This is a genomic window from Mycolicibacterium sphagni (assembly GCF_002250655.1).
Classification (GTDB): Bacteria; Actinomycetota; Actinomycetes; order Mycobacteriales; family Mycobacteriaceae; genus Mycobacterium; species Mycobacterium sphagni.
The window spans coordinates 1-57671 of sequence record NZ_NOZR01000013.1; the positions used below are offsets into that span (position 1 = coordinate 1).

The 57671-nt window shown below is 67.2% G+C and carries 53 protein-coding genes and 1 pseudogene (1 of these 54 running past the window's edge); 36 read left to right on the top strand and 18 right to left on the bottom strand.

From position 1 onward, the window contains the following. The first annotated feature begins 238 nt into the window (after window positions 1-238). Window positions 239-727, top strand: coding sequence for a transglycosylase family protein (locus CG716_RS16005; RefSeq protein ID WP_094481298.1), 489 nt, complete (start codon window positions 239-241; stop codon window positions 725-727). Here the strand turns inward: CG716_RS16005 and CG716_RS16010 are convergent. Further along, window positions 724-1875 (bottom strand): FAD-dependent oxidoreductase, encoded by a 1152-nt coding sequence (locus CG716_RS16010; protein ID WP_094481501.1) that lies wholly within the window; start codon window positions 1873-1875, stop codon window positions 724-726. The two genes, CG716_RS16005 and CG716_RS16010, sit on opposite strands and share 4 nt — an antisense overlap. A 22-nt stretch (window positions 1876-1897) precedes the next feature. Here CG716_RS16010 and CG716_RS16015 point away from each other — a divergent pair, with 22 nt between their 5' ends. The 12 genes from CG716_RS16015 (at window position 1898) to proB (ending at window position 17421) form a co-directional block, all read left to right on the top strand. Continuing rightward, on the top strand, window positions 1898-3880 hold the full coding sequence (locus CG716_RS16015) for a S9 family peptidase (protein WP_094481300.1): 1983 nt from the start codon (window positions 1898-1900) through the stop codon (window positions 3878-3880). A 23-nt stretch (window positions 3881-3903) separates the two neighbouring features. Then, the gene (locus CG716_RS16020; RefSeq protein WP_094481503.1) at window positions 3904-5163 is read left to right on the top strand and encodes a saccharopine dehydrogenase family protein; all 1260 of its coding nucleotides are present in this window, start codon (window positions 3904-3906) and stop codon (window positions 5161-5163) included. 45 nt (window positions 5164-5208) lie between these two features. After that, complete coding sequence (locus CG716_RS16025; RefSeq protein ID WP_094481505.1) at window positions 5209-5802, top strand: DUF937 domain-containing protein; 594 nt, start codon at window positions 5209-5211, stop codon at window positions 5800-5802. Between the two features lie 62 nt (window positions 5803-5864). Then, complete coding sequence (locus CG716_RS16030; RefSeq protein WP_094481302.1) at window positions 5865-8534, top strand: valine--tRNA ligase; 2670 nt, start codon at window positions 5865-5867, stop codon at window positions 8532-8534. Continuing rightward, the gene (gene folC, locus CG716_RS16035) at window positions 8531-9937 is read left to right on the top strand and encodes a bifunctional tetrahydrofolate synthase/dihydrofolate synthase (protein WP_094481304.1); all 1407 of its coding nucleotides are present in this window, start codon (window positions 8531-8533) and stop codon (window positions 9935-9937) included. Before CG716_RS16030 ends, folC begins: the two co-directional genes overlap by 4 nt. Continuing rightward, window positions 9934-10353 carry a DUF4233 domain-containing protein gene (locus CG716_RS16040; protein WP_094481306.1) on the top strand — a complete coding sequence of 140 codons (420 nt, stop codon included), beginning with the start codon at window positions 9934-9936 and terminating at the stop codon, window positions 10351-10353. The genes folC and CG716_RS16040 overlap by 4 nt, the downstream gene beginning before the upstream one ends. Before the next feature lie 69 nt (window positions 10354-10422). Next, a complete protein-coding gene (ndk, locus tag CG716_RS16045; protein ID WP_094481308.1) occupies window positions 10423-10833 on the top strand; it encodes a nucleoside-diphosphate kinase in 411 nt (136 codons plus the stop codon). A gap of 284 nt (window positions 10834-11117) precedes the next feature. Next, window positions 11118-14039 (top strand): ribonuclease E, encoded by a 2922-nt coding sequence (rne, locus tag CG716_RS16050; RefSeq protein ID WP_094481310.1) that lies wholly within the window; start codon window positions 11118-11120, stop codon window positions 14037-14039. A gap of 156 nt (window positions 14040-14195) precedes the next feature. Beyond that, window positions 14196-14507, top strand: coding sequence for a 50S ribosomal protein L21 (gene rplU / locus CG716_RS16055; protein ID WP_094481312.1), 312 nt, complete (start codon window positions 14196-14198; stop codon window positions 14505-14507). Between the two features lie 18 nt (window positions 14508-14525). After that, window positions 14526-14789: a 50S ribosomal protein L27 gene (gene rpmA / locus CG716_RS16060; protein ID WP_094481314.1), complete on the top strand. Its 264-nt coding sequence runs from the start codon at window positions 14526-14528 to the stop codon at window positions 14787-14789. A gap of 86 nt (window positions 14790-14875) precedes the next feature. After that, window positions 14876-16324 carry a GTPase ObgE gene (obgE, locus tag CG716_RS16065; protein ID WP_094481316.1) on the top strand — a complete coding sequence of 483 codons (1449 nt, stop codon included), beginning with the start codon at window positions 14876-14878 and terminating at the stop codon, window positions 16322-16324. Continuing rightward, window positions 16321-17421, top strand: coding sequence for a glutamate 5-kinase (gene proB, locus CG716_RS16070; RefSeq protein WP_094481318.1), 1101 nt, complete (start codon window positions 16321-16323; stop codon window positions 17419-17421). The genes obgE and proB overlap by 4 nt, the downstream gene beginning before the upstream one ends. Window position 17422: 1 nt before the next feature. On the opposite strand, the gene CG716_RS16075 is transcribed toward proB, so the two are convergent. The 4 genes from CG716_RS16075 to CG716_RS16090 form a co-directional block, all read right to left on the bottom strand. Next, window positions 17423-17887: an SRPBCC family protein gene (locus CG716_RS16075; RefSeq protein WP_094481320.1), complete on the bottom strand. Its 465-nt coding sequence runs from the start codon at window positions 17885-17887 to the stop codon at window positions 17423-17425. Window positions 17888-17912: 25 nt separating this feature from the next. Further along, entirely contained in the window at window positions 17913-18749 is an 837-nt protein-coding gene (locus CG716_RS16080; protein WP_094481322.1) for an NAD-dependent protein deacetylase, read from the bottom strand. A gap of 20 nt (window positions 18750-18769) precedes the next feature. Continuing rightward, the gene (locus tag CG716_RS16085) at window positions 18770-19360 is read right to left on the bottom strand and encodes a YdcF family protein (protein ID WP_094481324.1); all 591 of its coding nucleotides are present in this window, start codon (window positions 19358-19360) and stop codon (window positions 18770-18772) included. A 75-nt stretch (window positions 19361-19435) separates the two neighbouring features. After that, window positions 19436-19705, bottom strand: coding sequence for a hypothetical protein (locus tag CG716_RS16090; protein ID WP_133066953.1), 270 nt, complete (start codon window positions 19703-19705; stop codon window positions 19436-19438). A gap of 255 nt (window positions 19706-19960) precedes the next feature. Here CG716_RS16090 and CG716_RS16095 point away from each other — a divergent pair, with 255 nt between their 5' ends. Beyond that, entirely contained in the window at window positions 19961-22003 is a 2043-nt protein-coding gene (locus tag CG716_RS16095; protein ID WP_094481328.1) for an NAD(+) synthase, read from the top strand. Window positions 22004-22015: 12 nt separating this feature from the next. Here the strand turns inward: CG716_RS16095 and CG716_RS16100 are convergent, their stop codons facing one another. Both CG716_RS16100 and CG716_RS16105 read right to left on the bottom strand, forming a co-directional pair. After that, window positions 22016-22837 carry an enoyl-CoA hydratase/isomerase family protein gene (locus CG716_RS16100; protein WP_094481330.1) on the bottom strand — a complete coding sequence of 274 codons (822 nt, stop codon included), beginning with the start codon at window positions 22835-22837 and terminating at the stop codon, window positions 22016-22018. Between the two features lie 32 nt (window positions 22838-22869). Continuing rightward, window positions 22870-23724, bottom strand: a complete 855-nt coding sequence (locus CG716_RS16105) for a ribokinase (protein WP_207760698.1) — start codon at window positions 23722-23724, stop codon at window positions 22870-22872. 67 nt (window positions 23725-23791) lie between these two features. Here CG716_RS16105 and CG716_RS16110 point away from each other — a divergent pair, with 67 nt between their 5' ends. Genes CG716_RS16110 through CG716_RS16120 form a run of 3 tightly spaced genes read left to right on the top strand, consistent with a single transcriptional unit; the run spans window position 23792 to window position 27383 of the window. After that, window positions 23792-25036 carry a glutamate-5-semialdehyde dehydrogenase gene (locus CG716_RS16110; RefSeq protein WP_094481332.1) on the top strand — a complete coding sequence of 415 codons (1245 nt, stop codon included), beginning with the start codon at window positions 23792-23794 and terminating at the stop codon, window positions 25034-25036. An 18-nt stretch (window positions 25037-25054) separates the two neighbouring features. Further along, a complete protein-coding gene (locus CG716_RS16115) occupies window positions 25055-25933 on the top strand; it encodes an AAA family ATPase (RefSeq protein ID WP_094481334.1) in 879 nt (292 codons plus the stop codon). 4 nt (window positions 25934-25937) lie between these two features. After that, window positions 25938-27383, top strand: coding sequence for a vWA domain-containing protein (locus CG716_RS16120; RefSeq protein WP_094481336.1), 1446 nt, complete (start codon window positions 25938-25940; stop codon window positions 27381-27383). Here the strand turns inward: CG716_RS16120 and CG716_RS16125 are convergent. Together CG716_RS16125 and CG716_RS16130 are read right to left on the bottom strand one after the other, a co-directional pair. Then, window positions 27380-27690 (bottom strand): annotated as a pseudogene (locus CG716_RS16125) (DUF6790 family protein); the annotation flags it as partial. The gene CG716_RS16120 and the pseudogene CG716_RS16125 sit on opposite strands and share 4 nt — an antisense overlap. Next, the gene (locus CG716_RS16130) at window positions 27678-29000 is read right to left on the bottom strand and encodes a PE-PPE domain-containing protein (RefSeq protein WP_094481338.1); all 1323 of its coding nucleotides are present in this window, start codon (window positions 28998-29000) and stop codon (window positions 27678-27680) included. The gene CG716_RS16130 and the pseudogene CG716_RS16125, both read right to left, overlap by 13 nt. On the opposite strand from CG716_RS16130, the gene nadD reads away from it, so the two are divergent. Genes nadD through CG716_RS16155 form a run of 5 tightly spaced genes read left to right on the top strand, consistent with a single transcriptional unit; the run spans window position 28945 to window position 32308 of the window. After that, a complete protein-coding gene (nadD, locus tag CG716_RS16135) occupies window positions 28945-29613 on the top strand; it encodes a nicotinate-nucleotide adenylyltransferase (protein ID WP_264003653.1) in 669 nt (222 codons plus the stop codon). The two genes, CG716_RS16130 and nadD, sit on opposite strands and share 56 nt — an antisense overlap. Next, a complete protein-coding gene (gene rsfS, locus CG716_RS16140; protein WP_094481340.1) occupies window positions 29610-30017 on the top strand; it encodes a ribosome silencing factor in 408 nt (135 codons plus the stop codon). Before nadD ends, rsfS begins: the two co-directional genes overlap by 4 nt. Beyond that, on the top strand, window positions 30014-30682 hold the full coding sequence (gene gpgP, locus CG716_RS16145; RefSeq protein ID WP_094481342.1) for a glucosyl-3-phosphoglycerate phosphatase: 669 nt from the start codon (window positions 30014-30016) through the stop codon (window positions 30680-30682). The genes rsfS and gpgP overlap by 4 nt, the downstream gene beginning before the upstream one ends. Further along, the gene (gene octT, locus CG716_RS16150; RefSeq protein ID WP_094481344.1) at window positions 30672-31442 is read left to right on the top strand and encodes a diglucosylglycerate octanoyltransferase; all 771 of its coding nucleotides are present in this window, start codon (window positions 30672-30674) and stop codon (window positions 31440-31442) included. The genes gpgP and octT overlap by 11 nt, the downstream gene beginning before the upstream one ends. 2 nt (window positions 31443-31444) lie before the next feature. Next, window positions 31445-32308, top strand: coding sequence for a DegV family protein (locus CG716_RS16155; RefSeq protein ID WP_094481346.1), 864 nt, complete (start codon window positions 31445-31447; stop codon window positions 32306-32308). Here CG716_RS16155 and CG716_RS16160 read toward each other — a convergent pair. Beyond that, complete coding sequence (locus CG716_RS16160; RefSeq protein ID WP_094481348.1) at window positions 32295-32846, bottom strand: YceI family protein; 552 nt, start codon at window positions 32844-32846, stop codon at window positions 32295-32297. The genes CG716_RS16155 and CG716_RS16160 overlap by 14 nt on opposite strands. Before the next feature lie 96 nt (window positions 32847-32942). After that, complete coding sequence (locus CG716_RS16165; RefSeq protein WP_094481350.1) at window positions 32943-33998, bottom strand: NAD(P)H-dependent amine dehydrogenase family protein; 1056 nt, start codon at window positions 33996-33998, stop codon at window positions 32943-32945. Between the two features lie 196 nt (window positions 33999-34194). Here CG716_RS16165 and CG716_RS16170 point away from each other — a divergent pair, with 196 nt between their 5' ends. Genes CG716_RS16170 through holA form a run of 3 tightly spaced genes read left to right on the top strand, consistent with a single transcriptional unit; the run spans window position 34195 to window position 37456 of the window. Further along, window positions 34195-34992, top strand: coding sequence for a ComEA family DNA-binding protein (locus CG716_RS16170; RefSeq protein ID WP_094481511.1), 798 nt, complete (start codon window positions 34195-34197; stop codon window positions 34990-34992). Between the two features lie 32 nt (window positions 34993-35024). Then, window positions 35025-36494, top strand: a complete 1470-nt coding sequence (locus CG716_RS16175; protein ID WP_094481513.1) for a ComEC/Rec2 family competence protein — start codon at window positions 35025-35027, stop codon at window positions 36492-36494. Next, window positions 36491-37456 (top strand): DNA polymerase III subunit delta, encoded by a 966-nt coding sequence (holA, locus tag CG716_RS16180; RefSeq protein ID WP_207760699.1) that lies wholly within the window; start codon window positions 36491-36493, stop codon window positions 37454-37456. The genes CG716_RS16175 and holA overlap by 4 nt, the downstream gene beginning before the upstream one ends. Here holA and rpsT read toward each other — a convergent pair whose 3' ends face one another. Beyond that, the gene (gene rpsT, locus CG716_RS16185) at window positions 37457-37717 is read right to left on the bottom strand and encodes a 30S ribosomal protein S20 (protein ID WP_094481352.1); all 261 of its coding nucleotides are present in this window, start codon (window positions 37715-37717) and stop codon (window positions 37457-37459) included. Between the two features lie 158 nt (window positions 37718-37875). Between rpsT and CG716_RS16190 the strand changes: the two genes are divergently transcribed. From CG716_RS16190 to CG716_RS16200, 3 genes are read left to right on the top strand one after another with little or no spacing between them, the layout of a single operon-like run. Further along, window positions 37876-39552, top strand: coding sequence for a circularly permuted type 2 ATP-grasp protein (locus tag CG716_RS16190; protein ID WP_410430795.1), 1677 nt, complete (start codon window positions 37876-37878; stop codon window positions 39550-39552). Beyond that, window positions 39552-40529, top strand: coding sequence for an alpha-E domain-containing protein (locus CG716_RS16195; protein ID WP_094481354.1), 978 nt, complete (start codon window positions 39552-39554; stop codon window positions 40527-40529). The genes CG716_RS16190 and CG716_RS16195 overlap by 1 nt, the downstream gene beginning before the upstream one ends. Before the next feature lie 31 nt (window positions 40530-40560). Continuing rightward, a complete protein-coding gene (locus tag CG716_RS16200) occupies window positions 40561-41400 on the top strand; it encodes a transglutaminase family protein (RefSeq protein ID WP_094481519.1) in 840 nt (279 codons plus the stop codon). Here the strand turns inward: CG716_RS16200 and CG716_RS16205 are convergent. From CG716_RS16205 to CG716_RS16215, 3 genes are read right to left on the bottom strand one after another with little or no spacing between them, the layout of a single operon-like run. Next, window positions 41340-42887, bottom strand: coding sequence for a PepSY-associated TM helix domain-containing protein (locus CG716_RS16205; protein ID WP_094481356.1), 1548 nt, complete (start codon window positions 42885-42887; stop codon window positions 41340-41342). The genes CG716_RS16200 and CG716_RS16205 overlap by 61 nt on opposite strands. 28 nt (window positions 42888-42915) lie before the next feature. Further along, a complete protein-coding gene (locus CG716_RS16210; RefSeq protein ID WP_094481358.1) occupies window positions 42916-43746 on the bottom strand; it encodes a ribonuclease Z in 831 nt (276 codons plus the stop codon). A 25-nt stretch (window positions 43747-43771) separates the two neighbouring features. Beyond that, window positions 43772-44776 (bottom strand): aldo/keto reductase, encoded by a 1005-nt coding sequence (locus CG716_RS16215; protein WP_094481360.1) that lies wholly within the window; start codon window positions 44774-44776, stop codon window positions 43772-43774. A gap of 121 nt (window positions 44777-44897) precedes the next feature. Between CG716_RS16215 and CG716_RS16220 the strand changes: the two genes are divergently transcribed. Next, complete coding sequence (locus CG716_RS16220; RefSeq protein ID WP_094481521.1) at window positions 44898-45329, top strand: CBS domain-containing protein; 432 nt, start codon at window positions 44898-44900, stop codon at window positions 45327-45329. A 10-nt stretch (window positions 45330-45339) separates the two neighbouring features. Here the strand turns inward: CG716_RS16220 and CG716_RS16225 are convergent, their stop codons facing one another. Next, the gene (locus CG716_RS16225; protein ID WP_094481362.1) at window positions 45340-45936 is read right to left on the bottom strand and encodes a type II toxin-antitoxin system PemK/MazF family toxin; all 597 of its coding nucleotides are present in this window, start codon (window positions 45934-45936) and stop codon (window positions 45340-45342) included. A gap of 173 nt (window positions 45937-46109) precedes the next feature. Between CG716_RS16225 and lepA the strand changes: the two genes are divergently transcribed. From lepA to CG716_RS16265, 7 genes are all read left to right on the top strand, one after another. Then, window positions 46110-47981: a translation elongation factor 4 gene (gene lepA, locus CG716_RS16235; RefSeq protein ID WP_094481366.1), complete on the top strand. Its 1872-nt coding sequence runs from the start codon at window positions 46110-46112 to the stop codon at window positions 47979-47981. Between the two features lie 60 nt (window positions 47982-48041). Next, entirely contained in the window at window positions 48042-48746 is a 705-nt protein-coding gene (locus CG716_RS16240; RefSeq protein ID WP_094481368.1) for a sensor domain-containing protein, read from the top strand. Between the two features lie 72 nt (window positions 48747-48818). After that, entirely contained in the window at window positions 48819-50129 is a 1311-nt protein-coding gene (locus CG716_RS16245; protein ID WP_094481370.1) for an NtaA/DmoA family FMN-dependent monooxygenase, read from the top strand. Between the two features lie 2 nt (window positions 50130-50131). Then, window positions 50132-51514, top strand: coding sequence for an LLM class flavin-dependent oxidoreductase (locus CG716_RS16250; protein WP_094481523.1), 1383 nt, complete (start codon window positions 50132-50134; stop codon window positions 51512-51514). 115 nt (window positions 51515-51629) lie between these two features. Next, window positions 51630-53168 carry an APC family permease gene (locus CG716_RS16255; RefSeq protein ID WP_094481372.1) on the top strand — a complete coding sequence of 513 codons (1539 nt, stop codon included), beginning with the start codon at window positions 51630-51632 and terminating at the stop codon, window positions 53166-53168. Between the two features lie 97 nt (window positions 53169-53265). Further along, window positions 53266-54312, top strand: a complete 1047-nt coding sequence (locus CG716_RS16260; RefSeq protein WP_234817868.1) for a GNAT family N-acetyltransferase — start codon at window positions 53266-53268, stop codon at window positions 54310-54312. After that, on the top strand, window positions 54309-55544 hold the full coding sequence (locus CG716_RS16265) for an acyl-CoA dehydrogenase family protein (RefSeq protein ID WP_094481376.1): 1236 nt from the start codon (window positions 54309-54311) through the stop codon (window positions 55542-55544). The genes CG716_RS16260 and CG716_RS16265 overlap by 4 nt, the downstream gene beginning before the upstream one ends. Here the strand turns inward: CG716_RS16265 and CG716_RS16270 are convergent. Together CG716_RS16270 and CG716_RS16275 are read right to left on the bottom strand one after the other, a co-directional pair. Continuing rightward, window positions 55541-56884 carry an MBL fold metallo-hydrolase gene (locus tag CG716_RS16270; RefSeq protein ID WP_094481378.1) on the bottom strand — a complete coding sequence of 448 codons (1344 nt, stop codon included), beginning with the start codon at window positions 56882-56884 and terminating at the stop codon, window positions 55541-55543. The genes CG716_RS16265 and CG716_RS16270 overlap by 4 nt on opposite strands. A 22-nt stretch (window positions 56885-56906) precedes the next feature. Continuing rightward, window positions 56907-57671, bottom strand: the 3' portion of a protein-coding gene (locus tag CG716_RS16275; protein WP_234817869.1) for an FAD/NAD(P)-binding protein. Its footprint extends 696 nt past the window's final position; 765 of the gene's 1461 nt are visible here — the last part of the coding sequence; its start codon lies off the right edge, out of view; its stop codon occupies window positions 56907-56909.

Here is a 57671-nt window from a genome sequence, read left to right on the forward strand (position 1 = left end):
CCCCCCCCCCCCCCCCCCGCCCCCCCCCCCCCCCCCCCCCCCCCCCCCCCCCCCCCCCCCCCCCCCCCGGGGGGGGGGGCCCCCCCCCCCCCCCCCCCGCCACTCTTATCTCTAAGGAAACTCCCTTACCAAAAATCTCAGAAAAAACAATCGACACGCCTGTAACGCGTGCATCACAAGTTGCGAACAACTTCACAGTGGTACGCCAGTGCCCCCTTTGTCGGGAAGGGAAACACCAATGAGCAGCTTGCGCAGAATCGTCACCCTCGCAGTTATCTCCGGAGCGCTGGCCCTGGCCGGATTCGTTCTGAACTGCGGAAATGCCAGTGCTGACAGCGGTGTGAACTGGGACGCGGTCGCGCAGTGCGAGTCCGGCGGCAACTGGTCGGCCAACACCGGCAACGGTTTCTCCGGCGGTCTGCAGTTCAGCCAGGCGACCTGGAACGCCAACGGCGGCGTTGGCGCCCCGCAGGACGCCTCCCGTGAACAGCAGATCAAGGTCGCCGAGAACGTCGCCGCCAAGCAGGGTATGGGCGCGTGGCCCACCTGCGGCGGCGCCGCTGCCACCCCCGGCTTCGCCACCCCGGTCTCCGGTGACGGCTCCGCAGCTCAGGGTGCCTGCTCCGACGTCCTGGCCGGACCGTTCAAGTCGATCAACTTCAACACCATGTGCCAGGCGATCCACAACCCGGGCCGTGCCATCGCCAACGCCCTCGGCCTGCACTAAGGCGCAGTAGGCAGCCGAAACGCCGAGCGGGCGGCGATCCTGGCCAGGTGGCGGGTCACCGCGAACTCCGGCAGCACCACGGTGGCCCTGCTGGCCAGCGCGCTGAGCGCCGCGGGCCGCAGGTTCACCACGTCGCCGATCAGCCGTGATTCCCGGGCGATCGCCCGCACCCGCCGTCGGCGGAAAGCTTCGAAAGCGGCGAACGCGGCCGGAAGGTCGCTCGTCAGGTCCACACACGCGCCCAGCACGGCGGCATCCTCCAGCGCCTGACAGCCGCCCTGACCCAGGTGCGGTCGCATGGGGTGAGCGGCGTCGCCGACCAGCACCACCGGTCCCGCGGCCCATCGCCGCGCGTGGCTGCGGTCGTAGAGATCGTTGCGCAGCACGTTGGAGGGATCGGTGGCAGCCAGCAATTCCGGAATCGGCGTGGCCCACGAGGCGAACCTGCTGCGCAGGTACGCGAGCTCGCCCTGCGGTGCCGAGGCGCCTTCAGATGCGCGTTCGGTGGCGAACCAATACGTCCGGTCGGAGCCCATGGGGACATGGCCGACCTCGGCGCCGGAGCCTAAGGTCTCGCCGGCCAGATCGGCTTCGATGGTCAGCGTGGAGACCCCGCGCCAGGCGGTGTACCCGGCGTAGCGATAGGTCAGCGGGCCGTTGAGGTGGCGCGCCAGCACCGAACGGGTGCCGTCGGCGCCGACCACCGCCTCGGCGTCGCGCGTCGAGGAGTCCGACAGATATAGCCGCACCCCGTCCCTGATGGTGCTCACCTCGCGTACCGCGACCCCGTCGACGATGGTGCCCGGTGCCAGCGCACCCGACAAGATGTCGCGCAGGGCGGCCCGCTGCAGCACGACCAGGGGTTCTCCCAGTGCGGTGACGATCCGTTCCCCAGCAGGACGGCGCAACCACCTGCCGTCTTTCCAGCGGATCGCGCCCGCGGTTACCCGTCCGCCGGCCGTCCGCACCTGCTCACCGAGGCCGAGCTGGTCGAGCGCCGCGAGTGCGTTGGGCCAGATGCTGATGCCGGCGCCGGAGCTGGTGTCGGTGCGCTCTTCGATCACTGTGACGGAATGGTCGCTCCGTTGGAATGCCGCGGCGGTGGCCAGTCCGGCGATGCCTGCCCCGACGACAACGATCTCGGCCATGCCCTGAACGTAACGTGTGCTCATGACCACCGGCGCATTCGACGATCTCGACGACTACCTCGCGCTGCCGCGCGTCTCCGGGCTGGCGGTGTCGGCGGACGGGTCGCGCGTCGTCACGACGGTGGCCGAACTCAACGCCACCAATACCGAATACGTCACCGCGGTGTGGGAACTGGATCCGATCGGCGTCGCCCCGGGCCGCCGGCTGACCCGCGGCGCCAAGGGTGAATCGGCGCCCGCGTTCACCTTTGACGGCGATCTGCTGTTCACTTCGGTGCGACCCACCGAAGGCGACGACACGCCGCCGGCCGCGCTGTGGCGGTTGCCATTCGCGGGCGGGGAGGCCGCACAGTTGGCCGAGTTGCCCGGTGGGATCACCGCCGTGCGAACCGCCCTCGCCGCATCGACTGTCGTGATCGGTGCGCCGCTGCTGCCGTCGGCCGACACTGTCGATGACGAACGGCGACTGCGAAAATTGCGCAAGGACAACAAGATCAGCGCGATCCTGCACTCCGGTTATCCGGTGCGGCATTGGGACCAGGATCTGGGCCCCGAGCAGACCCACCTGTTTCGGGTCGCTGCAGACGGCACCCTCACCGACCTGACCCGCCAGCCGGGGCCCGCCCTCGGAGAGGTGGATTTCGCTGTCAGCCCGGACGGCACGTTCGCCGTCGCCACCTGGCATGTGCCCGCCCCGCGCGCGGCGCTGCGGTCGGTGCTGATGCGCGTCGACCTGCAGACCGGTCAGCGGTCGATACTCGCCGAAGACGCGATCGCCGATCTGGAACACCCGGCCATCTCCCCGGACGGCACGCGTGTGGCGTTCACCCGCGAAACCGTCTCGACACCGGAACAAGCGCCACGAATCACATTGTGCCACTTGAATTTGGATTCAGGGGAGTGGGCGGAGCTGGCGACCGCGTGGGATCGCTGGCCAGCGTCGGTGACTTGGGCCCGGGACGGATCAGAGCTACTGGTCACCGCCGACGACAACGGGCGTTGCCCGATCTTCGCGATCAGCCTCGACGGCGACGTCCGGCAGCTCACCGCCGACGACTTCAGCTACACCAATGTCGTCGCCGCGCCGCACGGCATCACCTACGCACTGCGGAGCTCCTACGCCGCGCCGCCGCACCCGGTGCGCATCGACACCTCGGGTGCGATAACCGTCTTGCCGTGCGTCGAATTGCCGCAGCTGCCAGGAGAACTCACCGAGATAATCGCCAGCGCCGCAGACGGAACGCCGCTGCGGTCGTGGCTGGTGCTGCCGGTGACCGATCAGCCCGCACCGCTATTGCTGTGGATCCACGGCGGGCCGCTCGGCAGCTGGAATGTGTGGTCGTGGCGGTGGAATCCGTGGCTGATGGCCGCGCGGGGATACGCGGTGCTGCTGCCCGATCCCGCGTTGTCCACCGGTTATGGGCAAGCGTTCGTCCAACGAGGCTGGGGTGCCTGGGGCGGGCCGCCGTACCAGGACCTGATGGCCGCGGTCGACGCCGCAGTGGCCGACCCCCGGATCGACGCCGGGCGCACCGCGGCGATGGGTGGGTCCTTCGGCGGCTACATGGCGAACTGGGTGGCCGGTCACACTGACCGTTTCGCGGCGATCGTCACCCACGCCAGCCTGTGGGCGCTGGACCAGTTCGGCCCGACCACCGACGGCGCCTACTACTGGGCCCGCGAGATGACACCGGCCATGGCACAAGCGAATTCGCCACACCGCTTCGTCGACAAGATCACCACCCCGATGCTGGTGATCCACGGTGACAAGGACTATCGGGTGCCCATCGGTGAGGGCCTGCGGCTCTGGTACGAGCTGCTGACCGACTCCGGTCTTCCCGCCGCCGAGGACGGCACCTCCGCGCACCGGTTCCTGTACTTCCCGTCCGAGAACCACTGGGTGCTCGCCCCGCAGCACGCGAAGATCTGGTATGAGGTGGTGACGGCCTTCCTGGCCGAGCATGTCCTGGGGGAGCAGGTCCAGCTGCCCGAAACCCTGGGCTGAGTTCGGCCGGTATGTTGGCGCTCATGACGGCAGCGCAGCGAGAATTCGACATCGTCGTATACGGGGCCACCGGATTCGTCGGCAAGCTCACCGCCGAATACCTGGCCCGCGCGGGCGGCGACATCCGCATCGCCCTGGCCGGCCGCTCGCCCGACAAGCTGCTGGCGGTGCGCGAGACGCTCGGCGAATCGGCACAGTCCTGGCCGATCCTGACCGCCGACGCGGCGTCTCCGTCGTCGCTGAACGACATGGCCGCGCGCACCCGCGTCGTCATCACCACCGTCGGCCCCTACACCCGTTACGGACTGCCTCTGGTGGCGGCCTGCGCGGCGGCCGGCACCGACTATGCCGACCTCACCGGTGAGGCGATGTTTGTGCGGCAGAGCATCGACGACTACCACAAGCAGGCCATCGACACCGGGGCGCGCATCGTGCACGCGTGCGGATTCGATTCCATCCCTTCGGATATGAGCGTGTACGCGCTCTATCGGCAGGCCCGGCAGGACGGCACCGGTGAGCTCGGTGACACCGACTTCGTGCTGCGGGGATTCTCGGGCGGGGTGTCCGGTGGCACGGTGGCCTCGATGATCGAGGTCTTCCGCGCCTCCTCCAACGACCCGAACACTCGACGCATGCTCGAGGACCCCTACACACTGTCGCAGGACCGGGCCGTCGAGCCTGAGCTTGGTCCGCAGCCCGATCTGCCGTGGCGGCGCGGCCGAAATATCGCGCCCGAGCTGGCCGGGGTGTGGACGACGGGCTTCGTGATGGCGATGTACAACACCCGAATCGTGCGGCGCAGCAACGCTCTTCTGCACTACGCCTATGGGCGCCGGTTCAGATACGCGGAGAATATGAGCGTCGGCTCCTCGGTTGCCGCGCCGGTGGCCTCGGCAGTGGCAAGTGTGGCCAACAACGGTGTAGTGGCCACGGGCAGCCGATTCTTCCGCTTCCTGCCGCGCCGGCTGGTGGATCGCATCGCCCCCAAGCCTGGCACCGGGCCCAGCGAGCAGACCCGCGATCGTGGCTACTACCGCGCCGAGACCTACACGACCACCACGACCGGAGCCCGCTACCGGGCCACCATTTCCCAGCAGGGCGACCCCGGATACAAGGCCACCTCGGTGATGCTCGGCGAATGCGGTCTGGCGCTGGCGCTCGACCGCGACAAGCTCTCGGATCTGCGCGGTGTGCTCACCCCGGCCGCCGCGATGGGTGACGCTCTGTTGGAGCGATTTCCCGATGCGGGCATTTCGCTGGAGACGGTGCGCCTCGAGGGCTAGTGTCGCCGTGCAGAGCCGCACAATCCAGCAATGAAGGTGGACACCATGCCCGGTCTCGATGATCTCTACAGTCAGATTCCGGTGGCGGACATCGCCAGTAGGCTCGGGGCCCCCGAGGGGGAAGTGAATCAGGCGATCCAAACCCTGGTGCCCACATTGCTCGGCGGCATTCAACACAACGTCGCCTCCGCCGACATCGACTCCAGTTCGCTCGAGTCGGCTATTGCCACCGAGGGCGGCAGCGGTCTGCTCGACGGCGGCGTGAACGTCGACCAGGTCGACACTGGTCAGGGTGAACAGTTGATTTCCCGGATCTTCGGCGGCAACGACACTAACCAGGTGGCCTCGGCGCTGTCCGGATCCAGTGCCGGCGGCGGCGACCTGATCAAGAAGCTGCTGCCGATCCTCATCCCCATCGTGCTGGCCTATCTGGGCAAACAAGCCGCGGGCGGCTCGACCCAGGCCGGCGCCTCCGGCGGTGGGCTCGGCGATGTGCTGGGCAGCATCCTCGGTGGCGCGAGCGGCGGATCCGGCGGGGGAGACAACCCGCTCGGCAGCATTCTGGGCAATGTGCTGGGCGGCAAACAGGGCGGCGCGATCGGTGACATCTTGGGCGGACTACTGGGCGGGAAGAAGTAGCGCAGGTCACGAGCGCACAGGTCGCTCGCCGGGCCGGTCGCGCGCGTTCTTAGACTTGTCGGGTGACCACCACTGACGACTCCCGCGCCGACGCCCTGCCCAAGTCCTGGGATCCAGGAGCGGTAGAGGCGGGGCTCTATCAGGGTTGGGTCGACGCCGGCTACTTCAAGGCCGACGCCACGAGCGGCAAGCCTGCGTATTCGATCGTGCTGCCGCCGCCGAACGTGACCGGCAGCCTGCACATGGGCCATGCACTCGACCACACCCTGATGGACGCGCTGACCCGGCGTAAGCGCATGCAGGGCTACGAGGTGCTCTGGCTGCCCGGCATGGATCATGCCGGCATCGCGACCCAGAGCGTGGTCGAAAAGCAGCTCGCTGTCGACGGGAAGACCAAAGAGGACTTGGGCCGGGAACTGTTCATCGACAAGGTGTGGGAGTGGAAACGTGAGTCTGGCGGCACCATCGGCGGCCAGATGCGCAGGCTCGGCGACGGCGTCGACTGGGACCGCGACCGGTTCACCATGGACGACGGCCTGTCCCGTGCGGTGCGCACAATCTTCAAGCGGCTCTACGACGCCGGTCTGATCTATCAGGCCGAGCGGCTGGTGAACTGGTCACCGGTGCTGGAGACGGCGATCTCCGACCTCGAGGTCAAATACGAGGACGTCGAGGGCGAATTGGTGTCGTTCCGGTACGGGTCGATGGACGATTCCGAACCGCACATCGTGGTGGCCACCACCCGGCTGGAGACGATGCTGGGCGATACCGCGATCGCCGTGCATCCCGGCGACGAGCGCTACCGGAACCTCGTCGGAAAGACTCTGCCGCACCCGTTTCTGAATCGTCGCGTCATTATTGTTGCCGACGAACACGTCGACCCCGAATTCGGTACCGGTGCAGTCAAAGTCACCCCCGCTCACGACCCGAACGACTTCGAGATCGGCATCCGGCACGACCTGCCGATGCCGTCGATCCTCGACACCAAGGGCCGAATCGCTGACACCGGAACGCAATTCGACGGCATGGACCGGTTCGAGGCGCGCGTCGCCGTCCGTGAGGCGCTGGCCGCCGAGGGGCGGATCGTCGCCGAGAAGCGGCCGTACCTGCACAGCGTCGGGCACTCCGAGCGCAGTGGCGAACCGATCGAGCCAAGGCTGAGCCTGCAATGGTGGGTGAAGGTGGAGTCGATGGCCAAGGCGGCCGGCGATGCGGTGCGAGGTGGCGACATCGTGATCCACCCCAAGAGCCTGGAACCGCGCTGGTTCGCCTGGGTCGACGACATGCACGACTGGTGCATCTCCCGCCAGCTGTGGTGGGGTCATCGCATTCCGATCTGGCACGGCCCGGATGGTCAGAAAGTCTGCGTCGGGCCCGACGAGACCCCGCCGGAGGGCTGGGAGCAGGACCCCGACGTGCTGGACACGTGGTTCTCCTCGGCGTTGTGGCCGTTCTCCACGATGGGCTGGCCTGACCGCACACCCGAACTGGAGAAGTTTTATCCGACAAGCGTTTTGGTGACCGGATACGACATCCTCTTCTTCTGGGTGGCGCGCATGGTCATGTTCGGTACGTTCGTGTCCGACGACGACACCATCACCCTGGGCGGCGCGCGTGGGCCGCAGGTGCCGTTCGAGAACGTCTTCCTGCACGGGCTGATCCGCGACGAGCACGGCCGCAAGATGAGCAAGTCCCGCGGCAACGGGATCGACCCCCTGGACTGGGTGGAACTGTTCGGCGCCGATGCCTTGCGGTTCACGCTGGCGCGGGGCGCGAGCCCCGGTGGTGACCTGTCCGTCGGCGAGGACGCAGCCCGGGCTTCCCGCAACTTCGCGACCAAGCTGTTCAACGCGACCCGGTTCGCCCTGATGAACGGCGCCGCGCCGGCGCCGCTGCCGGACGTCGCCGAACTCACCGACGCCGACCGATGGATTCTCGGCCGGTTGGAACAGGTTCGCGCCGACATAGATGATGCGTTCGATTCATACGAGTTCAGCCGTGCCTGCGAGGCGCTGTACCACTTCGCCTGGGACGAGTTCTGCGACTGGTACCTGGAGTTGGCCAAGGTGCAGCTGGCCAGCCAGGAAGGTGGGGCCACCCACACCGCTCACACAACTTCGGTAATGGCCTTGGTGCTGGACACCTTGCTCAAGCTGCTGCACCCGGTGATGCCCTTCGTCACCGAGACGTTGTGGAAGGTGCTCACCGGCGGCGAGTCACTGGTGATCGCGCAGTGGCCCACGGCGTCTGGGATCGCGCTGGATCCGGTTGCCGCGGGGCGGATCGCCGATGTGCAGAAGCTGGTGACCGAGATCCGGCGGTTCCGCAGCGACCAGGGCCTGGCCGACCGGCAGAAGGTGCCCGCCCGGTTGTCGGGCATCGACGCCGCGGGCCTGGGCGGTCAGGTGGCCCCGGTCACCGCGCTGGCCTGGCTGACCAAATCCGGTGATGGCTTCAACGCAAGTGCACACATCGAGGTCCGGCTCTCGGGCGGCACCGTCAACGTCGAAGTCGACACCTCGGGCACCGTCGACGTGGCTGCCGAACGCCGCCGTCTGGAGAAGGATCTGGCCGCCGCGCAGAAGGAATTGGCCGGCACCACAGCCAAACTCGGCAACGACGCCTTCCTGGCCAAGGCGCCTGACGACGTCGTCGCCAAGATCCGCGGGCGCCAACAGCTGGCCAGCGAGGAAGTCGAGCGGATCACCGCGCGACTGGCTGAGCTGGCATGAGCGAGCCGCCGACACCGGACGAGATCGCTGCGCTGCTCCAGGTGGAGCATTTGCTGGACCAGCGCTGGCCGGAAACCAAGCTTGAGCCCAGCACCACGCGGATCGAAGCGCTGATGGAGATGCTCGGCTCACCGCAGCTGAGCTATCCGTGCATCCACATCGCCGGTACCAACGGCAAGACCTCGGTGGCGCGCATTGTCGACGCACTTCTGGTGGCCTTCAGTCGCCGGACCGGGCGCACCACCAGCCCGCACCTGCAGTCCGCCGTCGAGCGCATCGCCATCGACAACGAGCCGATCAGCCCGGCCCGCTACGTCGAGGTCTACCGCGAGATCGAGCCCTTCGTGCACCTCGTCGACTCCCAATCGCAAGCGGGGGGTGGCCCGGCCATGAGCAAATTCGAGGTGCTCACCGGCATGGCGTTCGCCGCGTTCGCGGACGCACCCGTGGACGTCGCCGTCGTCGAAGTCGGCATGGGCGGGCGCTGGGATGCCACCAACGTCGTCGACGCGCCCGTCGCGGTGATCACCCCGATCGGCATCGATCATGCCGAATACCTCGGTGACACCATCGCCGAGATCGCCGCCGAGAAGGCCGGCATCATCAGTGCTCCCCGTGGCGATCTGGTGCAGACCGACACCGTCGCGGTCATCGGCCGCCAGGCGCCCGAGGCGATGGAAGTCCTTCTGGCACAAGCCGTCAAATCCGATGCCGCGGTGGCCCGCGAGGACTCCGAGTTCGCGGTACTGGGTCGTCAGGTCGCCGTCGGCGGACAGGTGCTGCAGCTGCAAGGCCTCGGCGGGGTGTACTCCGACATCTTCCTGCCGCTACACGGCGAGCATCAGGCCCGCAACGCCGTCGTGGCGCTGGCCGCGGTCGAGGCGTTCTTCGGGGCCGGTGCCGGTCGCCAGCTCGACGTCGACACCGTGCGCGCCGGCTTCGCAGCCGCGGCCAGCCCCGGCCGTCTGGAGCGGATGCGCAGCGCGCCAACGGTGTTCATCGACGCCGCCCACAACCCGGCCGGTGCTGCCGCGCTGGCCGACGCGCTGGCCTCCGAATTCGACTTCCGGTTTCTCGTCGGCGTGTTGTCGGTGATGGGGGACAAGGACGTCACCGGCATCCTCACCGCCCTGGAACCGGCGTTCGACCAGATCGTCGTCACGCACAACGGGTCGCCCCGCGCGCTGGAAGTCGACGCACTGGCGCTGCGGGCCGAAGAGATCTTCGGGCTCGACAGAGTGCTGCGCGCCGAGACGCTTCCCGACGCCATCGAGACCGCCACTGCGCTGGTGGAGGAGTCTGCAGCCGAATCCGACGGGTTCTCCGGAGCCGGGATGGTCATCACCGGTTCGGTTGTGACCGCCGGCGCGGCGCGCACCCTGTTCGGTAAGGACCCGCAATGAGCGACACGCCCGCGCCACACGAGCCCAATGTCGCCGGCCCGGCGGCTCCGGACCCCTGGAAGAGTTTCCGCGGCGTCATGGCCGGCACCCTCATCCTCGAGGCGATCGTGGTGCTCCTGGCCCTGCCCGTGGTGAGCATGGTCGGCGGCGGCCTCACTGCCTGGTCGACGGTCTATCTGGTCGGCTTCGCGGTGTTCCTGGTGTTGCTGGCCGGCGTGCAGGGCAGGCCGTGGGCGATCTGGCTGAACCTCGGCGTGCAGCTCATCCTGGTCGCCGGATTCTTTGTCTACCCGGCGGTCGGCATGGTCGGGCTGCTGTTCGTCGTGGTCTGGGCGATCCTGGCCTATCTGCGCGCGGAGGTCCTGCGCAGGCAGCGCCGCGGCCTGCTGCCCGGCCAGCAGCAACCCCCCGACTGACGGGTACGCTGTGCGCCGTGACTGCGCCGGTGACGATGCAGATCGAAGTGATGAGGAGGAGCGGCGCCCGTGACTGAGCGGACCCTGGTTTTGATCAAGCCCGACGGCGTACAGCGTGGGGTGGTCGGCGAGATCATCAGCCGTATCGAGCGCAAAGGCCTGACGATCGCGGCCCTGGAGCTCAAGCAGGTCACTGACGAGCTGGCCCGCGCGCACTATGCCGAACACGACGGCAAGCCGTTCTTCGACTCGCTGCTGGAGTTCATCACCTCAGGCCCGGTGGTCGCGGCTGTTCTCGAAGGCCCTCGCGCGATTGCCGCGTTTCGCCAGCTTGCCGGTGGCACCGACCCGGTGGAGAAGGCCACGCCCGGCACGATCCGCGGCGACTTCGGCCTGGAGACGCAATTCAATCTCGTGCACGGCTCGGACTCCCCGGAGTCGGCCGAGCGTGAGATCGGCCTCTGGTTTCCCGGAGCCTGACTCCACTTCCCGCACCACTCCCGTTCGAACAGCTCCCGTGGTGTGGGATACTGATCCCGGATGTGCCCTCAAAGCGCATCCGGATGAAGACTTACGACGTGCGCGACCACAGCAATGTGAGGCGCCGACCGTCACAGCCGTCATTCAGCCAGGCGCCGAGCGCGTTCATCCCGAGCCGGTCGGAGCGAGACCATAACAAGTCCGGGCGAAGTAACCCGGGTAAATAGCGGAAGCCCTCGCGTGGCCGCGTCAGTACGACGCGCCCGGGGGCTTGAGGAGAATACGTGGCCAACGATGACCTCTATCAGGATCTACCCGAACACGAAGCCCCGCAGTGGGGAGCCCCGGCGGAGACGCCGAGCGAAGAGCTGCCCGACCGCTTGAGGGTGCATTCCCTGGCGAGGGTGCTCGGCACCACGAGTCGGCGTGTGCTTGACGCCCTGAGTGAACTCGACGGGCGTGCACGCAGCCCGCACTCCAGCGTGGACCGTACCGACGCGGTACGGGTGCGCGATGTCCTGGCGGCCAGCCCCCAGGACAGTGCCGAGCAGCCGGTGGCGCCGGAGCCTGCGGCCGAGGCCGTTGAGCCCCTCGTCCACGAGGCCGAAGCCGCCGAGGCCAGCGAGGCGCTCGAATCGACGGGCGAGCCGGAATCGCGGCTGATCTTGGAGACCACCACCCTCGAGCAGGCGGCCTACATGCCGCTGTTCGTCGCCCCTCAGCCGGTCGAAGCCGAACGCCGGCCCGTCCGTGCCGAGGAGGACGACGACGAGGAAGACGACGACGAGGAAGACGAGTCCACCGCCGAAACCGACGGTGACCAGTCCGAACGCCCGGCCAACCGGCGCCGCCGCCGTGGGCGCCGCGGTCGCGGCCGTGGCCGCGGCGAACAGGGCGAACAGGGCGCCCCGGACGGCGAGGACCGCGACGAGTCGGAGCGGCCCGAAGGCGCCGACGAGAGCGCCGACGGCGGCGAGGAGTCCTACAGCGACGACGACGAGAGCGACGACGAGTCCGGCAGTGGCGAAGCCGCGACCCGGCGCCGTCGCAGGCGCCGGCGCCGCAAGTCCGGCGGCGGCGGCGATGCCGGCGAGGACGGGTCGTCCGACGATCCGCCGAATACCGTCGTGCACGAGCGCCCGCCGCGCAAAGAGAAGGACCCGGACGCCATCCAGGGCATCAGCGGGTCCACCCGACTCGAGGCCAAGCGTCAGCGCCGGCGGGACGGTCGCGATGCTGGCCGTCGTCGCCCCCCAATCCTGTCCGAGGCCGAATTCCTGGCTCGCCGCGAAGCCGTCGAGCGGGTCATGGTCGTCCGCGACAAGATCCGCACCGAACCGCCGCACGAGGGCGCCCGCTACACCCAGATCGCGGTCATGGAGGACGGCGTCGTCGTCGAGCACTTCGTGACCTCGGCGGCGTCGGCGTCACTGGTCGGCAACATCTACCTCGGCATCGTGCAGAACGTGCTGCCCTCGATGGAGGCGGCCTTCGTCGACATCGGCCGCGGCCGCAACGGTGTGCTCTACGCCGGTGAGGTCAACTGGGAAGCCGCCGGTCTGGGCGGCCAGAACCGCAAGATCGAACAGGCCCTCAAACCCGGCGACTACGTCGTCGTCCAGGTCAGCAAGGATCCCGTCGGCCACAAGGGTGCTCGTCTGACCACCCAGGTGTCACTGGCCGGGCGCTACCTGGTCTACGTGCCCGGTGCACAGTCGACCGGCATCAGCCGCAAGCTGCCGGACACCGAACGCCAGCGCCTCAAGGAAATCCTGCGCGACGTGGTGCCCGACGATGCCGGCGTGATCATCCGGACCGCGTCGGAAGGCGTGAAGGAAGAAGACATCCGCGGCGACGTCACCAGGCTGCAGGAACGCTGGACCACGATCGCCGAGGAAGCCGAGCGGGTCAAGGGCAACAAAGCCGGCGCCGCTGTCGCGCTCTACGAAGAGCCCGACGTTCTGGTCAAAGTCATTCGCGACTTGTTCAACGAGGACTTCTCCGGGCTGATCGTCTCCGGCGACAGCGCCTGGGAGACAATCAATGATTACGTCAGTTCTGTTGCGCCCGATCTTGTGTCGAAGCTGACCAAGTACGCCCCGCCGGGTGGCGACGGCCCGGATGTGTTCGCGGTACACCGCATCGACGAACAGTTGGCCAAGGCGCTGGACCGCAAGGTGTGGCTGCCCTCGGGCGGCACTCTGGTGATCGACCGCACCGAGGCGATGACGGTCGTCGACGTGAACACCGGAAAATTCACCGGCGCCGGCGGCAACCTCGAGCAGACGGTTACCAAGAACAACCTCGAGGCAGCCGAGGAGATCGTGCGCCAGCTGAGGCTGCGCGATATCGGCGGCATTGTGGTGATCGACTTCATTGACATGGTGCTGGAGTCCAACCGCGACCTGGTGCTGCGGCGGCTGACCGAGGCGCTGGGTCGCGACCGCACCCGCCATCAGGTGTCGGAGGTGACGTCGCTGGGCCTGGTGCAACTGACCCGGAAGCGGCTGGGCACCGGGCTGGTCGAAGCCTTCTCGACGACCTGCACGCACTGCAGCGGCCGGGGCATCGTGCTGCATGCCGATCCCGTGGACACCACACAGGCTGTCGGACGCAAGGCCGAGGCGAGCGGTGGCGGCGGTAGCCGGCGCGGTAAGCGGGGCAAGCGCGGCCGCGCCGACGAGGCGCCGGTGGCCAAGGTGCCGCAGCACACCAGTGAGCACCCGATGTTCAAGGCGATGGCGGCGGCCAACGGCAAGCACGAAGACGACGACGAGGCCGAGGAAGAGCTGGCCGACGAGCTCGAGCGGGAGACGCACGACGAGGAGTCCGAGGACGACGCCCACACCGCTGAGCAGGTCGCCGAGGAACTTGTCGACGAGGATCTGGACGACGACGAGGACGACGACGAGGACGACGTCGACGAGGACGAGGACGAAATCGACGAAATCGACGTCGACCTGGACGAAGACGACGAAGACCTCGACGACGAGGACAACCTGGACGTCGTCGTCGTAGACGATGACGACGACGAGGATGATGACGATGACGAGGACGACGACGATGACGAGGACGATGACGAGGACGACGCCGATTCCGACGAATACGACGCCGACCAGCCCGTCGTTACCTCGGTAACGTCAGTGTCGGCTGGCCGGCAGCGGCGCCGGGCGGCGGCACGTCCAGCTGGACCACCAGCCTCCTAGGGTGGCGGTTTGACCCTCCCGGTGCTGGTCACGTAACCTTGAGCAGTTGTCGCCAGGCGTCCGACGCCGGTGGCAGCGGGCTTAAGATCCCGCACCCCCAGACCCGCGCACGCAGCTTCGGTTAGCGCGCGCCCGCAGAGCAAGGCAGAGGACACGATGGCGACGTACGCAATCGTCAAGACCGGCGGCAAGCAGTACAAGGTCGCCGTTGGAGACATAGTCAAGGTCGAGAAGATCGAGGTCGAGGCTGGCGGCTCCGTTTCCCTTCCCGTCGCCCTGGTGGTCGACGGCGCCACGGTTACCACCGACGCCAAGGCACTGGAGAAGGTTGCCGTCACCGGTGAGGTGCTCGAGCACACCAAGGGTCCCAAGATCCGCATCCACAAGTTCAAGAACAAGACCGGCTACCACAAGCGGCAGGGCCACCGTCAGCCGTTGACGGTCCTCAAGGTCACCGGAATCAAGTAGTCGAGGGAGCGAACTGACATGGCACATAAGAAGGGCGCTTCCAGCTCACGCAACGGTCGCGATTCCAACGCCCAGCGGCTTGGCGTCAAGCGATTCGGCGGCCAGATCGTCAAGGCCGGCGAGATCCTCGTCCGCCAGCGCGGCACCCACTTCCACCCCGGCGTGAACGTCGGTCGTGGCGGCGATGACACCCTGTTCGCGACCGCACCCGGCGCCGTCGAGTTCGGCGAGAAGCGCGGACGCAGGACGGTCAACATCGTTCGCGTCGCGCGACCGGAGTAGGTCTCACTCGCGAGTGTGAAACCACTGCGAGGTTGAGGCCGATATCTCGCATCACGTTCACACTTGGCGGTTGAAAGGACTCTCCGATGCCCCGTTTCGTCGACCGCGTCGTCATCCATGCCCGCGCTGGTAACGGTGGGAATGGCTGTGCCTCGGTCCACCGGGAGAAGTTCAAGCCACTCGGCGGGCCCGACGGCGGTAACGGCGGTAGTGGCGGCAGCGTCGTACTCATCGTCGATCCGCAGGTGCACACCCTGCTCGACTTCCACTTCCATCCGCATGTCGCGGCGCCATCCGGCACGCAGGGGATGGGCAATAACCGCGAAGGGGCCAACGGCTCCGATCTCGAGGTCAAGGTTCCCGACGGCACCGTCGTGGTCGACGCCAATGGCCGTCTGCTGGCTGATCTGGTCGGTGCGGGCACCCGTTTCGTGGCCGCCGAGGGCGGCCGCGGCGGGCTGGGCAACGCCGCGCTGGCGTCCCGGGCCCGCAAGGCCCCGGGATTCGCGCTGCTCGGCGAGAAGGGCGAGGAGCGCGAGCTCACCCTGGAGCTCAAGACTGTCGCTGACGTCGGGCTGATCGGCTTTCCGTCCGCTGGTAAATCCTCACTGGTTTCGACGATCTCGGCGGCCAAGCCGAAGATTGCCGACTACCCGTTCACCACGCTGGTGCCCAATCTCGGCGTCGTGTCGGCAGGAGAGCACACCTTCACCGTCGCCGACGTCCCCGGTTTGATCCCGGGCGCCTCGGAGGGCCGTGGGCTGGGCCTGGATTTCCTGCGCCACATCGAACGCTGCGCACTGCTGGTGCACGTCGTCGATTGCGCCACAATGGAACCCGGCCGCGACCCGATCTCCGATATCGATGTGCTGGAGGCCGAGCTGGCCGCGTATCGGCCGACACTGCAAGGCGATTCGACACTCGGTGACCTGGCCGACCGCCCGCGTGCGGTGGTGCTCAACAAGATCGACGTCCCCGAGGCCAGGGAGCTGGCCGATTTCGTGCGCGCCGACGTCGAGGCGCGTGGCTGGCCGGTGTTCGAGGTGTCCACCGTGACCCGGGAAGGCTTGCGGGAGCTGACGTTTGCGCTGTGGGACATGGTGGCGGCCTATCAGGCCGCACAGCCGGAGGTGGTGCCGCGACGCCCGGTGATCAAGCCGGTCCCGGTCGACCGCACTGGTTTCACCGTCGAGCCCGACCGCGCAAACCCCGGCGGCTTCATCGTGCGCGGGGTGCGCCCGGAACGCTGGATTGTCCAGACCAACTTCGACAACGACGAAGCCGTCGGCTATCTCGGTGACCGGCTGGCCCGGCTCGGGGTGGAAGACCACCTGCTTCGGCTGGGCGCCAAGCCCGGCTGCGCGGTCACCATCGGCGATATGACGTTCGACTGGGAGCCGCAGACCCCGGCCGGTATCGACGTCGTCCCGACCGGTCGTGGCACGGATGTCCGGCTGGAACAAACCGACCGGGTCGGTGCCGACGAGCGCAAGGAGGCCCGCCGCCTGCGTCGCGAGCACGAGGACGGGGCGTGAGTCAGTACCGCGACGCGATTCGCGCCGCGCGCAGCGTCGTCGTCAAGATCGGCACCACTGCGCTGACCTCGAAGTCGGGGTTGTTCGACGCTGGCCGCCTGGAGAAGCTCGTTGACGCGATCGAGGCGCGGATGGAAGCCGGTTCCGACATCGTCATCGTGTCCTCGGGTGCGATCGCCGCCGGTATCGAGCCCCTCGGCCTCACCCGTCGCCCGACCGATCTGGCGACCAAGCAGGCGGCCGCCAGCGTCGGACAGGTGGCGCTGGTCAACACGTGGAGTGCCGCTTTCGCCCGCTACAACCGCACCGTCGGCCAGGTCCTTTTGACCGCGCACGACATCTCGATGCGCGTGCAGCACACCAACGCACAGCGCACGCTGAACCGGCTGCGGGCACTGCATGCGGTGGCGATCGTCAACGAGAACGACACCGTGGCCACCAACGAGATTCGCTTCGGCGACAACGATCGGCTCTCGGCGCTGGTGGCCCACCTGGTAGGCGCGGATGCGCTGATCCTGCTATCCGATATCGACGGGCTCTACGACGCCGATCCCCGCAAAGGCGACGCGCGATTCATCCCAGAAGTGGCCGGCCCGGACGACTTGGACGGTGTGGTGGCCGGGCAGGGCAGCCGGCTGGGCACCGGTGGGATGCGCTCCAAACTGTCCTCGGCGCTGCTGGCTGCCGACGCGGGGGTTCCGGTGCTGCTTGCCGCCGCGGCCGATGCCGGCGCCGCGCTGACCGACGCGTCGGTGGGCACAGTGTTCGCACCGCGGCCCGATCGGATGTCGGCGCGACGCTTCTGGGTTCGCTACGCAGCTGAGGCCGTCGGTTCGCTGACGTTGGACGCCGGCGCGGTGCGCGCGGTGGTCAGGCAGCGGCGCTCACTGCTGGCGGCCGGGATCACCGAGGTGTCGGGCCGGTTCTTCGGCGGCGATGTGGTCGAGCTGCGGGATCTGGACGGGGAGATGATCGCCCGTGGGGTGGTGGCCTACGACGCCACCGAGTTGACGACGATGGTCGGCCGGTCGACCTCGGATCTGCCGGCAGACATGCGCCGTCCCGCTGTGCACGCCGACGACCTGGTGGCCGTGTAGCTCAGGCGCCGAGCTGCTTGGCGATTCTGTCCAGCGTTTCGCGCATGCCGTCTTCGGTCTTCTGGGGGACCGAGCCGCGGATGACCATTGACCGGTACTTCTCGTGTTCGGCATCCCACGTTTCGCGCACCAGGGTTCCGCCGTCCTGCGGCGTGAGTTCGTAGCGCCAGATCCGGCCGCCGATGAGCTTGGCCGGGCCCCAGGTCTGCCAGGCGATGAGTCGGTCGGGCACGAACTCGATCACGATGTTGGTCGTGCGGTACGGCAGGAAGAGCGTCTCCCGCCGACCTCGCATCGACATACTGAACGACGAGCCGAGCGCCAGGGGCTGGGATGGCAGCCGGGCGCCGACGACGGTTTCGGACCCGTCGAAGCTGGCGTGTAGCCCGGCATCGGCCAGCAGGGCGAATATCTGCGCTGCGGGTGCGTTGATCGAGCGTTCGACGCTGACGCGATACTGGCTCATTCTGAGACAGTAGCTCGTGCGGTGATCAGCTCGCTGAGGTCAGGCCCGACAACTCGTCGGCCAGTAGCGCCAGCATCGGCGAGCACCCGCTGTCCACCTTGACCGTCGCGAGGTCGTCGCCGCGGGTGGGTCCGCGGTTCACGATCGCAACAGGTTTGCCCGTCGCGGTGGCGTGCCTGACGAACCGGTAGCCGGAGAACACCGTCAGCGACGAACCGGCGACCAGTAAGGCATCCGATTCGTCGACAAGTGAATAAGCTTGCGCGACAACTTCTTTGCGGACACTTTCGCCGAAGTAGACGATGTCGGGTTTGAGCATGCCGCCGCATGACGGGCAGTCGATGAACCGGAACGACGCGGTGTCGGTGACGACGGCGTCGGCGTCAGGGGCCACCGCGATGCCGCCGAGATGATCCGCGCGTTCGGCGAATCCCGGATTGACCGCCTCGAGTTCGTCGGCCAGCGCCGCCCGCGACATCGTGAAGCCGCAGTCCAAGCACACCACCTGTGCGTAGGTGCCGTGCAGGTTGATGACGTTTCGGCTGCCGGCCTTGGTGTGCAGCAGGTCCACGTTCTGGGTGATGATGCCGCTGACCACCCCGGCCCGCTCCAGGTGTGCCAGCGCTCGATGCCCGGCGTTGGGCAGTGTCTGAGCCATGTGCTGCCAGCCCAGGTGATTGCGCGCCCAGTAGCGCTGCCGAAACGAGCGGCTCGAGGTGAACTGGCGGATCGTCATCGGGTTGGCCGGCGGCGAGTCCGGGCCGCGGTAGTCGGGAATACCCGAGTCGGTGGAGATCCCGGCGCCGGTGAGCACCGCGACACGCTTACCCGTCAACAGGGCGACGAGTTCGGGACCTTCCACGTCCTCCAGAGTAGGTGCGGTTAGCCGAAGTTGGTGAACGGGCTGAGGGCATCCCGCGCGAACTGGGTGACGTCGAGGGTGGGGTTGCCATCCGGATAGCTCAGGGTGGCCAGCAGATTGGCTCCGGCGTCGACGAAATCCCCATCGGCGCGGTCCTGGTGGGTTGAGGACGTCACGAGGATGATGCCGGAGGTGCCGGCCTGCTTGGCCAACGGCACCGAGAACTGGGCGTTCTGCACCGTGCTGTTGGCTCTGTCCTCCACGATGATCCGGCTGTCGGGAACGCCGAGCAGCATCAGCATCCGGCGCATCTGCGCGGCTTCGGTCACGCCGTTCTGCGGATTGCCGCCGGTGACGATGATCGGGGCCTGCGGATACATCTGCGCGACAACCAGTCCGGTCAGCACGCGTCGGCGCAGGATCATCCGCATCGACCCATCGGGCAGCAGCCCGTAGCCGAGGATGACGACCGCGGGCTTGGAGAAGTCCTTGGCGACGGGTGCAGGCGCGGGTGCCGGGTCGGCTTGGGCCGCAGCGGGCACGAGTTCGCCGAACAGGGCAGCGATCACCAGCAGTAGGGCGCCGCAGGCGGCCTTCCATCGACGTCGCACGATTCCTCCGACCCGTTTGACTTGCTGTCTGAATAGTCGCACGGGCCTGAACTGCTGTTACTTGCGTCCCAGCAGTCACAGCCTTTCCATAGCTCGGGCCATCGCCGCATGCTCGATGAAGTCGTAGTGCGCCGGCGCGTATCGCTGGCTGTCGCGTCGAGCGTCGCGCGCCGCCCGGTGGGTTGCGAACCACCCCGCCACCCGTTGCTTGGCTGGCGGGGTGATCGCGGCGGCCGTCAACAGCTTCACTTCTTGTTCGGTGATCAGCACGGTCGGTCGGGTGTCGACGACGCGAGTGGCGGTCGTCGACGACGGTGATTGTTGGACTGGAGTGTGTAGAGACATGATGAATCCCCCGATTCGGTCGGCCGGTGAGGTTCGGCCGCATGGTGGAAAAACTACGTTCCTACGCGCGGGAAAGAACGCGTAGAGACGTACTCGAAAGCGACCCACTGCTCACGCAAAAGCCTTGAGCGGCAACGTGAGTGGTAACTCAGGCCACTCAACGCCATCGATGTGACCCAGGTCACTTCACTCGCCGGATCGGGCAGACGGGCGGGTTCTCGCCTGCGCACCCCGGGCGACGGGCGACAATAAGGCATGGATTTCTACTCCGCCTACCGGCACGGCTTCGTGCGGGTGGCCGCGTGCACCCACCGCACGGTGCTGGCCGACCCCGCTGCAAACGCCGAGTCGGTGCTGCGGATTGCGCGGACCTGCCACGACGACAGTGTCGCGGTCGCGGTGTTTCCCGAGCTCACCTTGTCGGGTTACTCGATCGAGGACATCCTGTTGCAGGACTCGCTGCTCGACGCCGTCGAGGACGCCCTGCTGGACATCGTCGAGGCGTCGGCCGACTTGTTTCCCGTGCTGGTGGTAGGTGCGCCGCTGCGCTACTTGCATCGCATCTACAACACCGCGGTTGTGATCCACCGCGGTGCGGTGCTCGGGGTGGCGCCGAAGTCCTACCTGCCGACCTATCGGGAGTTCTACGAACGACGCCAAGTCGCCGCGGGCGACGACATGCAGGGCACGATCCGCATCGGTGGTGTCGACGTGCCGTTCGGCCCGGATCTGCTGTTCGCGGCCGACGACGTCTCCGGCCTGGTACTGCACGTCGAAATCTGCGAGGACATGTTCGTGCCGATTCCGCCGAGCGCCGAGGCTGCGCTGGCGGGTGCGACAGTGCTGGCCAACCTCTCCGGCAGCCCGATCACGATCGGGCGGGCCGAGGACCGCAAGCTGCTGGCTCGTTCGGCATCGGCACGCTGCTTGGCGGCGTACCTCTACGCCGCAGCCGGTGAAGGCGAGTCCAGTACCGATCTGGCCTGGGACGGTCAGACCATGATCTACGAAAACGGCCGGCTGCTGGCCGAATCCGAACGATTCCCGAAGGGGGAACGTCGCTCGGTCGCCGACGTCGACCTGGATCTGCTACGTTCGGAGCGGCTGCGCATGGGCACCTTCGACGACAACCGCCGCCACCACCAGGGCACGTTGAAGTCATTCCGGCGCATCGGTTTTCATCTCGACCCGCCCGGCGGGGACATCGGCCTACTGCGGGAGGTGGAACGCTTTCCGTTCGTGCCGAGCGATCCGCTTCGGCTGGAACAGGATTGCTACGAGGGATACAACATCCAGGTCGCCGGGCTCGAGCAGCGGTTGCGCGCATTGAACTACCCGAAGGTCGTGATCGGGGTGTCCGGCGGGCTCGACTCAACGCACGCGTTGATCGTCGCGGCTCACGCGATGGACCGGGAAAGCCGGCCGCGCAGTGACATTCTGGCGTTCACGTTGCCCGGCTTCGCCACCGGCGAGCGGACCAAGAACAATGCGATCAAGCTGTCGCGTGCCCTTGGGGTTACCTTCACTGAGTTGGACATTCGCGATACCGCCAAGCTGATGCTCACCGAGATGGGCCACCCGTTCTCTCAGGGGGAGGCGGTCTACGACGTCACCTTCGAGAACGTGCAGGCCGGGTTGCGCACGGACTACCTTTTCCGGCTGGCCAATCAGCGCGGCGGCATCGTACTGGGCACCGGCGATCTCTCCGAGCTGGGGCTGGGCTGGTCGACGTACGGTGTCGGCGACCAGATGTCGCACTACAACGTCAACGCCGGGGTTCCGAAAACCCTTATCCAACATCTGATTCGGTGGGTGATCTCCTCGGGGCAGTTCGAGGACGAGGTCGGGGAGATCCTTCAGTCGGTGCTGGAGACCGAGATCACCCCGGAGCTGGTGCCCACCGGCGAGGACGAAGAGATCCAGAGCAGCGAAGCCAAGGTGGGCCCGTACTCGCTGCAGGACTTTTCGTTGTTCCAGGTGCTGCGGTACGGCTTCCGGCCGTCGAAGATCGCGTTTCTGGCGTGGCACGCCTGGAGCGACCCCGATAGCGGCAGCTGGCCGCCGGGTTACCCGGCAGGCAAGCGACCGGCCTACTCGCTCAAAGAGATCCGGCACTGGCTGCAGGTATTCGTTTCTCGGTATTACTCGTTCAGCCAGTTCAAGCGGTCGGCTCTGCCGAACGGGCCCAAGGTATCTCACGGCGGATCGTTGTCGCCGCGGGGGGACTGGCGCGCGCCCTCGGATATGTCGGCACGGATCTGGCTGGCGGAGATCGAACGGGAAGTCCCCGAGGACTGATCAGCGGCGGGTTTACAGCCTGCCGTCGATGCGCAGGTCGGGGTGCACCCACTCCGGCGAGCGGCGCTCCTTGAACGCCATGAATCCCTCGATGGACTCCGGTGAACCGAGGCTGCGTTGCATGCCAATGCGGTCGTAGAGGCCCAGGTAGTTGTCGATGCTGGACTTCACCACCGACCGTGCGCCAGGGGCTGTGCGGCAGCACTGGGCGAGGACCTCGCGAGCCGCCTCGGGCAGTTCGTCGTGCGGCACCACCCGCGCGACCATGCCCCAGTCCAGGGCTTCCTCGGCGGTCAGCGTGCGGCCGGTGAACATCAGGTCGCGGGTGCGGACGGGGCCGATCAGCCGGGCCAGCATCTGGCTGTAGTACGTGTCGGCGATCCCGCGGTAGAGCTCGGGGACGCGGAACGTCGCGCGATCGCTGACCACCGCCATGTCGGCGCACAACGCGATCTGCAGTCCGCCGCCCTGGCAGAGCCCGTTGACAGCGGCCACCACGGGCTTGGCGGACTGCCGCAGGGTGTCGAACGGCAGGGCGTCCATGCCCAAGGCCGCCCCGAAGGTCAGCCAGTTGTCCTCACCGCCGCCGCCCATATCGCCACCGGGGGCGAAGACGTCGCCGGTCCCGGTGATGAGCAGACCGGCCAGGTCCGGCTCGGACCCGACATGGTTGACCGCGTATTTGATGCCGAAGTACATCGCCGGGGTCATCGCATTTCGAGCCTCGGGGCGGTCCAGGGTGCACACCCCGAACCCCCCCTCCCGCGTGAACCTCAGGAATTTGGTTCCCAGCCAGTCGCCCTCGGGCGGTCGCGGAGCGTCGGTGTGCGTCATCGCCGCAGACTATCGTCACAACCGTAGGGCGTTCAGTACCGGGTGAGGGCGTCCTCGATCGCCTCGGCGACGGGCGCGCAATCGCCGGCGCCGGGGACCAGGGTTGCCAATGCGCCCGCCGCGCAGGCTCGCCGAAGCGCACGGTCGTGTCCGGTCGTCCATTCTGCGGCGAGTACGCCGGCGAAGACGTCCCCCGCGCCGGTGGTGTCGACCGCCTCGACGCCGGGGCTGGGCACTTCGAGGTCCCCGCCCGGGCCGCGGTAGCTCGCTCCTCGGGCGCCTCTGGTGACAACGAAATGCGTTGTGGGCCACGGCCAATACGGTTCCTCGGCGTCATTGACGATCACGACGTCGGTGACGGCGGCCAGCTCGCGCAGGAGGGGGTCGGTGCTGACCGGCGAGGCATTGACGATCACAGTCGCCCCTACCGAGCGGGCTTCGCGCGCAGCCGCCAGGGCCGTCGCGATCGGCACCTCCAATTGGACGAGCAGCACCTCGCACGTGGCGATGACCGCCCGGGCAGCGGCCGAACTCAGCGTCAGGTGTCCGTTGGCGCCGGGGGCCACCACGATCATGTTCTCGGCGTGGTCGTCGACCAGGATTACCGCGCTGCCGCTGGCGACCGGCAACTCCTGCAGGCCGTCGAGCCCGACGCCGTTGTCTCGCAGGTGCGCGCGCAACCTGGTGCCGGCCGCATCACTGCCGACCGCACCGACGAACTGCACGTCGGCACCGGCCCGGGCGGCTGCCACGGCCTGATTACCGCCCTTGCCGCCCGGTTCGGTGGTCACCGCCGACCCCAGCACGGTCTCTCCGGCGCCCGGCAGAACAGCGACGCGGAAGAACTGATCGACGTTCACGCTGCCCACCACACATACCTGGGTCACGCGGCTCAGGCTAGTCCTGGGTCAGCCCCCACCTGCCGGTTGGTGGGGAGACCGATACCCTGGGGGAATGAGTGTCCAAGTGGCCCCTCTGGATCTGAAGAACGAGGTTCTCGACGCGGCCCGCCGGGCGCGCGTGGCCTCGCGCACTCTGGCATCGCTGACCACCACGGTCAAAGACCGCGCCCTGCACGCCGCCGCGGACGCGGTGCTGGCCCACGCACACCAGATCCTGGCCGCCAACGCCGCAGACCTCGACGCCGCCCGGGCCACCGGCACCGCCGAGGCGATGCTGGACCGGCTGGCGCTCAACCCGCAGCGGATCGACGGGATCGCCGCCGGCCTGCGTCAGGTCGCCGGACTACCTGACCCGATCGGTGAAGTGCTCCGCGGCCGCACGCTGCCCAACGGGCTGCAACTGCGCCAGCAGCGCGTTCCCCTCGGCGTGATCGGAATCGTCTACGAGGGCCGGCCCAACGTCACAGTCGACGCGTTCGGCCTCACCCTCAAGTCCGGTAACGCCGTCCTGCTGCGCGGCAGCTCGTCGGCGGCCAACTCCAATGCCGCACTGGTCACCGTGCTGCGCGGCGCACTCGCCGGGGAGGGCTTGCCCGAAGACGCGGTGCAGCTGCTGCCCAGCACCGACCGTTCCAGCGTCACCCACCTCATCCAGGCTCGAGGTCTGGTCGACGTGGTCATCCCCCGCGGAGGTGCCGGGCTGATCGATGCGGTCGTCCGCGATGCCACGGTGCCCACCATCGAAACCGGCGTCGGCAACTGCCACGTCTACGTGCACTCCGCCGCCGACCTCGACGTCGCCGAGCGAATCATCCTCAACGCCAAGACTCGTCGGCCCAGCGTCTGCAATGCCGCCGAAACCCTGTTGGTGGACAAGACCATTGCCGGCACCGCGCTGCCGCGACTGGTGGGTGCGCTGCAGCAGGCCGGGGTCACCGTCCACGACAACCCGACCGAGGAAGAGCTGCGGGCGGAGTTCCTGTCGATGGACATCGCGGTCGCCACCGTGAACGGTCTCGATGCCGCGATCGAGCACATCAATACCTACGGTACGGGTCACACCGAGGCCATCATCACCGCCGATCTCGCAGCGGCACAACGATTTACCGAACGCGTCGATGCCGCCGCGGTGATGGTCAACGCCTCGACCGCGTTCACCGACGGTGAGCAGTTCGGCTTCGGAGCCGAGATCGGCATCTCCACCCAGAAGCTGCATGCCCGCGGCCCGATGGGTCTGCCCGAATTGACGTCAACCAAATGGATCGTCTGGGGAGACGGCCAAACCCGACCTGCCTGAGGCGATGACAGGAGAACAATGACAGAGACCCCCGCACGCCCGGTGCCGCTGTTCAGCGACATCGACGACGTCGCCAAGCGGCTGGCCGAGACCGGCTACCTGCCCGACAAGGCCACCGCGACCGCGGTGTTCCTCGCCGACCGGCTGGGCAAGCCGCTGCTGGTCGAGGGACCGGCCGGTGTGGGCAAGACCGAATTAGCCCGCGCGGTCGCCCAAACCACCGGGTCGGGGCTGGTGCGTCTGCAGTGCTATGAGGGTGTCGACGAGGCCCGCGCGCTGTACGAGTGGAACCACGCCAAGCAGATCCTCCGGATGCAGTCCGGGTCGAACGACTGGGACCAGACCAAAACCGACATCTTCAGCGAGGAATTCCTGCTCTCTCGGCCGCTGCTGACCGCGATCCGGCGCACCGAGCCCACCGTTCTGCTGATCGACGAGACGGACAAGGCCGACATCGAGATCGAAGGCCTGCTGCTGGAAGTGCTCAGCGATTTCGCGGTCACCGTGCCGGAGTTGGGCACCATCACCGCGTCGCGCACCCCGTTCGTGGTGCTGACCTCCAACGCCACCCGCGAGCTGTCGGAAGCACTCAAGCGCCGCTGCCTGTTCCTGCACATCGACTTCCCCGATGCCGACCTCGAGCGGCGCATCCTGCTGTCCCGGGTGCCCGAGCTGCCCGAGTCGCTGGCCGCCGAACTGGTCCGCATCATCGGGGTGCTGCGCGGCATGCAGCTCAAGAAGGTGCCCTCGGTGGCCGAGACCATCGACTGGGGCCGCACCATCCTGGCGCTCGGGCTGGACACCATCGACGACGCGACCATCGCCGCGACGCTCGGGGTGGTGCTCAAGCACCAGTCCGATCAGCAACGCGCGTCCGGCGAACTGCGGCTGAACTAAGCCGATGGCCGTCCGCAGGGTGCGCCCCTCACAGCCGCTGGCCCCGCACGGGCTGCCCGGCCATCTGGTCGGCTTCGTCGAAGCGCTACGTGCCCAAGGGATTTCGGTGGGCCCGTCTGAGACGGTCGACGCCGGCCGGGTGCTGACCGTGCTGGGGCTCGGTGACCGCGAGTCGCTGCGCGAGGGACTGGCCTGTGCGGTGCTGCGCCGCGCCGACCACCGGCCGACCTACGACGCGCTGTTCGACCTGTGGTGGCCGGCCGCGCTCGGTGGGCGGACCGTCGTGGTCGACGAGGACGCCGACGAGGATTCGCCGGACGGGTTGCCGCCCGAGGACATCGAGGCGATGCGGCAAATGCTGCTGGACATGCTGGCCGACAATCCCGACATCGGTGACATGGACGAGCGGCTGGTCGCGATGATCGCTCAGATCGTCGAGGCCTACGGGCGTTACAACTCCAGCAGGGGCCCGTCGTACTCGTCGTATCAGGCGCTTAAGGCGATGGGGCTGGACGAACTGGAGGGCCGGCTGCTGGCCGGACTGCTGGCGCCGCACGACGACGACCCGACGCCCACGCAGGAGCAGATCGCCAAAGCGCTTGCCGCACAGAAGATCGCACAGCTTCGCCGGATGGTGGAAAGCGAGACCAAGCGACGCACCGCCGAACAGCTGGGCCGCGAGCACGTCCAGATGTACGGCATCCCGCAGCTGGCCGAAAATGTCGAATTCCTGCGGGCCTCCGGCGATCAGCTGCGCCAGATGCGCAAGGTGGTCTCCCCGCTGGCGCGGATGTTGGCGACCCGGCTGGCCGCGCGCCGCCGTCGCGCCCGTTCCGGTTCCATCGACCTTCGCAAGACGCTGCGCAAGTCGATGTCGACCGGTGGCGTGCCGATCGACGTGGTGCTGCGAAAGCCGCGGCCGGCGCGACCGGAACTGGTTGTGCTGTGCGATGTCTCGGGCTCGGTGGCCGGTTTCAGCCACTTCACACTGCTGCTCGTGAACGCGCTACGTCAGCAGTTCTCCCGGGTGCGGGTATTCGCTTTCATCGACACCACCGACGAGGTGACCCACCTGTTCGGTCCGGACGCCGACCTCGCCGTCGCTATCCAACGCATCACCCGGGAGGCGGGCGTCTACACCCGCGACGGGCACTCCGACTACGGCAACGCGTTCGTGTCGTTCACCGAGAACTTTCACAATGTGCTGTCGCCGCGCAGCTCGCTGCTGGTGCTCGGCGACGCGCGCACCAACTACCGCAACCCCGCCGTCGACGTCCTTGCGCACATGGTCAGTGCCAGCCGGCATGCGCATTGGCTCAATCCAGAGCCCCGGCATCTGTGGGGCAGTGGTGACTCGGCAGTGCCGCGCTACGAGGACGTCATCCCCATGCACGAATGCCGTTCGGCCAAGCAGCTCGCCGCGGTGATCGACCAGCTGCTCCCCGTCTAGGCCAGCGCGTCGCCGCCGGTGCGCCGAGACCAGAGGTACGGCGCCCACATGACGATCGGGAGTAGGAAGTTCGTCCATAGCGGAAAGCCGCTGTTGTAGGGCTCGGTGTCGTTCTCGGCCAGCCAGTAGTAGACGTGGCCCGCGCCGTCGCCGATGTATTGGATCGTCAGCACGATGATCGTGCAGAGCCAGAAGTGGCCGCGGAACAAATACGCCAAGATGCCGATGACACCGATTGACTTGTCTCCCAAGGCATTTTCCCACTGGAAGCCCCCGCTGCCCCGGTGTAGCCGATCAGTTCGACGGTCGCGCGCTGCCGCCGGTGCTCTTCTTCGGTCCGTCGCTCTGCGACGATGCGGCCGACTTGGCGGAGGTCGCCTTCTTGGCGGTGCTGACCTTCTTCGGCGTGCTGGCCGCGGTGACGGCTTTCTGCGTGGCGACCGCGGGAAGGCTGATCGAAGGAAGGCGCAGCGATGGGAGGAGGTCGATTCCAGGGAGTAACTGCGCCTTCGTCGGCTTGCTGTAATCGGTTCGGTCGTAACCCATCTCTATGAACTTGCGCAGCACCGGATCGATCGCGCCCAGAATCGGTTCGGGCACAATGCCCTGCAGCGGCATCAGCAGCGGCACCAGGGGAGTGCGTATCAGGTAATACGTTGTGTCCCCATGCACTTGGTAGTACGCGCTGCCGCCGGCCGTGGCGGCTTCGATCTGCCCGGCGGTGAGTTCGGTCTGCGTCTGCGCGTGGACGTAGATCATGCCCATGATCGCGTTGACCGTCGCCAGCAGATCCAGCGGGTAGGTGGGGAAGTCCGCCCAGCCGTCGTACTGGCGTGCCACGTCGACCGTGGTGTCACCGTTGTCGGGGGTGGCGCCACTCAAACTGATGTCAAGGCCCGGAATGTACAGCCCGGCAAACCTTTCCAAGATTCCGCCATTGGGCCGGCTCGGGTTTTCGACGAGGACGAACGTGTTGCCGGTGCCTTCGGGATGGGCGGTCTTGTAGCGAGACAGCACAACCGCACCCTGCGATATCCCGAACACGACATCGCCTCCGGGGTTCTTGGCCTCCAGGTGCGCCACACCCTGGGCGACCGACTTGTTCCACGTCAAATCGAAGATGCCGTTGTTCGAAAATGGCCAGAAGCCGGCGTTGTACGCGACGCAGCCGCTCGACGCGGGCGGGTTGGACGGGGTGTCCGTGCCTTCCAGCACCTGAGAGATGAACGCGCGATATTGGTCGTCGGTGGGTGTCCAGCCGATGTTCGTCCCGTACAGGTAATCCACGGTCGCGGCGGTGAGCGCCGGTGCCGTCGTCATCGTCGGGGTGAATCCCACCACCACGGCGGCGGCCACGGCAGCCACACTCGTCACGGGCAGTGCCCTGCGTCGACTGCCGAACTTCATCATCATTGACCCCTTGATCGGCATAACTCGAATCGGCGCAAAATGGTACCTGAACCGCAGCAATATCCCGGGATGTTCTTTGCCGGCGCGCAATTCTCGCGATGGCTTGCGAGCGTCGCGAAACGCCCGCCGCCCTCCCGTAAGCTGGTCAATCGTGGTTTCCTCGGCTCGACGCAGGCTCGGCGTGATGGGTGGAACGTTCGATCCCATCCACAACGGCCACCTCGTCGCGGCCAGTGAGGTGGCCGACCTCTTCGATCTCGACGAGGTGGTGTTCGTGCCCACCGGCCAGCCGTGGCAGAAGTCCCGGGAGGTGACCCCTCCCGAGGACCGTTACCTGATGACGGTCATCGCGACCGCGTCCAACCCCCGGTTCTCCGTCAGCCGGGTCGACATCGATCGCGGTGGACCCACCTATACGCATGACACGCTGCGCGACCTGAGCTCGCTGAACCCGGACGCTGACCTGTTCTTCATCACCGGGGCAGACGCTCTGGCCTCGATCCTGTCCTGGCAGAACTGGGAGGAGCTTTTCGCTCTCGCCAAGTTCGTCGGCGTCAGCCGGCCGGGCTACGAACTCAACGGACAGCACATCGTCGCCGCCTTCGACCAGCTGCCCGAAGAAGCACTGAGCCTGGTCGAGGTGCCCGCGTTGGCTATCTCGTCCACCGACTGCCGCGTCCGCGCCGCCGGTAACCGGACGATCTGGTATCTAGTGCCCGACGGCGTCGTGCAATACGTGTCCAAGCGCGGCCTGTACAGCGCGGCGGGCCAGGTGCGCCGCATCGCCGCCGTCACCACAATCGAGGAGACCACCACGTGACCGCGTCCGACGAAGCCGTCCAGATGGCCACCGTGGCTGCCCGCGCCGCGGCAGCCAAACTCGCGCAGGACATCGTCGTCATCGACGTCTCCGGCCAGCTGGTCATCACCGACTGCTTCGTGATCGCCTCGGCGTCCAACGAACGGCAGGTCAACGCGATCGTCGACGAGGTCGAGGAGAAGATGCGGCTGGCCGGGTACAAGCCTGCCCGCCGGGAGGGCACCCGGGAAGGCCGCTGGGTCTTGCTGGACTACGTCGACATCGTGGTGCACATCCAGCACCAGGAGGAGCGCAACTTCTACGCCCTGGACCGGCTGTGGCGGGACTGCCCGTTCCTCTCGGTCGATGTGGACGATGTCGAGGCCGGAGCTGTCGGGCCGGCGACATCGGAGGAGGTGCCGTGACGGTGCGCCGTCTGGTCATGCTGCGGCACGGCCAGACCGAGTACAACGCCGATAGCCGTATGCAGGGCCAGCTCGACACCGAACTGACCGATCTGGGCCGGGCGCAGGCCGTTGCGGCCGCCGAGGTGCTGGCCAAGCGCCAGCCGCTGTTGATCGTTTCCTCGGACCTGCGGCGCGCCTATGACACCGCGGTGGCGCTGGCGGAGCGCACCGGGCTACGGGTGCAGGCCGATACCCGGCTTCGGGAGACCCACCTCGGTGACTGGCAGGGGCTCACGCATCATCAGGTGGACGACCACGCGCCCGGAGCGCGGCAGGCTTGGCGCGACGACGCCACCTGGGCGCCGCACGGTGGCGAAAGTCGTATCGACGTTGCTGATCGCAGTGTGCCACTGGTTGCCGAATTGGTTGCCGGAGAACCTGAGTGGGGTCGGGATGATCCCGACCGGCCGGTGGTGCTGGTGGCTCATGGTGGGCTGATCGCAGCGCTGTGTGCGGCACTTCTCGGACTCCCCGTCGAGAGCTGGCCGGTGCTGGGCGGGATGGGTAACGCCAGCTGGGCACAGCTGTCCGGGCACAGCGCCGACGACGCTGCGTTCGAAGCCATCCGATGGCGGCTCGACGTGTGGAACGCCTCGGCTCAGGTGGCCAACGATGTCCTCTGACCGGCTGGATCCTCCTTCGGGTCGCTCCGCTCCTTTCCCCCGGACTCTATTGATCTTCTGTGATTCCCTGTCCTACTACGGCCCGTTAGGCGGTCTGCCCGCTGACGATCCGCGCATTTGGCCCAATATTGTTGCCCGCCAGCTGGGCTGGGATGTCGAGCTGATCGGGCGGATCGGCTGGACCAGTCGCGACGTCTGGTGGGCGGCCACGCAGGATCCGCGGGCGTGGGCCGCATTGCCTCGTGCCGGTGCGGTGATCTTCGCGACCAGCGGCATGGACTCGCTGCCGTCACCGTTGCCGACTGCATTGCGCGAACTGATCCGCTACGTGCGCCCATCCTGGCTGCGCCGGTGGGCGCGCGACGGCTACGGTTGGCTGCAGCCAAGGCTGTCGCCCATCGCCCGCCCAGCACTGCCGCCTCATCTGACGGTCGAGTATCTGGAAATGACCCGTGGTGCTTTGGATTTCAACCGCCCAGGCATCCCGATGGTCGCCTCTGTGCCCTCGGTGCACATCGCCCCCACATATGGCATGTCGCATCGCGGCCGGGCAGGTACTGTTGCCGCGATCAACGCGTGGGCAGCCGAGCACGAGATGCCGGTGGTGGACCTGAAAGCCGCGGTGGCCGAAGAGGTTCTGGCCGGACGTGGCAACCCTGACGGTATCCACTGGAACTTCGAAGCGCACCAGGGCGTCGCCGATCTGATGCTCAAAGCTCTTGCCGAGGCTGGTGTTCCGCTCGACAACACCCGGGACTGACCATGGCCGTCGTCGTGGTCACCGATTCGTCGGCTCGGCTGAAGGCCGACGAGGTCCGCGCCCGCAATATCCGTGTGGTGCCGCTGCACATCCTGGTCGACGGGCGCGACCTGCGCGATGGCGTCGACGCCGTCCCGGGCGATCTGTACCAGCGCGGGCACGTGACGACTGCCGGTGCCACCCCGAGTGAACTCAGCGCAGCCTACCGAGACGCGTTGCGCGACAGCGACGGCGACGGTGTGGTGGCCGTCCACATCTCCGGGGAACTTTCCAGCACGCTCGGCGCCGCCGAATATGCCGCACGCGAGTTCGACGGTGCGGTGCGGGTGGTGGACTCGAAGTCGACAGCGATGGGCACCGGCTTTGTCGCACTGGCCGCCGCCCGCGCAGCACACGCGGGAGCGAAGATCGAAACCGTTGTCGCCGAAGCGGAATCAACGGTGTCCCGGGTGCGCGCTCATATCGTCGTGCAGCGGCTGGATAATCTGCGGCGCAGTGGCCGGATCGGCACCGCGGCGTCCTGGCTCGGCACCGCGCTGGCCCTCAAGCCGTTGCTGCGCATCGACGAACAGGGCCGGCTGGTGCTGGCCCAACGGGTACGCACCGCATCCAAGGCGCACGCGGCGATGGTCGAGCAGGTACTCGAGGTGGTGGGGGAGCAGCGCGCGGCCCTCGCGGTCCACCACATAGACAATCCCGGTGCGGCCGCTGAGATCGCGGCCACACTTGCCTCCGCGCTACCCGGCTGCGGCGATGCCGTCGTCACCGACCTGGGCCCCGTGCTCGGCGTCCACGTCGGCGCCGGCGCGGTGGGAATCGTCGTCGCCGTCGACCCCACCCCGCCGGGACCTCTCAGGCCTGCCTGAGCGCCTCGATCTCCAAGGTAATGGTGACCTTGTCGCCGACGACAGCGCCGCCGGTTTCCAGCGGCATGTCGATGTCGATCCCGAAGTCCTTGCGGTTCAACACCACTGATGCCTCGAAGCCCGCGACCGCGCCGTGCCCCATGCCAGGGTTGACCCCGTTGAACTGAAGGGCCAGAGCGACTCTCTTCGTCACGCCCTTGAGGGTGAAATCGCCCTCAAGGCGGTAGTCGTCGCCGTCGGGGGTCACCGATGCCGACACGAATGTCGCGGTGGGGTACTTCTCGACGTCGAAGAAATCAGCCGCCCGCAGGTGCGCATCGCGCTGCTCGTTGCCGGAGTGCACCGAGGCCACGTCGATCTCCGCCGACACCGACGGGGTGCCGTCAGCCGCGACGGTCACCGCCCCGCTGAACGTGCCGAAGGTCCCGCGGACTTTGCTGACGACGAGGTGGCGTACCGAGAAGCTGATCGACGAGTGGACGGGGTCGATCGCCCAGGTTCCTGCGCTGAGATCGGTGGTCTGAGCCGGTGCGGTCATCGAGGGGTCTCCTTGTTCCGGGCGTGCTGGACCTAGTGCCCAGCACCTCAGACCAAGTAACCGGACTACGGTCCGGATTAATTCCCGCCGGTTGGCTCAGCCGGAAAAGCGCCCGGTCACCGGGGGCAGGTCCGCCAGCGTGACGATGCCCGGCGCGGCCGCCACCACCGCAGGCACAGCGTTGGTGACCGGCATCGCGGTATAGATCATGCCCAGCCCCATGAAACCGGACTCAGGCCAATTCTTCGGCGGCAGGCAGTGCAGTACCGTGCGCATGTTGGGCACGCCGTAGACCTGGATGACGTGACCGTGCTCCAGCGGTTTGGGCGGCACTACGTGGCTGCCCATGGTCCAGTTGAAGCCGACGCTCACCACATTGCGGTCACCGACCCAGCCGCGGTGGTAGCCGTACACCCCGCCGACGGTGCCCTCCGGGATCGTCATGAATCCGAGGTCGCTGTCGCCGGTGGCGGTGGTGAAGGTGACGTCGAACGTCATCCGGTCCAGCTGCGCGCCGATCGCATCGGCCATCATCGCCGCCGACTCGGCGAACACTTCGCTCTCCCGGCGCACGCTCTCCTCCAGTCCCGGAGTCTGCGGATCGCAGCCGAAGCCCATCGCGGACTGCGTGCCCGCCGACTCATACGTCGAACAGTCCACCGACTCCGTGATCCGGATCTCGTCGACGCTTTCACATGCGCCGGACAGCACCATGCCGACCATGTTCGTCATACCGGGATGGGCGCCGCTGCCGAAGATCGTCGAATTGCCTTGTTCGCAAGCCTTTCGGATTCTGTTCAGATCCTCCGGTGACTGCTTGCCGCCGGTGATCCAGGCCGCCGAGGAACACACGTTGACCCCGGCCTCCAGTAGGCGCACCAACTCGTCGACGCTGGGCCACAACGGGTTGTAGCAGCATGCGTCTGGCTTGGCGGCCAGCAGCGCGTCGATGTCGTTGGTCGCGGTGACGCCGGTGGGTTCGGGCCAGCCCGACAATTCGGCGGCATCGACACCGAGCTTGTCGGCGCCGTGGGCGTACACCCCGACCAGCTCCAGGTCCGGCCGGCTGATGATCGCGTGCAGCGACCGGCGTCCGATATTGCCAGTGGTCCACTGGATCACCCGAATTGGACGGTCGGCGGTGGTGGTCATGGGAAGTCCTCCTCGGCTGGCAAACGATCCTGATGGGTCTACCACCACCGGGCGCCCTCCCGAAAGGCGAAGTCCTATCGGGCGGCACACGGGCCGCCCCGGAGGCCTGTCCACAGACTCGGCATCATCCACAGGGTCGGGCTGTCGGCTGCTTGGAGGAGCGTTCGCGGTCCGGGTGCGCGCTTACGGTCGCGGCATGCGATCCGAGCAGCCGCTGGCGCGCCTGCGCCCGAACGAACCGGACCACCATGACGAAGACGCCGAGGACGAAATTCCGCTGCCCAGCTGGATCCCTGACGGACCGTCCGAACACGGCGCGGGCTGGCTGGCCGCGGTCCGCGCCGACCCCGGCCGGGCCGGTGGTATCGCCCTGGCGGTGATCGCTGTTGTCGCCGTACTCATCACGGTGTTCACCCTTATGCGTGACGATCCGCCGCCGGTCACCTCCGCCAAGCTCCCGCCGGTGGAGATGGTGTCCTCGGCCGCCGCTCGGCCCAGCGCGGACGCCAACCAGCCGGTCGTCGTCAGCGTCGTCGGGCTGGTCACCAAACCCGGTCTGGTGACGCTGGCGCCCGGCGCCCGTATCGCCGACGCGGTGTCGGCCGCCGGTGGCACCATCGCCGGCGCCGACACGCTGGGCCTGAACCTGGCCCGCCACCTGTCCGACGGTGAGCAGATAGTGGTCGGCATCGGCACCCCGGCGGGCCAGCCGACCGCGCTGGGCAGCTCGGTCAGCGGCGGACCACCGGCGGCTGCTTCCGATCCGCCTGCGTCGCCGGGCAAGGGGACGGGGGCACCGGCCGCCCCGATCGACGTGAACACCGCCACCGTCGAACAGCTCGACGCACTGCCCGGGGTCGGGCCGGTGACGGCCTCGGCGATCGTGGCGTGGCGGGACGCCCATGGAAAGTTCAGCAGCGTCGACCAACTCGGGGAGGTCGACGGCATCGGGCCGGCACGGCTGGAGAAGCTTCGGGCACTGGTGCGGGTGTGACCGATCCGGCACCGCCCGTCGCCGCGTTGGATCTGCGGCTGGTGCCGGCGGCGCTGACCGCGTGGGTGGTCACCGCGGCCGGTATCACCTGGCCAGTCGGCGCGGTGCTGGCCGCGGTGTGCGCGGTCGTCGGGCTGGGGTGGGCGGCGCTGGCTCGCTGGTGTGGTGCGGGCCGCCCGGTGCTGCGCACGACCGCCGTCGCGGTGATCGGCGCCGCGCTGATCGGAGCGGGGTTCGCCCTGGCGGCGGCGATGCGCGCCGACGCGGTCCGCGACCACCCGGTGGCGCGCCAGATCGGCGCCGTGGCCACCGTCACGGTGACACCGGGGGAGGATCCCCGGCCGCTGGGCAGCGGACGTCTCCTATTCCGCGGCACGCTGGCCGAGCTGAATGGCGCTGAAATGACCGGCAGCGTAGTCGTTTTCGCCCCGATTACGGGGTTCGGCGACCTGATGGCAGGCCAGCCGGCCCGGTTCAAGGCGCGTATCAGCAGACCGGCCAGGCACGACCTCACGGTGGGCGTACTCAATGCCACCGGTGAACCCGTCCTGGGCCGCGCGTCACCGCTGCAACGTGCAGCCAGAGCGGTGCGTACACGCTTCGCGGCGGCGGCACGCGACGTGCTGCCCGCCGATCAGGCCGCGATCCTGCCCGGACTCGTACTCGGCGACACTTCGACTGTATCCGCAGGAACGACAGCACAATTCCGCACGGCTGGTCTGACTCACTTGACCGCGGTGTCCGGTGCCAATGTCACGATCGTGTGCGGCGCGGTGCTGCTCTCGGCGGGAGTGATCGGTCCTCGTATCGCCGTCGGGCTGGCAGGCGTCGCGCTGATGGCGTTCGTCGTCGTGGTGCAGCCGAGTGCCAGCGTCCTGCGGGCCGCTCTGATGGGTGCGATCGCACTGGTAGCGATCGTGAGCGCCCGCCGGCGACAGACCATCCCGGTATTGGCGGCCACCGTGCTCGGATTGCTCATTCTGACACCGCAATTGGCGGTTGACGCCGGTTTCGCGCTGTCGGTGTCGGCGACCGCCGCCCTGGTCGTGCTGGCGCCGGGCTGGTCGGCGCGGTTGATCGCGCGGGGCTGGCCGAGGCCGCTGGCCGAGGCTGTCTGCATCGCGTTGGCCGCGCAGTTGGTCACCGCTCCGTTGGTGGCGGCGATCTCGGGTCGCTTCAGTGTGATCAGTGTGATAGCCAATGTGGCTGTTGCCGTGGTTATTCCACCGATCACCGTGTTGGGCACCGCGGCCGCGGCGGTGTGCTGGTTGTGGGCGCCTGCGGCCGGACTGTTGATCCGCTTCACCGGGCCCGAACTGTGGTGGCTGCTGAATGTCGCGTCAGTGGCCGCCGAGATTCCCGGCGCCGCGGTGCCGGTGCCGTCCGGTGCGGCAGGCGTAGCGACTGTCGGTGGGGTGACGCTGGTCGTCGTGCTGCTTTGGCGGTGGGTGTCGCGCCGCCGCGGATCGTCGTCGGCGCGGCGTGGCAGGATCGTGTGGTGACATCCGGCCTGCACCTGATCCTCGGTGACGAAGAGTTACTGATCGATCGCGCCATCTCCGAGGTGCTGCGGGCCGCACGCACCGCGGCAGGCAGCGTCGACGTCCCGGTGGACCGGCTACGCGCGGGTGAGGTGTCGGTCAACGAGCTCGTCGAACTGCTCAGCCCGTCGCTGTTCGCCGACGAGCGGGTCGTGGTTCTCGAATCGGCCGCCGAAGCCGGCAAAGAGGCCGTCGAGCTGATCGCCTCGGCGGCGGGGGACCTGCCGCCGGGCACCGTGCTGGTGGTCGTGCACTCCGGCGGCGGGCGCGCCAAGGCGCTGGCCGATCAGCTCAAGAAGCTCGGTGCCGAGGTGCATCCGTGCGCCAAGATCAGCAAGGCCGCCGAGCGGGCCGACTTCGTGCGGGCCGAGTTCCGCGCCCAGAAGGTCAAGGTCAACGAGGACACGGTCACCGCACTGCTCGACGCCGTCGGCTCCGACATCCGGGAACTAGCGTCGGCCTGTTCGCAGTTGGTCGCGGACACCGGCGGCCACATCGATACGGCCGCGGTGCGGCGCTATCACAGCGGCAAGGCGGAGGTCTCGGGGTTTGACATCGCAGACAAGGCGGTGGTGGGCGATATCGCCGGGTCGGCCGAGGCACTGCGATGGGCGATGATGCGCGGTGTCCCGCACGTTGTGCTGGCCGATGCGCTGGCAGACGCGGTTCACACCATCGCCCGGGTGGGCCCGCTGACGGGAGACCCCTACCGGCTGGCCGGTGAGCTGGGCATGCCACCGTGGCGCGTTCAGAAGGCGCAAAAGCAATCGCGGCGCTGGTCCCGCGACAAGGTGGCGACCGCGATCCGGCTGGTGGCGGCGCTTAACGCAAATGTCAAGGGCGCAGCGGCTGATGCCGACTACGCCCTTGAGGATGCGGTGCGCAAAGTGGCGCACCTGGCCGCCGGTAGCGGCAGGGACTGATCAGATCTTGTTGAAGGCTTGAGCCAGCGCCGACTTCTTGTTGGCGGCCTGGTTCTTGTGGATGACGCCCTTGCTGGCGGCCTTGTCCAGCTTGCGGCTGGTCGCCACGAGCAGCTCGCCGGCCTTGTCCTTGTCGCCCTCGGCGGCGGCCGCGCGGAAACCGCGGATCGCAGTGTGGAGCGAACTCTTCACCGACTTGTTGCGCACCCGGCGCCGCTCGTTGGTGCGGATGCGCTTTTCCTGCGACTTGATGTTGGCCACGCGTTAGGTCTCCGATTTTCTTGCTTGGGGGTCTCGGTCTTGCCGGGGCCGTGGGGCCCTCGGGCAGCGACTGCTCAGGGTACCAGTGTGGGTGTCAATCTCCCAAAGTGGAGCTCACTGGCCTGCCGAAACAGCGATCTTCGGGCAGCATGTGACAGGTGAGCCTTCGCACCCTGCCTTCGGAATCCAGCCGGTCGTCTCGTAACGGTTCGCGACAGCCCCACCGCCACGACCATATCTTCGGCGGCTACAACGCCATGGGCTCGTATGCCAAGGCCTTTGACGAGATGTTCGACAAAGAAGGCAACGTCAGGGGGCCCTACAAGGGAATTTTCGCCGAACTTGCTCCGGCGGACACCGACGATCTCGAAGCCAGGGCCGAGGCGCTGGGCAGAGCCTTCATCGACCAGGGCATCACGTTCTCGCTGTCCGGCCAGGAGCGTCCGTTCCCGCTTGACCTCGTGCCGCGGGTCATCTCCGCGGCTGAGTGGTCCCGCCTCGAGCGCGGCATCACTCAGCGGGTCAAGGCGCTGGAAATGTATCTCGACGACATCTACGGCGACCAGGAGATCCTGCGCGACGGGGTCATCCCGCGACGGCTGGTCACCTCCTGTGAGCACTTCCACCGGCAGGCAGCCGGGATCAGCCCGCCCAACGGGGTGCGCATCCACGTCGCCGGCATCGACCTGGTGCGCGACGCCCAGGGCACCTTCCGGGTGCTGGAGGACAACCTGCGGTCCCCGTCGGGTGTCTCCTACGTCATGGAGAACCGGCGCACCATGGCCAGGGTCTTCCCGAACCTGTTCTCCACCCACCGGGTGCGCGCGGTCGGCGACTACGCCTCGCACCTGCTGCGCGCGTTGCGCAACGCCGCGGCCACCAACGAGGCCGACCCCACGGTGGTCGTGCTCACCCCCGGCCCGTTCAACTCGGCCTATTTCGAGCATTCGCTGCTAGCTCGCCAGATGGGCGTGGAACTGGTCGAGGGTCGCGACATGTTCTGCCGCGACAACGTGGTCTACATGCGTACCACTGAGGGCGAGCGCCAGGTGGACGTCATCTACCGCCGCATCGACGACGACTTCCTCGATCCCATGCAATTCCGCCCCGACTCGGTGCTGGGAGTGGCGGGCCTGCTCAACGCGGCCCGGGCCGGCAACGTCGTGATCTCCAGCGCGGTCGGCAACGGTGTCGGCGACGACAAGCTCGTCTACACCTATGTGCCGACCATCATCGAGTACTACCTCGGCGAGAAGCCGTTGGTCGCCAACGTCGACACGTTGCGCTGCTGGCTCGATGACGAACGCGAAGAGGTGCTCGACCGTCTCGACGAGCTGGTGATCAAACCGGTCGAGGGCTCCGGCGGCTATGGGATCGTGTTCGGACCGGACGCCTCGGAGAAGGAACTGGCCACGATCCGCAAGAAGGTCATCGGCGATCCCCGCGGCTGGATCGCCCAGCCGGTGGTGCAGCTCTCGACGGTGCCCACCAAGGTCGGGGATGCCTTGGCTCCGCGGCACGTCGACTTGCGCCCCTTCGCCGTCAACGACGGCGAGGACGTGTGGGTGTTGCCCGGCGGGCTGACCCGCGTCGCGCTCACCGAAGGGTCGCTGGTGGTGAACTCCAGCCAGGGCGGCGGTTCCAAGGACACCTGGGTGCTGGCCTCGCGCACGTCAGTGGCCGCGCGCGAGCTCGGGGCCGCTGAGATCGTCCGCAAGATCCCCAAATCGTCCAAAGCGCAGGTCGCCGAGAAAGGCTCAGAGCAGTCCGGTAACCAGCAACAACAGAATCAGCAGCAGCAGAATCAGCAACAACAGCAGCAGGTGATGCACTGATGCTCGCCCGCAACGCCGAGGCGCTCTACTGGATCGGTCGTTACGTCGAGCGCGCCGACGACACCGCCCGCATTCTCGACATCACGGTTCATCAGCTGCTCGAAGACTCCAGCGTCGACCCCGACCAAACCTCCCGCGTGCTGCTGCAGGTGCTGGGCATCGAGCCGCCCAAACATCAGCTCGACCTGTGGTCACTGACCGATCTGGTGGCGTTCAGCCGCGATCTCGAGGGTGGCTGTTCGATCGTCGACGCGATCTCGGCGGCTCGCGAAAATGCCCGCTCGGCAAGGGAAGTCACGTCCTCGGACATGTGGGAGTGCCTGAATACCACCTACAATGCGCTCGCCGAACGTGAGCGGGCGGCCCGCCGGCTGGGCCCGCACGAGTTCTTCAGCTTCATCGAGGGCCGGGCGGCGATGTTCGCGGGGCTGACCGATTCGACACTGTCGCGCGACGACGGCTACCGCTTCCTGGTGTTGGGCCGCGCCATTGAACGGGTCGATATGACGGTGCGGCTGCTGCTGTCCCGGGTCGGCGACAGCGCATCCTCGCCGACCTGGGTGACGGTGCTGCGCTCAGCCGGTGCCCACGACACCTACCTGCGCACCTACCGCGGTGTGCTCGACGCCAACCGGGTCGTCGAATTCATGTTGCTGGACCGGCTTTTCCCGCGGTCCATCTACCACTCGCTCAAACTGGCCGAGCACAGCCTCGACGAATTGATGCACCGCGCACACAACCGCGTCGGATCCACCGCCGAGGCGCAGCGGCTGCTGGGCCGGGCTCGAAGCGAGCTGGAATTCATCCGGCCAGGTGTGCTGCTCGAGTCGTTGGAAGAACGGTTGGCCTCCTTGCAGGAGACCTGCCGTGACGTCGGAGAAGCAGTGGCGCTGCAGTACTTTCACTCGGCTCCGTGGGTCGCGTGGTCGGATGCGGGGCAGCATGGCTCGCTGGTCATTGAAGAGGGAGAGATCTAACAATGAGCGCTTGCGCGAAGAGAGCCAGCTGATGTGGCGGATGCGGGTGGTGCATGCGACGGGGTATGCCTACAAGTCGCCGGTTACCGCCTCCTACAACGAAGCCCGGCTCACACCGCGCTCAGATTCCCGGCAGAACGTCATCCTCAACCGCGTCGAGACCATTCCGGCAACCCGCAACTACCGCTATGTGGACTATTGGGGCACGGCGGTAACGGCTTTCGACCTGCATGCGCCCCACACCGAACTGGAGGTGACGGCGTCTTCGGTGGTCGAGACTGAGAAGCCGGAATCCCCGGCCGAAGAAGTGTCGTGGAAGGAGCTGGCGTCCCCGGCGGTGCGGGACCGCTTCGACGAGGTGCTCACTCCCACGCACTACACGCCGGCCAGTCGGCGGCTCGAACGGGTCGGTAGACGCATCGTCAAGGAGAACGATCCAAACGATGCGGTGATCGCCGCCGCCCGCTGGGCGCACAGCGAACTGAAATACGTTGCCGGCACCACAGGTGTGCACTCCTCAGGCCTCGACGCGCTGCGCGAAGGCAAGGGCGTCTGCCAGGACTTCGCACACCTGACGCTGATCCTGCTGCGGGGCATGGGGATTCCTTCGCGGTATGTGTCGGGGTATTTGCATCCGAAGCGCAACGCGGTGGTCGGGGACACTGTCGACGGGCAGAGCCACGCCTGGATTCAGGCGTGGACCGGCAGCTGGTGGAACTACGACCCCACCAATGATTCCGAAATCAACGAGCAGTACATCAGCGTCGGCGTCGGCCGCGACTACGCCGACGTGACCCCACTGAAGGGCATCTACTCCGGCGAGGGGTCCACCGATCTCGATGTGGTGGTGGAGATCACGCGGCTGGGGTGATCACGCCGGGCGGCGATGATGCCCTCGGCGACGAGCACCACGACCAGTGAGAGGCCGAAGGCGGGGAACAGCACCCCGAGGACGACCGCGACGACCGCGACCGTGACCATGGCCCGCTTGGGGGTGCTGGCTCGGGTGGGTGCGCTGGCCGGCCCGGGCAGGCCACTGCGCCCCGACGGGCGGCGCTTCCACCACATCAGAAGACCGGTCAGCACGCTCAGCAGCACACCAAGGCAGGCGACGGTGGCCGAAATCCTTGTCAGCCAACCGAGTTGGTTGCCCATGTGCATGGCGATCCCGAAACTGGTCAACCGGGACAGCGCACCGTCCTGCGCGGCGGTGGCATTGGCGACGGTCAGCCCACTGAACTGGTCGAGGTACAGGGTGCGTTGTTCGGAGACCCGCTGCGGCCAGTGGTTGACCACCGTGTAGCTGCCGTACACCATTGCGCCGTCCTGCGTCGAGTCCGACGGCGGGAAGATCGAATAGCCGGGCACCATGTGTTCGTCCTTGGCGATGCGGTCGATGTCGGCGTATGACATCCGGGCCGCGCCCGCAGCATGGGGTTGCGAGGCGTAGACGGGATCGTCGACGGCGGCCCAGGCGATGCGACGGCCGAGCCGGTCGTAGTCGCCGAGCTTCGCAGGCGTTGAGGGAGCATCGATTTCGGTCGACGGAGTGACCGTGGCGGTCACCGCCCGCCAGTTCTCACCCCAGTACCGCGTCCAGGTCATGCCCGACAAGATGTAGCAGACTCCGATGACGGCGATCACCACACCGGTGAGCGCGTGCAGGTCGCGCCAGCGGATCCGGCCGCCGCGCCGCCACCGGACCGTCACTAGCGGCTTGGCGGCTTCCACTGCCCTGGGCCACCACAGATAGATGCCGCTGGCAAGAAGCACCAGAATCCACGTCGCGGTCAGCTCCATCCAGAGGTTGCCGATCCCGACCGGAATGGTGGATTGGGGATATGCCGACGGGTTGATGAGGTGGCCGAGTGACGGCAATTGGATGTGCGGCCCGTCGTTGCCGAACATCCGGTGCAGCTGATTGGCCCATCCGACGAGTCCGGAGAGTTGGCTGCGCTGGCCAAGATACGCACCGGTGTAGGGATCGACGTACACCTGGATGACGTCAGCTTCGGCCTGTGGGTAGCCCGGCGCGTCGGCAGCCACGAAATCTACCCGCGTCGAGGAGTCCTGGGCATCGGGCGGGGTAACCGCTTCCAGAGTGTCGGTGGCGCCGACGTGTTGCTTGGCCACGGCCACCTGCTCATCGAGCGGCACTGTCTGCGGGCCCGGTTCGACCACGAGCAGATGCCCGTTCAGCAGCGTGTCCAGCGGCTGGCTGTAGAGGATCACCAAACCGCTGCAGGCCAGGACCACCAGCACCGGGGCTGCGAACAATCCCACCCAGAAGTGCAGCCGCCAGATCCGGCGCAGCACAGCGGTGTCGGCGGGTGGCTTCGAAATCTCCGTCGTCGTCATCGCACCCTGAGTCGGTTGCGGGGCGGGATTAGTTCCCGACGGACACCCGGTGCAGGTCGTTGCCGACTTCCACCGGTCCGCTGAACTCGCCTGCCGCCAGCGCCCGCCATTGGTCCTCCTGCCCGGGCACCAGTGCGGGCACGTAATGGGTGAGCACCAGCGTGCCGACCCCGGCGCGGGCGGCGGTGGCCGCGGCCTGCTCCACCGAGGAGTGGTAGTCGAGGATGTCCCGGAATCGTTGAATCGGCATCTGCTGGACCAGATCGGCGCGAATCACGGTGTGCACCAATGCGCCTGCGTCCTTGGCGAGCGCGTCCAAAGATTCGCACGGCACCGTGTCACCGGCCAGGACCACCGAGGCGCCGTCGTATTCGACGCGGAAACCCAAGGTCGGTTCGACCGGGCGGTGGTCGGTGGGCGCCGCGGTGATCCGCACGCCGCCCTCGTCCCACACCAGACCGTCGGTGTATTCGTGCACCTGAATCGACGGGGGTTCAGTGATGTCGGGGTGGTGGCCGATGCGGTACGAGATGTCGGGTGCCAGCGCCGCCAATGTCGCTTCGACGACGGCCTTGGTGCCGGGCGGCCCGATGATCGGCAGCGGGCTGGGCACGAACGTCGTCACCCAGCGGGTGGTGATGACATCGGACAGATCAGTGATGTGGTCGCTGTGCAGATGGGTCAGCAGCAGCGCGGTGATGTTGGCCGCGCCGACACCGGCTGCGGCGGCCCGCATCAGGACCCCGCGCCCGCAGTCCACCAGGAACACCCCGGCGCCGGCTTTGACCAGCGTCGACGGTCCGGCGCGATTCGGGTCGATCATCGGGCTTCCGGTGCCCAGCAGCGTGATGTCGATCATGGGGTCATTCCTACACGCCCGATCGTCACTCGCGGGCCGATGACACCCAACCCGGATCGATCGAACGGTGGCCGGACACGCCCGTGCCGGCGGTCTCCAACGTCGTCACCTGGTCGGCGTTCAGCTGCACCGACAGCGATGCGGCGTTTTCGTCGACGCGGGCGGCACGCCTGGTACCCGGGATCGGCACCGATGCCACACCCAGCGACTCGGCTCGTTGCCGCAGCCACGCCAGTGCCACTTGGGCGGGCGTCGCGCCCACCACCTCGGCGATGGCGGAAACAACCTGCACCACAGCCAGATTCGCATCCAGCGCCGAGTCGGCGAAGCGGGGCATCAGGTGGCGCAGATCCCCATCCGAGCTGAGATCGGCGGCCGAGCGGACCGCACCGGCCAGGAATCCGCGGCCCAACGGCGAGTACGGGACGAAGCCGACGCCCAGCTCGGCGGCAGCCGGTACGACGTTGCGTTCGACATCCCGGCTCCAGATCGACCATTCACTCTGAACCGCCGCGATCGGGTGCACGGCCACCGCCGCGCGCAGCTCGTCGGCGGTCACCTCGGAGAGCCCGAGATGGCGCACCTTGCCCGCGGTGACCAGCTCGGCCATCGCACCGACCGTTTCCTCGATCGGCACCGACACGTCGCGGCGGTGCATGTAATAGAGGTCGATGACGTCGGTGTCGAGCCGGCCCAGGCTCTCGTCCACGCACTGGCGCACATAGGCGGCATCGCCGCGGGCCTTGAGCTTCCCGGTGGTCGGGTCGCCGTCGATGCCGAACTTCGTGGCCAACTGGACCTCGTCGCGGCGGTCGGCCAGCAATCGGGCGATGAGCCGCTCGTTGGCGCCGATGCCGTACACGTTCGCGGTGTCGATGAACGTCATGCCGACGTCCAGGCAGTGGTGCAGCGTTGCCAGCGATTCGGTGTCGTCGACGGCGCCATAGACCGGGGTCAAGGCCATCCCGCCGAATCCGATCGCGCTGACCGTCAGGCCATCACCCAACTTCGTCTTCGGCAGTGTGCCCATTGCAGACCTCCTCGGTGCTACTTCTGTCTCACGCAACTGTCTAACGCAACCGCTGCGGTTTGCCTCCCCGGGGGTGCGATAAGCCTTAGCCTGATGTGACATCCATCACAAGGGAGTGGCGATGCGCATCGCAGACATTTTGCGCACCAAGGGTGCGGCAGTGGCGACCATCACCGAGACGACATCCGTCACCGGATTGCTCGCTGAGCTCGTGATTCACAACATCGGCGCGATGGTGGTGGTCGGTCCTGACGGTGTGGTGGGCATCGTCTCGGAGCGTGACGTGGTGCGCAAGCTGCACGATGACGGCCCTGAGCTGCTGCGCCGCGCGGTGTCCGACATCATGAGCAAGGTCCTGGTGACCTGCACGCCGGACGACCCGATCGACGATCTGAGCGCCTTGATGACCAACAACCGGGTGCGTCACGTGCCGGTGATGCAGGGCGGCCGGCTGGTCGGCATCGTCAGTATCGGCGATGTCGTGAAGAACCGGATGGAGCAGCTGCAGGCCGAGCAGGAGCAGCTGCAGGCCTACATCACGCAGGGCGGTTAGCCGACGCCGGCTAGCTCCAGGAGTACTCGGCGCGCAGCCGGGCGGCCACCAGTTCGAACGTCGACTTCTCCAGGATCGCGCCTTCGCGGCGGATACCTTCCTCAGGGACGTCGAGGACCCGGTCCAGCCGCACCCAGCTGGGGCGACCGTCGTAGTCCCAGCCACCCGAGCCGATGCTGATCCAGTTCCGGTCCTCGGCGTGATGCGTTTGGCTGGACAGCATCAGGCCCAGCAAGGTCTGCCGGTCGCGCCCGACCACCAACACCGGGCGATCCTTGCCGCGGGTCGGATCGTCCTCGTAGACCACCCAGGTCCAGACCACCTCGCCCGGGTCGGCCCGACCGTCGAGATCGGGCGCGTAGACCAGGCGACGGGCGCGGTGCGCGGTCGGGACACTGCTGCTGGTCACGGGCCGGCCGGTGGTGATCGCGGCGGGTTGTTCGGTGGCTACGGAATTGGCAACCAACACCTCGATGCCCAGCTTGAGGCCCTGCTGGATGGTCCGCGGCACGGCCTGGGGAATCGGCAATTGCCGGATGAATTTGGGCGCCTCGTTGAACACGAGGTGCTCCGCCAACTTCTGGAACGTCCTCCACTGCGACGCCATTCTCGACAGCATAGGCGGGCGGAGTCTCGGTCGCTTCGCTCCTCCTCGGTCACTTCGTGCCCGCATCGTGGGCTCGGGAGATAAGCCTGCGGCGCGCGATTGTGTGCCGCGGGGCCTCTGTCGATACCCTGGATAGGCCAGAGAGCCCCCTCGAAGCATGACCCGACCAGGAGATTCCCATCAGCAGCTTCGCCGACAAGACTTTCACTGCGCCGGCGCAGATTCGGAACTTCTGCATCATCGCCCACATCGATCATGGGAAGTCGACGCTGGCCGACCGGATGCTCGGCATCACCGGCGTGGTCGCCGATCGCGATATGCGGGCCCAGTACCTCGACCGGATGGACATCGAGCGGGAACGTGGCATCACGATCAAGGCGCAGAACGTGCGCTTGCCCTGGAAGGTGGGGGACACCGATTACGTCCTGCACCTGATCGACACCCCTGGCCACGTCGACTTCACCTACGAGGTGTCGCGCGCGCTTGAGGCTTGCGAGGGTGCGGTGCTGCTGGTGGACGCCGCCCAGGGCATTGAGGCGCAGACGCTGGCCAATCTGTACCTGGCGCTGGACCGAGACCTGACGATCATTCCGGTGCTCAACAAAATCGACCTGCCCGCCGCCGACCCCGATCGGTACGCCGCCGAGATCGCCCACATCATCGGCTGCGAACCCGACGACGTGCTTCGAGTGTCCGGCAAGACCGGTGAGGGCGTGGCCGAGTTGCTGGATGAGGTGGTCCGACTGATCCCGGCGCCGGTCGGGGAGGCCGACGCTCCCGCGCGGGCGATGATCTTCGACTCGGTCTACGACATCTACCGCGGCGTGGTGACCTACGTCCGGGTGGTGGACGGCAAGCTCAACCCGCGCGAGCGGATCAAGATGATGTCCACCGGCGCCACCCACGAACTGCTCGAGGTGGGCATCGTCTCGCCCGAACCCAAGCCCAGCGACGGCCTCGGCGTCGGCGAGGTTGGCTACCTCATCACCGGTGTGAAAGACGTGCGTCAGTCCAAGGTCGGTGACACGGTGACCGCCGCCCGGCACGGAGCCACCGAGGCACTGACCGGCTACCGCGAACCCAAGCCGATGGTGTACTCCGGGCTCTATCCGGTCGACGGCTCGGACTATCCGAATCTGCGTGAGGCCCTGGACAAGCTGCAGCTCAACGACGCGGCGCTGACCTACGAGCCGGAAACTTCGGTGGCGCTGGGGTTTGGCTTCCGGTGCGGCTTCCTCGGGCTGCTGCACATGGAGATCACCCGCGAACGCCTGGAGCGCGAGTTCGACCTCGACCTGATCTCCACCTCGCCCAACGTCGTCTACCGCGTGATAACAGAGGGGACGGCGCCCGGTGATTCAGGATTGATCGTGACCAACCCGTCGGACTGGCCCGAGGGCAAGATCCGCGAGGTCTACGAGCCGGTCGTCAAGACCACCATCATCTCGCCGAGCGAGTTCATCGGCACCATCATGGAGCTGTGCCAGTCTCGGCGCGGCGAACTCGGCGGCATGGACTATCTGTCGCCCGAACGTGTCGAACTGCGCTACACGATGCCGCTGGGCGAGATCATCTTCGACTTCTTCGACTCGCTGAAATCGCGCACCCGCGGGTACGCCAGCCTGGACTACGAGGAGTCCGGCGAGCAGGAAGCCGCACTGGTCAAGGTGGACATCCTGCTGCAGGGTGAGGCCGTCGACGCGTTCAGCGCGATCGTGCACAAGGATTCGGCCCAGGCCTACGGCAACAAGATGACCACAAAGCTCAAAGAGCTGATTCCGCGCCAGCAGTTCGAAGTGCCGGTGCAGGCAGCCATCGGCTCGAAAATTATTGCCCGCGAGAATATTCGGGCGATCCGCAAGGACGTGCTCGCGAAATGCTACGGCGGTGACATCACCCGCAAGCGCAAGCTGCTGGAGAAGCAGAAAGAGGGCAAGAAGCGGATGAAGACGATCGGCCGGGTCGAAGTGCCCCAGGAAGCCTTCGTCGCCGCGCTGTCCACCGACGCCGCCGGGGACAAAGCCGGCGACAAGGCCAAGAAATAAGCCGTCGGTACCCGCCCAGTTGAGCCACAGGAAACTGCCAGCGGGGGGACAATATCGTTCGTGAGCCGCTGCGCGCCCGTGTTGTGCACCGCCGTTCTTCTCGGCGCACTGCTCACCGGCTGTGTGTCCACGGTAAACGGCACAGCGCTGCCGGCTCAGGGCGGCGGCCCGGTGACCACCACGGTGCCAACGCTCGCGGAGGCCGACCTCGACCGGATTCTGCTCAGTGCCGGTGAGGTCAACGGTGTCATGGACGCCACCGGAATCCGGGTGACCGCGTCGGCGCAGAGCATGAGTGACAACTCCGACGGCGTGTCGGATGTCGACTGCCTGGGCGCGATCTACGGTGCCGAGGAACTGGTGTACGACAGCAGCGGCTGGACCGCCGTCCGTGACGAGGTCCTGCAGGAGCCGACGACTGACAACGCGCACTGGGTCGAACAGATTGCCGTGCTGTACCCGTCGGCTGCGCAGGCCGAGAAGTTCGTCGACCAGTCCAAGACGACATGGCAGAAATGCGGCGGCACATCCATCGACATCGACAATTCGGATGTGCACTCCACCTGGAAGATAGACAAGGCCGATGTCAGTGGCGACATCCTGACTCAGGGCTCGAATCAGCGCAATGCCGGTGGGTGGGGTTGCCAACATGCGCTGACGTCCGCATCCAATTTGGTCGTGGAAGCGTGGGCATGCAGCAACTCGATCAGTGACGAGGCCAAGACCCTCGCGTCGGAGATGCTGACGAACGCGGCGAAGAAATAGCGCTGGGCGGCAATTCAATTCGGTGCGGGTTTAACCGGTGTGATCGGCCGCGGACGGCCCTAGGCTGCCCATGTGTCCCGAGAAGTGCACCTCCTGACTTTCGGCAGCACCCGCTCAGCGGGGCCGTGGCGGCACCCGGAGATCGACAACAGCACGGCGACGGTGCGCCGGCGGCTCATCGAGCGTGCTCAGATCGCGGAGAAGGGCACCTTCGACGCGCTGTTCTTCCCCGACGGCCTCAACTTCGGTCCGCGGGAAACCTGGGCGTACAAGACAACTGAGGACTTCGAACCGCTGACTGCGACGGCGGCACTGTCCTCGGTGACCAAACACATCGGCTTGGTGGTCACCGGGTCGGCGACGCTCGCACACCCCTATCACCTTGCCCGCCAGCTATTGTCGCTGGACCACCTCAGCGCCGGCCGGGCCGGGTGGAACCTGGTGACCAGCTTCGCCCACGCGGCGGCGGCCAACTTCAGCGGTAGGGGAGTGATCGAGCACGACACCCGGTACGAGATCGCCGACGAAGCGATCGAGGTCGTCAAGAAACTCTGGGACGGCTGGGGCTCCGATACCATCGTCGAGGATCGCGGACGGGGAATCTTCAATGATGTCAGCACGATTCGGGTCGCCGACCATCACGGACCGCACTTTCAGGTCGCCGGTCCGATCGGCGCCGCCCGTTCGGCGCAGGGCCAGCCGGTGATTTTCCAGGCCGGATCTTCGCCACGCGGAAGGCAATTCGCGGCGCGTCATGCCGAAGTCATCTTCACCGGGCAGGGCACCATCGCCCGCGCGCAGGAGTTCTACCGCCAGGTCCATGCCGAGGCCCGGCTGGCCGGCCGGTCGGCCGCGCCGCTGATCACCCCGTCACTGCGATTCATCGTTGGTTCGACCGAGGACGAGGTGCGCCGGATCGAACGGTCGGCATACGAATATTTCAGCCCCGAATACCAGGCCGGCTGGCTGCTGGAGGTGGATGTCGACGTCGTCGGCGCCGATCTGGACGGCCCGGTGCCGGATTCGGCGTTCCCGGACAGTACCGAGACCCACCAGACCGCGCTCGCCGGTTACCGTGCCCTCGCCAGTGACGGCAACCCGACCGTGCGAGAGTTTCTGTACCGCACCATCAACGGCTGGGGTGCCCAGGTCATCGGCACGCCGGAACAGATCGCCGACGAGATCCAGACGTGGTTTGTGTCCGGGGCCGCCGACGGGTTCGTGCTGACCGACTCCGGGTTGCCCGGACAGTTGGCCGATTTCGTCGACCAGGTGGTTCCGGTGCTGCGCAAGCGCGGGCTGTTCCGGCACGAGTACACCGGCACCACCTTGCGTGCGCATCTGGGCCTGCCCGTCCCGCAGCGAGCGGAGTTGTCCGCGTGACCGTGACGCAGCCGTTCGTGTTGTCGGCCTTCAGCATGTCGACGGTGTCGCACGGCAACTTCGGCATGTGGCGTCACCCCGAGGACCGCACTGCGCAATACACCAGCCTGAACTACTGGGTGGAGCTGGCGCGCCTGCTCGACGACGGCGGCTTCGACCTGTTGTTCATCGCCGACGCGGTGGGCCAGCTCGACGTCTTCGGCGGCAGTGCCGATGCCGCGCTGCGCCACGGGGTGCAGACACCGGTCACCGATCCGCTGCTCGCGGTGTCGGCGATGGCCGCGGCAACGCGGCGGTTGGGTTTTGGCATCACGGTCTCCACGACGTACGAAAGCCCTTACCTGCTGGCCCGCAAGTTCAGCACCCTTGATCACCTGACCGGTGGGCGGATCGGCTGGAACATCGTCACCTCGCTGCTCGACAGCGCTGCTCGCAATATCATCGGCCGTGAGCGCCAGGTACCTCACGACGAGCGCTACGCAATCGCCCAGGAATTCCTCGACGTCACCTACAAGCTGTGGGAGGGGTCCTGGGAGGACGGTGCCGTGGTGCGCGATCGCGACACCGGGGTGTTCACCGACCCGACGAAGGTGCATCCGATCGGCCACGAGGGCCGGTACTTCAGCGTGCCAGGCGCGCATCTGGTCGAGCCGTCCCCGCAGCGCACCCCGGTGTTGTTCCAAGCTGGATCATCCACCGCGGGAAGAGAGTTCGCGGCCACCAACGCCGAGATCGTGTTCGTGTCCGACCCCAGGCCCGCCGTCGTGCGGTCGCGGATCGCGGATGTGCGCCGGCGCGCGGTCGAGCACGGGCGCAGCCCGGAGTCGGTGCGGTTCCTGAGCTCAGTGGAGATCGTCGTCGACAGTACGCAACGCGCGGCGCAGGCCAAGGCCGACGAACTGTCGCGCTACACCGACCTGGACGGCGGACTGGTCCTGCTGTCGGCATTGAGCGGCGTGGACTGGTCGACTTACGGGGCAGACCGGCCGATCGAGCAGTTCGACACCGATGCCAGCCAGTCGATCCTGGCGACGGTGGACGACTCCGCCGGGCTTCGACAGCGGATCACGTTGCGCGACTACGTCGGCCGGCTGGGCGGATTCGGCGGCCCGCTGTTCGTCGGTGACCCCTCGACTGTCGCCGACGGGCTGGCCGAGTTCGCCGCGCTGACCGGCGTCGACGGATTCAACATCGCCTACCACGTCACGCCCGGAAGCTTCGCCGACGTCGCCGAATACCTGATCCCGGAGCTGCGTCGCCGCGGGCTGGCGAGCACCGACCGGGCGGACACGTTGCGGCAGCGGTTGTTTCCCTCCGGTTCGGCGCTGCTGCCCGACGAGCACCCCGGCGCAGCTGCACGGAAAAGAATCTCGGCGATCCGATAACTGACGCCGGGGGCGAGTTTCCGGCACCGTGTCACATACGTCAACAATACGTTAAGTCCCTGCGTGCCAAGCGAATGCGAGACGGCGACAGCGCGCGCGGGCGGAAGGCGGCACTGTGTCCACACCACAATTCGGGTCCACACCACAATTCGGCCTCGGCGGCCGCTCGCTTACGGCGGCGGATTCCACCGGTCTGGAACGAGAAGCATTGGGGCCGTGGGGCGTATTCGCTCAGGGCCTGGCCGCGGCGGCACCCAGCGTGGCGGTGGCCGTAGTGCCGTACTCGCTGTTCGTCGCAGCAGGCAAGGGGGCGTCGTGGGCAGTGCTCGTGGGCCTGGCGCTGACCGTCCTCATCGCGACGACGATCAGCTTCCAGGCCAAGCGCACGGTGTCGTCGGGCTCGCTCGGCACCTACGCGGGCAACGGCCTCGGCCCCGGCTTCGCGTACGCCGCCGGCTTCAGCCTGCTGCTGGGGTACATCGGCTTCGCGATCACGGGAACCCTCGGCGGGGTGCTGTACCTGGACTCGTTCCTGGAATCCATCGGATTGGGTTCGCAGGCAACGTGGTTCCGCTTGCTCCTGGTGATCGTCGTGGTCGCCGCTGCGACCTATCTGCCGTTCCGGGGTGTCGCCATCGCGGCCAAGTACGAGCTGGCCTTCGAGGTGCTCGCGATTGCCTCGATCCTGGTCATCATCGTCGCGTCCTACGTCAGCTACGGGTTCCATATCGACACCGACCAGTTCAACCCTTCGCACCTGGGGTCCAGCGCCACCTTCATCGCTGCCGTCACCGCGGTTGGCTCCTACGCGGGATTCGAGAGTGTGGCCTCGCTCGGCGCGGAAGCCAAGGACGCCCACCAGAACATCGCGCGCTCGCTGCTGCGGGTGGTGCTGCTGATCGGCGTGCTGTACATCTTCGCCACCTATCCGCAGATCCTGCACTTCGGCGATATCGACGGCGACAAGGCGGTGCTGCCGCAACTGGCCGACGTGACCGGAGTGTCGTGGGTCAACTATCTCGTGAGCGCGGCGGTGGCCATCGCGTTCATCGTGTTCGTCACCGCGGTGACCACCGCGGCGGCCCGGTCACTGTTCACCCTGGCCCACGAGGGCGCTCTGCCACGCGCACTGACGAAAGTGCACGCCAAACATCGGACCCCCTGGGTTGGTATCGCGCTCGTCGGCGTGCTGGCCTTCGTGTTCTCGCTGACCGCCACCTTCAGCTCGGTCGGCCGGCTGGTGTTCGACGTCTACGGTGGCTACGTCGCAAACTGGGGGTTCTTGGTCAGCTACCTACTGGTCGTCATCGCGACCCCGATCTGGCTGCGAAAGATCAAGGCGCTGAACACCACTCGGCTGGTGGTCTCGGTCGCGGCTGCACTGGGTATCGGCTATGTGATCTTCTCCAATTTCTTCCCGGTGCCCGCATTCCCCTTCAACATCCTGCCGTTCGTGTTCTTCGGGCTGCTGCTGGCGGGGCTGCTCTGGTACTGGTACCTGCGTGCGACCCGTCCCGAAGTGGCCGCGCGGCTGGGCAGTATCCAAACCCTGTCGGAGTCCGAACAGCAGCGGCTCATCGACGAGGGGATCCTCGACGTCCTCAACCACGAGGACCCGCAGGGCGACCGCGACAAGGAGGTGGTGGCGCCATGAGCCGGCTTCGGCGGCTCGCCTCGGCGCTAAGGACCGGCTTTGTCCGAGCGAGCACACCGGCCGTCCCGGCTGACGTCCAGCCCGACTTGGCTTTGACGTGGCTGAACGAGGCGACATTGATGGGCATCTCGGTGCCCGCACCCAGGAGAACCCGATGACACTCCTCGACGTGACGGTGACCGGGAACTGGTCGGTGACCCCGGTCAGCACCTTCGATTACCCGCAGATCGCCGACTTCCTGGCCACCACGCATGGCCTGAGCGGACGCAAGTTCGGTGCCGACTCCCGTGACATCGCCGAGCAGCTGGCGTCGGTTTTCGAGGCGACGGCGCTGCGCGACGGGACAGGGCGAATCCGCGGATACGCAGCTGTACACCGGCCGCACGGTGGGGAGCCGGAGGTCAGCGGAGACTTCGTCATCGACCCCGATGTCCCCTCCGACATCATCGACGACGTTGTGCGCACGGTGGTGAACCGGTTCGAGCAGGAGGCTGCCGAGCTACCAGGGGCCTACCTGCGGGTGATCATCGGTGCGAACCAGCCTGTCGTGATCGATGCGCTCAAGCGCCGTGGGGCGGTACGCGAAGCCGAGTTCGTCCGCACCCGCAAGCCACTGCACGGTGAGAGCCGCGATTCGCTGGAACGTGTTGCTGCCCCTGGCATTACCGTCGTCAACTGGGCAGAGGTCGTCAGCCGTGGTCTTGGCGAACAGGTACGGCAGCTCCAGCACAGCACGTTCCTGGAGCATTTCGGCAATATGTCGAAGAGCCCGGAGGGCTGGCAGCACCACATCGCCAGCCGGGCATTCACACCCGACTTCAGCATCGCCGCACTCAACGGGTCCGATGAGGTCGTGGGGTACGTGCTGGGTTCGACCTTCACCACGGGAGTGGCCGGGGCCCAGGAACTCAGCGCGCACACCGATTACATCGGGGTGCGCCCGGAGCTGCGCAGGCACGGCATCGGAGAGCTGCTGCTGAAGAAGATATGGCTGGCCGCGCTGCGGCGCGGATTGACGGTCGCCTCACTGGGCACCGACATCAACAATCGCAGCAAGGCACACCTGCTGTACCGACGCCTCGGATACGTTGCGGTCGAGGAACATTATTCGTATCGCATCGCTCACGCGGGACGCCGATCATGAGTGTGCCGTCCACGTACCTGGCCGAGCCGACAGCCTCCGACGAGGGTCTGTTCTCGGCGTTCCGGCCGGTGTTCGAGAAGATCGCCCAGGGCAACCTCGAGCGGGAGCGCGACCGGCTGTTCCCGCACGAGCAGGTGCGCTGGCTCGCCGAGGTCGACTTCGGCACGGTCCGGATTCCGGCGATCCACGGTGGATTCGGCGCCTCACTGGAGCAGACTTTCGCGTTGCTGGCCGAGCTGGCCGAGGCCGACCCCAACGTCGCGCACATCTGGCGTAACCATTTGGCGTTCGTCGAGGACCGCCTCAATGCGCCCCAGTCGTCCTCCAACGACACCTGGATCAAACGGTTCCTTGCCGGTGAATTCGTCGGCGGCGGGTGGACTGAGGCCAACAATCTGACCCTGGCCAACCTGACCACCACGATCACCGCTCACAACGATCACTGGCTGGTCAGCGGTGCGAAATACTATGCCACCGGGAGCCTTTACGCCGACTGGCTCGACGTGCTGGGGCGTGCCGAGGGCGGTGAACTGGTCACAGCGCTGGTTCGCCGCGACGACCCGGGCGTAACCCTCGTAGACGACTGGGATGGATTCGGTCAGCGCACCACCGCCAGTGGCACCGCCCGATACGAGCAGGCGCGAGCCGAACGAGGCGACGTCTTCCCGGCCACCGATCGGTTCGATTACCAGGCGCACTTCTATCAGACCGCCATGCATGCGGTGCTGACCGGAATCACCAAAGCCGCACTGCGGGACGGCTCGACCGCACTGACCGGGCGTGCCCGCAACTACCCGCAGGGGCTGACGTCGGTGCCCGCCATCGATCCGCAACTGCTGCAGGTGATCGGTGAGGTGTCGGCTGACGTGTTCGCCGCCGAGGCGGCGTTGGGTCGCAGCACGGCAACGCTGGATCGCGTCGTGGCAGGGCGGCTGGCCGGAGATGAGGCGGGCGCGCGGCGGCGACTGATCGATGCCGAGGTCGCGGTCGATCAAGCCCAGTTGGTGATCATCGCCGCGGCGTTGTCCGCCAGCACCAAGATCTTCGATGCGCTGGGCGCCTCCGGGGTGTCCGAACGCCGCGGCCTGGACCGGCATTGGAAGAATGCGCGGACGCTGGCCTCGCACAATCCCCGGGTCTATAAGGCGCGCATCGTCGGCGACTGGCTGATCAACCGCATCGATCCGGTGGCCGACCTGGCGTCGCTCGGGCGTGGGGGACAGGGCAACTAAGCCGTAAGTTCTGTGGCGTTGTCCAATTCGTCGTCGACGAGAACGACGGCACGCCCCGCACGGTCGAGCAGAGATGCCGCGATCGACGCCCGGTAGCCGGTCGCGCAGTGCACCCACACCACGCCGGCAGGCAGCTCGCCGATCCGATCGATGAGCTCGTGGATCGCGATATTGTGCGCGCCGCGGATGTGGCTCTCGCGGTACTCATGCGGCTGACGGACATCGAGGACGACGACCTCCGTCCCGTCGCCCAGAGCGGAGGCCAGCGCGGCGAAATCGGCCACCTGGTAAGAGCGAAGCGCGACTCCGTCAGCCAGGGCGTCAACCGGCTGGCTTGTTGCGCCGGTGAGGTTGTCGATGCCGATACGGGCGAGTTCCCTTGTGCCTTTGGCGATCTGATCGGCGTTGTCCCCAATCAAGGTCAGTGGCGCCCCCCACGTGTACAGCCAGCCGACGTAGGCCACGAACGAACCCGACAACTCGAATCCGAGCGACCCGCTGAGGTGCCCGGCCGCGAAGGCTGTCCGATGCCTCAGGTCGACCACCCATTCCCCGGCGTCGATTCGGCGCCGCAGCTCGGCGGGGTCAACCGGTTCCGGCGGCGACAGGTCGACAGGGCCGGGCCCGGCGCGGTTGATCACACCCATATGGGCGTAATAGGCCGGATAGTCCGCCAGGCCGGCGATAAGCTCGGCGACGTAGCTTTCTTCGTCCTGGGTCAGCGCCGGATTGGATTGCCGCTGGTCGCCGATCGTCGACGCGTCACCTGACGTGGGCGCTGCGGAGCAGAAGCTGCCGAAGCCGTGGGTCGGGTAGATCGTTGTGTTGGCGGGTAATTCGGTGGCCAGCCGGCGCGCCGAGTGAAATTGGGCATGGGTCAGCTCTTCGGTGTGCTCGGCCCCAAGCAGATCGGTGCGTCCGGTGCTGCCGTGCAGCAGGGAGCCTCCGGTGAAAGCCGCCACCGTGCCCGACTCGCCGTCGATGAGTTCGTAGCTCATGTGGTGATGCGTGTGGCCGGGAGTGTGCAAGGCGCGCAGCCGAATCGGGCCGGCCTCGACGATCTCCCCGTCACCGATCGGGCGGCGCTGGTAGTCGACGTCCTCCCCGCCCGGGACCACGTACTCGGCCCCGGTGACCCGGGCTAGTTCGACGCCGCCGGTGACGTAGTCGTTGTGGATGTGCGTTTCCAGCACGTGCGTGATCCGCACGCCGCGCTCGTCAGCAATGGCCAGCACCCGGTCGATGTCGCGCTGTGGATCGATGACGACTGCGGTATCGCCCTCGCTGATCAGGTAGCTGCGATCACCCAGCCCCGAGGTCTCGACGATCGACACGTCCACGTCGGCGGCTCCTATTCCCGGGTCAGATCATGTACTCGAGCTGCAGCTGACTCTCTTGCTCGGCGCGCGCGCCCCCCAGCACCGTCTCGGCGACGCGGCGGGCCTGAACGCGTAATTCCGGTACGGCGATGGTTTCCCAATACGTACCCCGCAGCAGTGGTCCCAACGCGAGCAGCCACGGCGATCGGTCGCCCGAACTCGTCACCGCCGTGTGATCGCTGTCGATGCGCACACCCATGTCGATGGAGTCCGGGGCGATTGCGCCGCGCCGCAGCAGGTTCTGCAGCAAGGCTGAGCGAGTCTCCGTGAACTTCGTCGCCGGCCCGGTGGCGTTGATCACCAGGTCGCCATGCACTGACTGACCGTCGGCCAGCTCGATGCGAATCTGCCCGGCAGACGGCTCGAGCTTGACGATCGAACCGGTGTGCACCCGAAGCTGGCCGGTGAGTTGGGAACTGGTGATCTGCGCGTGGATATCGGGGGCGATACGGTGCCGGAACACATTCCAGCGAGCCGCATGTTCACGCGCGAACGTCAGGCGCTCGTCGTGGCTGAACCCGGACCAGATCCGCTGCGTATACGGCCGCAGTTTGTCGACGATGATCGCGGGATTGGCGTTGCGCTCGTGCAGGATTGCGCAGTGTTCCTCGACCAGTGCCAGTAGCCGCTCGAGTCCCAGGGCGCCGAGGTCGACGTCCGGCGGCGGAAACTCCGGGTACTCGATCCCGCGGAAATGTGCGTGCGGGAACCAACCGTGCCGGGATATCGCATGAATGGTGCCCAACCA

What these genes read in the sequence shown, in the direction of transcription:
- CG716_RS16155 (WP_094481346.1), top strand. Translation starts at nt 31,445, where the DNA reads ATGGCCGTCGTCGTGGTCACCGATTCGTCGGCTCGGCTGAAGGCCGAC.
- CG716_RS16215 (WP_094481360.1), bottom strand. Translation starts at nt 44,776, where the DNA reads ATGGGCACACTGCCGAAGACGAAGTTGGGTGATGGCCTGACGGTCAGC.
- CG716_RS16025 (WP_094481505.1), top strand. Translation starts at nt 5,209, where the DNA reads ATGCCCGGTCTCGATGATCTCTACAGTCAGATTCCGGTGGCGGACATC.
- CG716_RS16005 (WP_094481298.1), top strand. Translation starts at nt 239, where the DNA reads ATGAGCAGCTTGCGCAGAATCGTCACCCTCGCAGTTATCTCCGGAGCG.
- CG716_RS16210 (WP_094481358.1), bottom strand. Translation starts at nt 43,746, where the DNA reads ATGATCGACATCACGCTGCTGGGCACCGGAAGCCCGATGATCGACCCG.
- CG716_RS16200 (WP_094481519.1), top strand. Translation starts at nt 40,561, where the DNA reads ATGTGGCGGATGCGGGTGGTGCATGCGACGGGGTATGCCTACAAGTCG.
- octT (WP_094481344.1), top strand. Translation starts at nt 30,672, where the DNA reads ATGTCCTCTGACCGGCTGGATCCTCCTTCGGGTCGCTCCGCTCCTTTC.
- CG716_RS16090 (WP_133066953.1), bottom strand. Translation starts at nt 19,705, where the DNA reads ATGTCTCTACACACTCCAGTCCAACAATCACCGTCGTCGACGACCGCC.
- CG716_RS16265 (WP_094481376.1), top strand. Translation starts at nt 54,309, where the DNA reads ATGAGTGTGCCGTCCACGTACCTGGCCGAGCCGACAGCCTCCGACGAG.
- CG716_RS16220 (WP_094481521.1), top strand. Translation starts at nt 44,898, where the DNA reads ATGCGCATCGCAGACATTTTGCGCACCAAGGGTGCGGCAGTGGCGACC.
- CG716_RS16040 (WP_094481306.1), top strand. Translation starts at nt 9,934, where the DNA reads ATGAGCGACACGCCCGCGCCACACGAGCCCAATGTCGCCGGCCCGGCG.
- CG716_RS16130 (WP_094481338.1), bottom strand. Translation starts at nt 29,000, where the DNA reads ATGGGATCGAACGTTCCACCCATCACGCCGAGCCTGCGTCGAGCCGAG.
- CG716_RS16010 (WP_094481501.1), bottom strand. Translation starts at nt 1,875, where the DNA reads ATGGCCGAGATCGTTGTCGTCGGGGCAGGCATCGCCGGACTGGCCACC.
- CG716_RS16170 (WP_094481511.1), top strand. Translation starts at nt 34,195, where the DNA reads ATGCGATCCGAGCAGCCGCTGGCGCGCCTGCGCCCGAACGAACCGGAC.
- obgE (WP_094481316.1), top strand. Translation starts at nt 14,876, where the DNA reads ATGCCCCGTTTCGTCGACCGCGTCGTCATCCATGCCCGCGCTGGTAAC.
- CG716_RS16115 (WP_094481334.1), top strand. Translation starts at nt 25,055, where the DNA reads ATGACAGAGACCCCCGCACGCCCGGTGCCGCTGTTCAGCGACATCGAC.
- CG716_RS16020 (WP_094481503.1), top strand. Translation starts at nt 3,904, where the DNA reads ATGACGGCAGCGCAGCGAGAATTCGACATCGTCGTATACGGGGCCACC.
- CG716_RS16100 (WP_094481330.1), bottom strand. Translation starts at nt 22,837, where the DNA reads ATGACGCACACCGACGCTCCGCGACCGCCCGAGGGCGACTGGCTGGGA.
- CG716_RS16015 (WP_094481300.1), top strand. Translation starts at nt 1,898, where the DNA reads ATGACCACCGGCGCATTCGACGATCTCGACGACTACCTCGCGCTGCCG.
- CG716_RS16195 (WP_094481354.1), top strand. Translation starts at nt 39,552, where the DNA reads ATGCTCGCCCGCAACGCCGAGGCGCTCTACTGGATCGGTCGTTACGTC.
- CG716_RS16160 (WP_094481348.1), bottom strand. Translation starts at nt 32,846, where the DNA reads ATGACCGCACCGGCTCAGACCACCGATCTCAGCGCAGGAACCTGGGCG.
- CG716_RS16095 (WP_094481328.1), top strand. Translation starts at nt 19,961, where the DNA reads ATGGATTTCTACTCCGCCTACCGGCACGGCTTCGTGCGGGTGGCCGCG.
- CG716_RS16110 (WP_094481332.1), top strand. Translation starts at nt 23,792, where the DNA reads ATGAGTGTCCAAGTGGCCCCTCTGGATCTGAAGAACGAGGTTCTCGAC.
- folC (WP_094481304.1), top strand. Translation starts at nt 8,531, where the DNA reads ATGAGCGAGCCGCCGACACCGGACGAGATCGCTGCGCTGCTCCAGGTG.
- CG716_RS16205 (WP_094481356.1), bottom strand. Translation starts at nt 42,887, where the DNA reads ATGACGACGACGGAGATTTCGAAGCCACCCGCCGACACCGCTGTGCTG.
- CG716_RS16120 (WP_094481336.1), top strand. Translation starts at nt 25,938, where the DNA reads ATGGCCGTCCGCAGGGTGCGCCCCTCACAGCCGCTGGCCCCGCACGGG.
- rpmA (WP_094481314.1), top strand. Translation starts at nt 14,526, where the DNA reads ATGGCACATAAGAAGGGCGCTTCCAGCTCACGCAACGGTCGCGATTCC.
- CG716_RS16075 (WP_094481320.1), bottom strand. Translation starts at nt 17,887, where the DNA reads ATGAGCCAGTATCGCGTCAGCGTCGAACGCTCGATCAACGCACCCGCA.
- rplU (WP_094481312.1), top strand. Translation starts at nt 14,196, where the DNA reads ATGGCGACGTACGCAATCGTCAAGACCGGCGGCAAGCAGTACAAGGTC.
- CG716_RS16165 (WP_094481350.1), bottom strand. Translation starts at nt 33,998, where the DNA reads ATGACCACCACCGCCGACCGTCCAATTCGGGTGATCCAGTGGACCACT.
- CG716_RS16225 (WP_094481362.1), bottom strand. Translation starts at nt 45,936, where the DNA reads ATGGCGTCGCAGTGGAGGACGTTCCAGAAGTTGGCGGAGCACCTCGTG.